This window comes from Bradyrhizobium sp. BR 10289 (assembly GCF_019455385.1).
GTDB lineage: Bacteria > Pseudomonadota > Alphaproteobacteria > Rhizobiales > Xanthobacteraceae > Bradyrhizobium.
Genome location: NZ_JACOFR010000033.1, coordinates 1 through 55,739, shown reverse-complemented (window position 1 = coordinate 55,739; position 55,739 = coordinate 1). Strand labels below are relative to the sequence as shown.

The 55,739-nt window shown below is 63.6% G+C and carries 53 protein-coding genes and 2 pseudogenes (1 of these 55 running past the window's edge); 26 read left to right on the top strand and 29 right to left on the bottom strand.

The window, feature by feature from the left end; translation table 11 throughout:
- The 3 genes from HYH08_RS34075 to HYH08_RS34065 all read right to left on the bottom strand — a co-directional run.
- Positions 1–574, bottom strand: partial view of a YqaJ viral recombinase family nuclease gene (locus tag HYH08_RS34075; protein WP_349631490.1) — the 5' portion only. It extends 281 nt beyond the left edge of the window; 574 of the gene's 855 nt are visible here — the first part of the coding sequence; its start codon is at positions 572–574; its stop codon lies beyond the left edge, outside the window.
- A 318-nt stretch (positions 575–892) separates the two neighbouring features.
- Positions 893–1,114 carry a hypothetical protein gene (locus tag HYH08_RS34070; protein ID WP_220014198.1) on the bottom strand — a complete coding sequence of 74 codons (222 nt, stop codon included), beginning with the start codon at positions 1,112–1,114 and terminating at the stop codon, positions 893–895.
- A 174-nt stretch (positions 1,115–1,288) separates the two neighbouring features.
- Entirely contained in the window at positions 1,289–1,531 is a 243-nt protein-coding gene (locus tag HYH08_RS34065; RefSeq protein WP_220014197.1) for a helix-turn-helix domain-containing protein, read from the bottom strand.
- A 309-nt stretch (positions 1,532–1,840) separates the two neighbouring features.
- Here HYH08_RS34065 and HYH08_RS34060 point away from each other — a divergent pair, with 309 nt between their 5' ends.
- A complete protein-coding gene (locus HYH08_RS34060; RefSeq protein WP_220014196.1) occupies positions 1,841–2,458 on the top strand; it encodes a hypothetical protein in 618 nt (205 codons plus the stop codon).
- 1 nt (position 2,459) lies between these two features.
- Here HYH08_RS34060 and HYH08_RS34055 read toward each other — a convergent pair whose 3' ends face one another.
- The 7 genes from HYH08_RS34055 to HYH08_RS34030 form a co-directional block, all read right to left on the bottom strand.
- Positions 2,460–2,843, bottom strand: a complete 384-nt coding sequence (locus tag HYH08_RS34055) for a DUF3768 domain-containing protein (RefSeq protein WP_220014195.1) — start codon at positions 2,841–2,843, stop codon at positions 2,460–2,462.
- Positions 2,844–2,845: 2 nt separating this feature from the next.
- Positions 2,846–3,073: a DUF3489 domain-containing protein gene (locus HYH08_RS34050; RefSeq protein WP_220014194.1), complete on the bottom strand. Its 228-nt coding sequence runs from the start codon at positions 3,071–3,073 to the stop codon at positions 2,846–2,848.
- 364 nt (positions 3,074–3,437) lie between these two features.
- Positions 3,438–4,064, bottom strand: coding sequence for a phage terminase large subunit (terL, locus tag HYH08_RS37605; RefSeq protein ID WP_228748265.1), 627 nt, complete (start codon positions 4,062–4,064; stop codon positions 3,438–3,440).
- Positions 4,065–4,124: 60 nt separating this feature from the next.
- The gene (locus HYH08_RS37600) at positions 4,125–4,850 is read right to left on the bottom strand and encodes a hypothetical protein (protein WP_228748264.1); all 726 of its coding nucleotides are present in this window, start codon (positions 4,848–4,850) and stop codon (positions 4,125–4,127) included.
- Complete coding sequence (locus HYH08_RS34040; protein WP_220014193.1) at positions 4,840–5,334, bottom strand: DUF5681 domain-containing protein; 495 nt, start codon at positions 5,332–5,334, stop codon at positions 4,840–4,842. Before HYH08_RS34040 ends, HYH08_RS37600 begins: the two co-directional genes overlap by 11 nt.
- Entirely contained in the window at positions 5,331–6,653 is a 1,323-nt protein-coding gene (locus HYH08_RS34035) for a site-specific DNA-methyltransferase (protein ID WP_220014192.1), read from the bottom strand. Before HYH08_RS34035 ends, HYH08_RS34040 begins: the two co-directional genes overlap by 4 nt.
- A gap of 896 nt (positions 6,654–7,549) precedes the next feature.
- Positions 7,550–8,773: a phenylacetate--CoA ligase family protein gene (locus HYH08_RS34030; RefSeq protein WP_220014191.1), complete on the bottom strand. Its 1,224-nt coding sequence runs from the start codon at positions 8,771–8,773 to the stop codon at positions 7,550–7,552.
- A gap of 86 nt (positions 8,774–8,859) precedes the next feature.
- Between HYH08_RS34030 and HYH08_RS34025 the strand changes: the two genes are divergently transcribed.
- A complete protein-coding gene (locus tag HYH08_RS34025) occupies positions 8,860–9,999 on the top strand; it encodes an AGE family epimerase/isomerase (protein WP_220014190.1) in 1,140 nt (379 codons plus the stop codon).
- Positions 10,000–10,002: 3 nt separating this feature from the next.
- On the opposite strand, the gene HYH08_RS34020 is transcribed toward HYH08_RS34025, so the two are convergent.
- The 4 genes from HYH08_RS34020 to HYH08_RS34005 form a co-directional block, all read right to left on the bottom strand.
- Positions 10,003–10,842, bottom strand: a complete 840-nt coding sequence (locus tag HYH08_RS34020) for an ABC transporter ATP-binding protein (protein WP_220014189.1) — start codon at positions 10,840–10,842, stop codon at positions 10,003–10,005.
- A 145-nt stretch (positions 10,843–10,987) separates the two neighbouring features.
- On the bottom strand, positions 10,988–12,271 hold the full coding sequence (locus HYH08_RS34015) for an ABC transporter substrate-binding protein (protein ID WP_220014188.1): 1,284 nt from the start codon (positions 12,269–12,271) through the stop codon (positions 10,988–10,990).
- 43 nt (positions 12,272–12,314) lie between these two features.
- Positions 12,315–13,388, bottom strand: coding sequence for a branched-chain amino acid ABC transporter permease (locus tag HYH08_RS34010; RefSeq protein WP_220014187.1), 1,074 nt, complete (start codon positions 13,386–13,388; stop codon positions 12,315–12,317).
- 3 nt (positions 13,389–13,391) lie between these two features.
- On the bottom strand, positions 13,392–14,285 hold the full coding sequence (locus HYH08_RS34005; protein ID WP_220014186.1) for a branched-chain amino acid ABC transporter permease: 894 nt from the start codon (positions 14,283–14,285) through the stop codon (positions 13,392–13,394).
- Positions 14,286–14,425: 140 nt separating this feature from the next.
- On the opposite strand from HYH08_RS34005, the gene HYH08_RS34000 reads away from it, so the two are divergent.
- The gene (locus HYH08_RS34000) at positions 14,426–14,737 is read left to right on the top strand and encodes an endonuclease domain-containing protein (protein WP_349631489.1); all 312 of its coding nucleotides are present in this window, start codon (positions 14,426–14,428) and stop codon (positions 14,735–14,737) included.
- Positions 14,738–14,805: 68 nt separating this feature from the next.
- Here HYH08_RS34000 and HYH08_RS33995 read toward each other — a convergent pair whose 3' ends face one another.
- Positions 14,806–16,737 (bottom strand): long-chain fatty acid--CoA ligase, encoded by a 1,932-nt coding sequence (locus HYH08_RS33995; RefSeq protein WP_220014184.1) that lies wholly within the window; start codon positions 16,735–16,737, stop codon positions 14,806–14,808.
- Positions 16,734–17,555, bottom strand: coding sequence for an ABC transporter ATP-binding protein (locus tag HYH08_RS33990; RefSeq protein WP_220014183.1), 822 nt, complete (start codon positions 17,553–17,555; stop codon positions 16,734–16,736). Before HYH08_RS33990 ends, HYH08_RS33995 begins: the two co-directional genes overlap by 4 nt.
- Positions 17,556–17,893: 338 nt before the next feature.
- On the opposite strand from HYH08_RS33990, the gene HYH08_RS33985 reads away from it, so the two are divergent.
- The gene (locus tag HYH08_RS33985; protein WP_220014182.1) at positions 17,894–18,568 is read left to right on the top strand and encodes a Crp/Fnr family transcriptional regulator; all 675 of its coding nucleotides are present in this window, start codon (positions 17,894–17,896) and stop codon (positions 18,566–18,568) included.
- 28 nt (positions 18,569–18,596) lie between these two features.
- Here the strand turns inward: HYH08_RS33985 and HYH08_RS33980 are convergent, their stop codons facing one another.
- Positions 18,597–18,803: a hypothetical protein gene (locus tag HYH08_RS33980; RefSeq protein WP_220014181.1), complete on the bottom strand. Its 207-nt coding sequence runs from the start codon at positions 18,801–18,803 to the stop codon at positions 18,597–18,599.
- A 108-nt stretch (positions 18,804–18,911) separates the two neighbouring features.
- On the opposite strand from HYH08_RS33980, the gene HYH08_RS33975 reads away from it, so the two are divergent.
- Entirely contained in the window at positions 18,912–20,963 is a 2,052-nt protein-coding gene (locus HYH08_RS33975; protein WP_220014180.1) for a LuxR C-terminal-related transcriptional regulator, read from the top strand.
- Between the two features lie 21 nt (positions 20,964–20,984).
- Here the strand turns inward: HYH08_RS33975 and HYH08_RS33970 are convergent, their stop codons facing one another.
- Positions 20,985–22,247 carry an MFS transporter gene (locus HYH08_RS33970; protein ID WP_220014179.1) on the bottom strand — a complete coding sequence of 421 codons (1,263 nt, stop codon included), beginning with the start codon at positions 22,245–22,247 and terminating at the stop codon, positions 20,985–20,987.
- Between the two features lie 510 nt (positions 22,248–22,757).
- Entirely contained in the window at positions 22,758–23,597 is an 840-nt protein-coding gene (locus HYH08_RS33965; protein ID WP_220014178.1) for a uroporphyrinogen-III synthase, read from the bottom strand.
- 160 nt (positions 23,598–23,757) lie between these two features.
- On the opposite strand from HYH08_RS33965, the gene purU reads away from it, so the two are divergent.
- Positions 23,758–24,621, top strand: coding sequence for a formyltetrahydrofolate deformylase (gene purU, locus HYH08_RS33960; protein ID WP_220014177.1), 864 nt, complete (start codon positions 23,758–23,760; stop codon positions 24,619–24,621).
- 68 nt (positions 24,622–24,689) lie between these two features.
- On the opposite strand, the gene HYH08_RS33955 is transcribed toward purU, so the two are convergent.
- Positions 24,690–24,983: a hypothetical protein gene (locus HYH08_RS33955; protein ID WP_220014176.1), complete on the bottom strand. Its 294-nt coding sequence runs from the start codon at positions 24,981–24,983 to the stop codon at positions 24,690–24,692.
- Positions 24,984–25,562: 579 nt separating this feature from the next.
- Here HYH08_RS33955 and HYH08_RS33950 point away from each other — a divergent pair.
- The 6 genes from HYH08_RS33950 to HYH08_RS33925 all read left to right on the top strand — a co-directional run bounded on the left by HYH08_RS33950 (position 25,563) and on the right by HYH08_RS33925 (position 31,458).
- Entirely contained in the window at positions 25,563–26,741 is a 1,179-nt protein-coding gene (locus tag HYH08_RS33950; protein ID WP_220014175.1) for an ABC transporter substrate-binding protein, read from the top strand.
- Between the two features lie 210 nt (positions 26,742–26,951).
- On the top strand, positions 26,952–27,821 hold the full coding sequence (locus HYH08_RS33945) for a branched-chain amino acid ABC transporter permease (RefSeq protein WP_220014174.1): 870 nt from the start codon (positions 26,952–26,954) through the stop codon (positions 27,819–27,821).
- A gap of 8 nt (positions 27,822–27,829) precedes the next feature.
- Positions 27,830–28,858 carry a branched-chain amino acid ABC transporter permease gene (locus HYH08_RS33940; RefSeq protein WP_220014173.1) on the top strand — a complete coding sequence of 343 codons (1,029 nt, stop codon included), beginning with the start codon at positions 27,830–27,832 and terminating at the stop codon, positions 28,856–28,858.
- Positions 28,855–29,610, top strand: a complete 756-nt coding sequence (locus HYH08_RS33935; protein ID WP_220014172.1) for an ABC transporter ATP-binding protein — start codon at positions 28,855–28,857, stop codon at positions 29,608–29,610. The genes HYH08_RS33940 and HYH08_RS33935 overlap by 4 nt, the downstream gene beginning before the upstream one ends.
- Positions 29,603–30,319: an ABC transporter ATP-binding protein gene (locus tag HYH08_RS33930; RefSeq protein WP_220014171.1), complete on the top strand. Its 717-nt coding sequence runs from the start codon at positions 29,603–29,605 to the stop codon at positions 30,317–30,319. The genes HYH08_RS33935 and HYH08_RS33930 overlap by 8 nt, the downstream gene beginning before the upstream one ends.
- 20 nt (positions 30,320–30,339) lie before the next feature.
- Positions 30,340–31,458, top strand: a complete 1,119-nt coding sequence (locus HYH08_RS33925) for a cobalamin-independent methionine synthase II family protein (protein WP_220014170.1) — start codon at positions 30,340–30,342, stop codon at positions 31,456–31,458.
- 220 nt (positions 31,459–31,678) lie between these two features.
- On the opposite strand, the gene HYH08_RS33920 is transcribed toward HYH08_RS33925, so the two are convergent.
- Entirely contained in the window at positions 31,679–33,391 is a 1,713-nt protein-coding gene (locus HYH08_RS33920) for a caspase family protein (RefSeq protein WP_220014169.1), read from the bottom strand.
- A 172-nt stretch (positions 33,392–33,563) separates the two neighbouring features.
- On the opposite strand from HYH08_RS33920, the gene HYH08_RS33915 reads away from it, so the two are divergent.
- The 4 genes from HYH08_RS33915 (at position 33,564) to HYH08_RS33900 (ending at position 39,339) form a co-directional block, all read left to right on the top strand.
- Positions 33,564–34,916 carry a hypothetical protein gene (locus HYH08_RS33915; RefSeq protein WP_220014206.1) on the top strand — a complete coding sequence of 451 codons (1,353 nt, stop codon included), beginning with the start codon at positions 33,564–33,566 and terminating at the stop codon, positions 34,914–34,916.
- Positions 34,917–34,979: 63 nt separating this feature from the next.
- Complete coding sequence (gene metK, locus HYH08_RS33910; RefSeq protein WP_220014168.1) at positions 34,980–36,176, top strand: methionine adenosyltransferase; 1,197 nt, start codon at positions 34,980–34,982, stop codon at positions 36,174–36,176.
- Between the two features lie 121 nt (positions 36,177–36,297).
- Complete coding sequence (gene ahcY / locus HYH08_RS33905; RefSeq protein ID WP_220014167.1) at positions 36,298–37,719, top strand: adenosylhomocysteinase; 1,422 nt, start codon at positions 36,298–36,300, stop codon at positions 37,717–37,719.
- Positions 37,720–37,878: 159 nt separating this feature from the next.
- A complete protein-coding gene (locus HYH08_RS33900) occupies positions 37,879–39,339 on the top strand; it encodes a flavin-containing monooxygenase (RefSeq protein ID WP_220014166.1) in 1,461 nt (486 codons plus the stop codon).
- A gap of 18 nt (positions 39,340–39,357) precedes the next feature.
- Here the strand turns inward: HYH08_RS33900 and HYH08_RS33895 are convergent, their stop codons facing one another.
- Positions 39,358–40,587 (bottom strand): YbfB/YjiJ family MFS transporter, encoded by a 1,230-nt coding sequence (locus HYH08_RS33895; protein ID WP_220014165.1) that lies wholly within the window; start codon positions 40,585–40,587, stop codon positions 39,358–39,360.
- A 38-nt stretch (positions 40,588–40,625) separates the two neighbouring features.
- Complete coding sequence (locus HYH08_RS33890; RefSeq protein WP_220014164.1) at positions 40,626–41,336, bottom strand: SDR family NAD(P)-dependent oxidoreductase; 711 nt, start codon at positions 41,334–41,336, stop codon at positions 40,626–40,628.
- 209 nt (positions 41,337–41,545) lie between these two features.
- Here HYH08_RS33890 and HYH08_RS33885 point away from each other — a divergent pair, with 209 nt between their 5' ends.
- The 4 genes from HYH08_RS33885 to HYH08_RS33870 all read left to right on the top strand — a co-directional run bounded on the left by HYH08_RS33885 (position 41,546) and on the right by HYH08_RS33870 (position 44,308).
- On the top strand, positions 41,546–42,469 hold the full coding sequence (locus HYH08_RS33885; protein ID WP_220014163.1) for a LysR family transcriptional regulator: 924 nt from the start codon (positions 41,546–41,548) through the stop codon (positions 42,467–42,469).
- A gap of 146 nt (positions 42,470–42,615) precedes the next feature.
- Positions 42,616–42,771, top strand: coding sequence for a hypothetical protein (locus HYH08_RS33880; RefSeq protein ID WP_014493894.1), 156 nt, complete (start codon positions 42,616–42,618; stop codon positions 42,769–42,771).
- Positions 42,772–42,906: 135 nt separating this feature from the next.
- The gene (locus HYH08_RS33875) at positions 42,907–43,836 is read left to right on the top strand and encodes an aspartyl/asparaginyl beta-hydroxylase domain-containing protein (protein ID WP_220014162.1); all 930 of its coding nucleotides are present in this window, start codon (positions 42,907–42,909) and stop codon (positions 43,834–43,836) included.
- Positions 43,837–43,849: 13 nt separating this feature from the next.
- Positions 43,850–44,308, top strand: coding sequence for a YybH family protein (locus HYH08_RS33870; RefSeq protein ID WP_220014161.1), 459 nt, complete (start codon positions 43,850–43,852; stop codon positions 44,306–44,308).
- Between the two features lie 57 nt (positions 44,309–44,365).
- On the opposite strand, the gene HYH08_RS33865 is transcribed toward HYH08_RS33870, so the two are convergent.
- The 3 genes from HYH08_RS33865 to galE form a co-directional block, all read right to left on the bottom strand.
- Positions 44,366–45,067, bottom strand: coding sequence for a fumarylacetoacetate hydrolase family protein (locus HYH08_RS33865; protein WP_220014160.1), 702 nt, complete (start codon positions 45,065–45,067; stop codon positions 44,366–44,368).
- A 37-nt stretch (positions 45,068–45,104) separates the two neighbouring features.
- Positions 45,105–46,907, bottom strand: a complete 1,803-nt coding sequence (locus HYH08_RS33860) for an ABC transporter ATP-binding protein (protein ID WP_220014159.1) — start codon at positions 46,905–46,907, stop codon at positions 45,105–45,107.
- A 118-nt stretch (positions 46,908–47,025) separates the two neighbouring features.
- Positions 47,026–48,039 (bottom strand): UDP-glucose 4-epimerase GalE, encoded by a 1,014-nt coding sequence (gene galE / locus HYH08_RS33855; RefSeq protein ID WP_220014158.1) that lies wholly within the window; start codon positions 48,037–48,039, stop codon positions 47,026–47,028.
- Between the two features lie 126 nt (positions 48,040–48,165).
- On the opposite strand from galE, the gene HYH08_RS33850 reads away from it, so the two are divergent.
- A complete protein-coding gene (locus HYH08_RS33850; RefSeq protein WP_220014157.1) occupies positions 48,166–49,203 on the top strand; it encodes a glycosyltransferase family 4 protein in 1,038 nt (345 codons plus the stop codon).
- 236 nt (positions 49,204–49,439) lie between these two features.
- On the opposite strand, the gene HYH08_RS33845 is transcribed toward HYH08_RS33850, so the two are convergent.
- Together HYH08_RS33845 and HYH08_RS33840 are read right to left on the bottom strand one after the other, a co-directional pair.
- On the bottom strand, positions 49,440–49,748 hold the full coding sequence (locus HYH08_RS33845; RefSeq protein WP_220014156.1) for a PilZ domain-containing protein: 309 nt from the start codon (positions 49,746–49,748) through the stop codon (positions 49,440–49,442).
- Positions 49,749–49,750: 2 nt separating this feature from the next.
- Positions 49,751–49,933, bottom strand: coding sequence for a hypothetical protein (locus HYH08_RS33840; protein ID WP_220014155.1), 183 nt, complete (start codon positions 49,931–49,933; stop codon positions 49,751–49,753).
- Between the two features lie 162 nt (positions 49,934–50,095).
- On the opposite strand from HYH08_RS33840, the gene HYH08_RS33835 reads away from it, so the two are divergent.
- Complete coding sequence (locus tag HYH08_RS33835; RefSeq protein WP_220014154.1) at positions 50,096–50,281, top strand: DUF3606 domain-containing protein; 186 nt, start codon at positions 50,096–50,098, stop codon at positions 50,279–50,281.
- Between the two features lie 9 nt (positions 50,282–50,290).
- On the opposite strand, the gene waaF is transcribed toward HYH08_RS33835, so the two are convergent.
- Positions 50,291–51,379, bottom strand: coding sequence for a lipopolysaccharide heptosyltransferase II (gene waaF, locus HYH08_RS33830; RefSeq protein WP_220014153.1), 1,089 nt, complete (start codon positions 51,377–51,379; stop codon positions 50,291–50,293).
- 172 nt (positions 51,380–51,551) lie between these two features.
- Between waaF and rfaD the strand changes: the two genes are divergently transcribed.
- The 4 genes and pseudogenes from rfaD to HYH08_RS33810 all read left to right on the top strand — a co-directional run.
- On the top strand, positions 51,552–52,532 hold the full coding sequence (gene rfaD, locus HYH08_RS33825; protein WP_220014152.1) for an ADP-glyceromanno-heptose 6-epimerase: 981 nt from the start codon (positions 51,552–51,554) through the stop codon (positions 52,530–52,532).
- A 12-nt stretch (positions 52,533–52,544) separates the two neighbouring features.
- Positions 52,545–54,029: a D-glycero-beta-D-manno-heptose-7-phosphate kinase gene (gene rfaE1 / locus HYH08_RS33820; protein ID WP_220014151.1), complete on the top strand. Its 1,485-nt coding sequence runs from the start codon at positions 52,545–52,547 to the stop codon at positions 54,027–54,029.
- A 41-nt stretch (positions 54,030–54,070) separates the two neighbouring features.
- Positions 54,071–55,312: pseudogene (locus HYH08_RS33815) on the top strand (O-antigen ligase family protein).
- An 84-nt stretch (positions 55,313–55,396) separates the two neighbouring features.
- A pseudogene (locus tag HYH08_RS33810) lies at positions 55,397–55,739 on the top strand (capsular biosynthesis protein); the annotation flags it as partial.

Sequence of the window (55,739 nt, the reverse complement as noted above, 5' to 3'; positions counted from 1 at the left end):
GCTCACCGCTTTGGACGCAGCGCCAGAACTTCTTTTCTGCGGTAAGGAGCAGGTGTTGATAGAGCGGGTCGGCGTGGATCTCGATCTCGACCCATCTGCCGCCGCCGGTGATGATCGAGAGAACCGCGTTGCGGGCGGCCGTAACCCACATGTTGTGCTGCAATTGGGCCATGTGTTTGTCGGCGGCAGCTTCCTCGGTGAAAGCCCAAGGCAGCATGAACTTGGCTTCGAACACGGCGCCGGTCTGCTCGACCATCCCGTCCAATGTCGCTGCCATCCATTTGTGCACGGGATGTCGGACACGCTTCTGGATGTCCTTGATGGTCTGCCCGGAGGACCTCTGGTACCAGGCACGGTTGAGAACCTCCGTGACTGTTCCGAGCTGGACGACCAGATTGTCTGAGAGGTCTTCCGGTTCGATTTCGCCACGCTTCTCGCGCCAGAGACGAATGAGCGCATCTTGATCGTCTCCCATGATGGTGCGGGCGTCCGATCCGCCGATAAAATGGCGTCGGTCATTCGGATTGAATTTAAGGATGGCAGAGCGCGGCAATGCCGCGTCTTCGATCTCGATGGTACGCAACGATATCTCCTCACACTTGCGACTAAGGCTTGGTGCGACGTCATTTGCCGCACTGCCTTAAGCCCCGCGTCGGCGAGGTTGGATGCCGGCTACGCGATTGCGCCTAGCCGACTCAGTAACGCTCCAATAGCAGGCGAATGCCAGTCCTTTCTGCAGCAATATGATTGCTCATTGTAGGAGGAAATCGCGTTCCGATTGCTGCCGCCGCCCCATGAAGGAGACGTGGCGAACAAGCGCGAATGATCGGCTGACAGCGGCGCAGTTTTGCCAGGTGGTTTTCCCGGTGCGGGGGCGACGAACGCCGTCGCCTCAATTCTCAGAGAGCCTCAGCAGCAGGCAGCTCGCATCGTGGAGACGTCCGGCATCGTAAACCAGTTGATCCAAATCCATTGAGACCTGAACCGCTTCGGTGGGCCGTCCCGCCTTTGCACAAGCGCACGCAGCTTTGGCGATTTGCTCGGCTTCGACCAGTTTGGTGTGCATCTCGAGGAGGCAGGCGGTGATAGCCTGTTCGATGGGCTGATAGGTCATGTGGTTGGCTCGTCCTGATGATTAAGCCATGATGCACGCTCGTTCCGGTCTCGAAGTCCAGTCCAATGGCCGTATTTGCCTCCTTCGTGCGGGCCGGCGTCGGGTTCATCAGAAGGAGAGCCCCCGCGTGCTCTCAGAAAGACCTGTCCGAAGACCGTCTGATTCGCGCGCCGTTCACTTTCGGCCCTGAATGAATCGGCGGAACAGCCTAGTCGGGTCCGCACCTAATGCCTCGGCGATGGAAATGAACTCGATGACATCAAGGCGCCGCTCACCGCCCTCATATTTGGCGATAAAGGATTGAGGCTTGCCGAGTTTCTTGGCCAATGCCTGTTGCCGGATGCCCGCCTTATGTCGGGTTGCAACCAGAAGGGCGATGAGCCGTGCATACTCGGCGGAGGTGAGAGATTTTTCCATGGCCGCCGGGCGTTGTTTTCGGCGGCACGCAATTTGATCCCGAGACGGGTTTATCCCAAAATAGGATTATTGGTATTTGGGTGCATTCCGTAAGCTGGGCTGGACGCTGCGCGTCAGCCTGTCGGCACCGACGGCGTCGCTCTCACAGCGGCCCCAAGATAAGTCAGGGACCGCGTTGGAAGAAATATCCCATAACAGGATAAAATTAACTCTGATCTGCTGATCTAGCAGCGACAGCCCGCTTTGGACTGGATCTTTGCGCCGGACGGAGTGACTGGTCCAGCGGTCAATTGGTGTTGGGAGCATCGTATGGGTAGCGTGAGAGTCAAACGCAAAACGGCACGAAACGACGGCAATATCGTTGGATTGCGAGAAGAACCGCAGCATGCCTCGGGAACAAGCGAGGCGGATATTGCGGTCCGAATCAGCGAGGCGTTGGCTACCCGACTGTCAAACTTCACGGTCGAAACCGGCAAAAGCCTGCTCTACAAGATCGAAGTCAATGCGCAGGGTAAGCTCAGCCACACAGCCGAGGCAAGCCCCGCTCGCGGCCAGTACGCATTTCAGACCGATATCCTGATCTCGCTGCAAGCCGCGCCGCTTGTGGTGATCGAGTTGAAGGTCGGCTCATTCAGCTCACATGACGTCATCCTGTATTCGGCAAAGGCTGCTAGGCACAAGTCGATCTATCCATATTTGCGTTATGGCTTTGCCGTCATGACTCCAAGTGGTTTGGGACGTCGATTCGTCACCCACAACGAAGCTTTCGACTTCGCGATAGCCGCGCCGGATCTTGAGACGATCGTGGCCGACCTTGCTCCAACCGTGAAGCGACAAGCCGCTTATGCGGAGCGACTGATTGCGCTGACGGGATCGGCACGATGCACCATGCGTCGGTACGAGGAGAGCGTCGAGTGGGAGACGTAGCCTAGCGAGCCTTTCTTGAAATTAGATAAGAGTCCGAGCGAGCTTCTTTGCCATTCAGGAGCGCAGATTCTTCGCCCAGCATAACGCTCATTACCCGTTCGCCCGGTGTTTGGTTTAATCGCTGCCCTCGACGAGCTTTGATGGGTTGAACCACAATTTCGAAGACGACGGTGTCACCTTCAAAGTCGAAAGTGCCAAAGGCATGTTCGCCGGATGGATCAATTCTCTTGGGGAAGTCATCATATCTTGCCAATTGTTCGACCAGTCTGCGCAGTTTCGGCAGACCGAAGGCGGCGACCTTCGGGCTCACCTGCGTCCCGCCGCCGAGCAAAAATTGTCGCAGCTCATCATTGAGCCGACGATTGATCCTTGTATCACGCGACACGATCACCGGCCCCTTTTGGGCTCGCGACCCGTCAAGAGCTCGATGTGATAGAGCCGTTCGCCGGCCTCGCTCTTGCACCAAGCCAGATCAAAGCCAAACCGCTTCTTGACGATCGCGGCGAAGAATCCCCGCACTGAATGTTTTTGCCAGCCGGTTGCCGCCGCGATGTTGGCAATGGATACGCCGGGCTCTTGTTGCAACATGGCAATGATGCGGAGCTGTTTGGTCATCTTCGGTCCAATGACGGTATCGCGCAGAACAGGCGACGGTGCGGGTCGGGATGGACGTAAATCTGATGCTTGTGATCGGAGCTGCTTCGAACGGGCGACCCGTTTGGGCGTATTCCCGTCTTTTCGAGGCGTCTTGCCGCGTGCCATTGAGTTCTCAGTTTTTTGCTCACTTGCGCGGAACGCGAGCGAAGATGTTCGGATTGCGTCCGTTCGGAATTCAAAACGGACCGGGTGCGAACACAGGAACGCTCCGGAAAGTCTGGAAGTCGAGCGAAAAAGCGAGCAATTTTGTGCTGGAGTTTAGGGTGAGCCGATCATTTTGTGCCGTCTGTCGCCCCGGCCGATAGTTTGCCCAATAACGAGACTAGTAGTCGCCGGCTACCCATGAAAGCGAGGCATCATAGCCGTGCGCCTTAAAGGCGAGTGCTTGGCTGAGACTATCGACTTGGTCGTCGTGTCGCGCTTGCGGGAAAGCGAGTAGTTCAGCTTCGAACGCAGAGAGCCATGGCGCGTTGCGCGGAAAGTGAACCAGTCCTGCCTCGAACTTGGCTTGCTGGATCCACAGCCGGTTGACCTTATCCCGCTCGATAGGAATTGGCTTGACGACGAACACGCCAGATTGCCGGAGTTCTTGCGCAAGCGCGATTCCGGTCGACGCATCTTCGATCAAGATGGCGGTAGGGTTATAGCGCTCAGCGAGGGCGATAGCGGTATCGCGCAGGCGCGGATAGTCGTAACGGCCTCGGGTGACGTCCAGCAAATAATAGTGCTTGCGGTCGACCAAGAGCCAAGTGCTGCAGACCGACCAATCATTGTTGGCACCGTCCTTGGCTGCGGTGTCCCAGGATTGAACAAGCTTGGTCTTGTAGCTGCGCTCGGGCGCGACGTCATAGTAGCGCAGCCACTCCTTGCGGATGATGGCGCCCCCTGGGGGGACGGGCGATTGCTGATACTGCGCTGCAAAGACCTCGCTGCCCAGTTCGACCCGCAAACGTTCCAGAGTGGCGAGGGACTCGTGCTCGGGATGTAAAGCTGCGCCGCCCCGTCGAGTCTAAAACTCCCCCTTGCCGACCTCAATCCTCTCATCCTCTTCGGCGATGGCGGCAAGGTTGAGTACGGTCCAATCTTGGCTCTTTTCGAGCAGGTGGCCGGTAAGGTCATTGAGATGAACGCGTTGCATCACGACGATGATGACACCGGTCTGTTTGTTGTCCAACCGGGAGAGTAGGGTATTCGAAAACCACTGATTGATGTCGTTGCGAAGCGCTTCCGATTGGGCATCCTCCGGCTTTTGTGGATCGTCGATGATGAACACACCTCCGCCGAGACCCGTCAGCGTGGCCTTGACTGAGGTTGCCTTACGAAAGCCGCGTCGTGTCGTGAAAACGTCGCCGCCGGCAGCGCGATCGATCTTCATGTTGGGAAAGGCGCGCTGAAACCAGCCTGACTCGACGATGGTCCGAAAATCGGCAGCGTGTTTGTAGGACAGGTCGTTGCTGTAGCTAATGCCGAAGATCCGCCGTCTCGGATCGTGACCGAGCAGAAAGGCAGGAAAAGCCACAGAAACCGTGATGGACTTCAAATGGCGCGGAGGCACGTTGATGATGAGCCGCGTCACTTCGCCGGTTCGGACACGCTCCAGCTGATAAGCGATGGCGTCAAGATGCCAGTTATCGAGCAGAGGAGCGCCCGCATTCAAGGTCCTCACCGCGTAGTGTAAGAATACCTTGAATTTGGTGCGCAATAGCGCGTTCAAGACTTTGCGCTCATCTATCATCGGACGCAACCTTACCGGATCGGTCTGCAAAAAGTTGGCTTTCGTAGACTGCGAGCACGGCCTTATCATCTTCGGTCAGGTCCTCGATGGATTGATTTGTTGATGCCGCGTTATAGAGAGCGAACAAGAGTTTGACGTTCTTGATGTTGCCTTTGAGTGCGTCTTCCAAGACTCGGCGAATGAGCGCCTCAATCATCCGGATGCGCTTGACCTTTCCACGTTCGGTTATTGTGACGATCCGATCGAGAAGCTCGCGCGTTAGCGTTGCTTCGTCCTTGCGCTTTTTAGGTCTTCCGCTTGGATTGCCGCTCTGCCCGGGTTTGAACTGATGGGCCTTGGGCGGCTTGCCATAGCCGACCTTCTCGTCGTCGTTGTTGCCGACCTTGGATTCATGGCCGTCGGTGCTGTCGCCGGAGGCATTGTCGTGCAGTCGGATTCGTTGGATCCGCGGCTTGGCTGGTTTATCCTCCCTGTCGTTGCTCATGGCGCCGCCCTCCGATCCTGGCTTCGGTGGTTGCTTGCGGCGAGCTCATCGAAAGTCTGGCCGGTCGATTCCAGGATCGCATCGCGCCGAGTGAGGTCCTGCCAGCGCTTGATGGCGCAATCGACGTAGATGGGATCGATCTCGAGCCCATAGGTGCGGCGACCGGTACGCTCCGCAGCAAGAAGGGTCGTTCCCGAGCCGAGGAAGGGGTCGAGCACGATATCGTTGCGGTAGGTGCAATCTTTGATCGCGTCGGCAATTAGAGTGATCGGCTTGACCGTGGGATGCGCCGCTAGATCTCGCATGCGATCCTTTCGAAACGTGTTGACACCGGGATATTGCCACACGTTGGTCCGGTTCCGGCCGTGCTTGCCTTGTTCGACGTTGTTTTGGTGAGGAGCATCTCCATTCTTGAACACGCAGATCAGCTCGTGTTGCGATCGGTAGAAGCTGCCTTGGCCGGCGTTGGTCTTGACCCAGACAATCAGGTTTGCGAGCTCGCCGAAGATGACTTTGCCGGCTGTGATCATTGCGGCGATGTGGCGCCAATCGATGCAGAAGAATTGGATCGAGCCGGACTTTGAGTGCTCGGAGGCGCGCCGCATGGCTTTTTGCAAGAAGCCGTCAAAATCAGCCTCGCTCATTTCTCCGGAGCCCTGCAGGAACTCGCGGTGCTTGATGCGGCCACGTCCCAGGGTCTTTTTGATCACCACGTTATAAGGAGGATCGGCAAACACCATCGCCGCCTGCTGACCGCAAGTCAGCGTCGCCATATCGCTGGCAGCAGTGCTGTCCCCGCACAGCAGCCTGTGCGTTCCCATTTGCCAAAGATCACCTCGTCGCGAAATGGGAGTCTGATCCGAGGCGATGGCCACGCCGTCATCGGGTTCGGTGGTCAGTCCAGCAAAGTCGGTGAGCAAGCTGTCAATTTCCGCCGGTTCGAAGCCGCTGACTGAAATATCGAGATTGAGTTGAGGGAGTAGTTCGGTCAGTTCGCCGAGTTCAACTGCAAGAGCTGCGCGGTCCCAGCCCGCGTTCGCCGCGATCTTGTTGTCAGCGAGTGCGAAAACTCGTTTCTGCGCTTCGTTTAAGTGGGAGACAATCACGGTCGGCACTGCTTCCAACCCAATCCGTTCGGCAGCGAGGAGCCGACCATGGCCGGCTAGCACAATGCCCTCATCATCGATGACAATGGGAACAATGAAGCCGAGCTCGCGGATGCTGGTTTGGATTTGACTGATTTGCTTGTTGGAATGTGCCCGCGCATTGCGCGGATTCCGCTTGAGAGCCGCAAGCGGTCTTTGTTGGACGTTGAGCATACCCATTCTCCCGTGGCGCTCGCGGCCAAAGCCGCAGACAAGCGCCAGCGTGTGCTGGTTAAAGCTTCGAGAAGGAGCCTAGCTAGGCTCCGGGTATCCTTAGCTCAGGACCACGCCACTGGTCCCTCTACGCTATCCAACCTGCCGCACGGGGCAGAGCAAAAAGGCAACACCGCCCGATCGCGGGCCGGTTTGCTAAGCACAACTACATAATAACGAGACACCCAACGCAAGAAGAAAAGTCATGGGCTCCCGACGCTGTGGACAAAGGACAGCCGAATCCCTCGCCGCAAGTCGCTCAGTGCGACCAGATATTGAGCATCCTTGCAGGCCGCTCTTTTGAGTCTTGGCCCCTCGGCGGAGGGATGCATGCTCAGCGTACGCGGTTCGCAGCGCCGCCAGATTGTCGCTCAGATGCAACAAGACGAAGACTTTTCTCATCATCGTCGAAAGACGCTGGATCCCGGCCTGAGCGGCTGTCCGCGACGCTTCAGAGTTCGCAGCAATTGTCTCTGATTCTTCCCTGATATGTTTGGATCAATTCCCTGGTCGTCTTTCTTCAAAGTTTCAAGAGCGCAGGTTTTCGCGGGCAGTTGCAGGCCTCCACCTCAAATATGTTCCAGCAGATTACAATGAATTCGCTGTACTTATCCCTGATAGCAGGGAATGAATCTTGCGGGTTGGGATCATGCGCGTCCGGGGCGCAGTGATTTGCAACGCCTTGAATTTTTGAACTGAAGACGGGAGGAAAAACTATCGCTGCATACCTGAAGCGACCGGCAGTTGGTTCAAGGGCCGGGCACCGCGAAGTTCGCCCAGCGCAGCGAGCAGGCGAGTGCATCCGCGTGTACCGGCCGTTATCCTTGTTATTCGACGATGCGGCCTCCGGGGGCGCCTTACCGCTCGTCGGCAATCACCTTGCCATCGTTCGGCAGCGTACCTGGATCGACCAGGTCGACGGCCCCGCCGAGTTTCGTCACCACGCGCAGACTGGCTGCAATCTCCTCGCGCAGCGCTTCGCTTGCGGCCGCAGTTTCCGCGCGCAGCGTCATCGCGTCGGTCTCGCCCTGGCGGGTGACGACGAGGCGCAAGCGGCCGAGCCCGGGATGTCGCTTGGCGATCTCGGCGATCTGCTCGGGGCGGACGAACATGCCCTTGACCTTGGTGGTCTGGTCGGCGCGGCCCATCCAGCCCTTGATGCGCATGTTGGTGCGGCCGCATGGGCTCGGGCCCGGCAGCGCAGCGGTGAGGTCGCCGAGCGCGAGGCGAATCCAGGGATGATGCGGGTCGAGCGAGGTGACGACGATCTCGCCGACGTCGCCGGGCTTCACGGGATCGCCGGTGCCCGGCTTGACGATCTCCATGATCAGATCCTCGTTCACGACCATGCCCTCGCGCGCTTCGGTCTCGAACGCGATGAGGCCGAGATCGGCGGTGCCGAAGGCCTGGTAGGCGTCGATGCCGCGGGCCTTGATCTCGGCCTGGAGCGAGGGCGGGAAGGCGGCGCCCGAGACCAGCGCGCGCTTGATCGAGGAGACGTCGCGGCCCGCGGTCGCGGCGGCGTCGAGCAGGATCTTCAGAAAGTCCGGCGTGCCGCTATAGCCGACCGGACGATAGGCCTCGATCAGCTCGAACTGCTGCTCGGCATTGCCGGGCCCCGCCGGGATCACCGCGCAGCCGAGCGTGCGCGCCGAGGCATCGAAGATGAAGCCGCCGGGGGTGAGATGGTAGCTGAAGGTGTTGAGCACGATGTCGTCGGGGCGGAACCCGGCGGCGAACAGCGCCCGCGCGCCGCGCCAGGGATCGGCCTGCCGCCCCTCCGGCTCGAAGATCGGCCCCGGGGAGGTGAACAGGCGGGCGAACGAGCCGGGCGCCGCCGCCACGAAGCCGCCGAAGGGCGCTGCGGCCTTGTGCAGGGCCGGCAGCTCCGACTTGCGCAGCACCGGCAGGCGCGCCAGCGCCGCCCTGGAGGTCACCGAGGCGGGATCGAGGCCCTTCAGCCGCTCGGCATAGGCCGGGGCTGCCATCGCACTGCGCAGCACCTCCGGCAGGCGAGCGAACAGATCGGCCTCACGCGCGTCTGCCCCGCGCGTCTCGAGGGCGTCGTAATGGGCGGTCATGGCTGGTCTTTCCGGGTTGGCATCCGTTGCACGCCGCCGCCCGCATGGGTATCAGACGTCCATGGGCACGGCTTGAAGAGGACGCGATGGCGGACGATGGAATGACTGCGGCGGACGTCGTCGCGCGCCTGAAGCGCCGCATGATCGAGGAGGCGCTGCCGCTGTGGTCGACGGTCGGCTGGGACCACGATTCGGGCGGCTTCATCGACCGGCTGCATCGTGACGGGACGGCTGATGCAGCCGCGCCGCGGCGGGTGTTCGTGCAGGCCCGCCAGATCTGGTGCTACGCCAAGGCGGCGCAGATGGGCTGGTATCCTGAGGGGCGCGCCATCGCGCTTAGGGGGCTGGAGCATTTCCTGGCCAAGGCGAAGTCGCCGGACGGCAGGCCGGGCTATGTGCACCGGCTGACGCCGGAGGGCGCGGTGCTGGATGCACGGCGCGATGCCTACGACCACGCCTTCATCCTGTTTGCGCTCGCGACCGTGTATTCGCTCGACCAGGACGCGCAAATTCGTGCCGAGATCGACGCGCTGCTCGCCTTCCTCGACGGCCATCTGCGCTCGCCGCATGGTGGCGTGCACGAGAGCCTGCCGGTGTCGCTGCCGCGCCGGCAGAACCCGCACATGCATCTGTTCGAGGCGATGATCGCATGCTTCGATGCGACCCACGATGTGTCGTTCCAGAACCGCGCCGGCGAGTTCTTCGCGCTGTTCCTCGCCAATCTCTACGACAAGCAGAAGCACATCCTGACGGAGTACTTCGAGGAGGACTGGTCGAAGATCGAGCCGGTCAGCGTCGAGGCCGGTCACCAGGCCGAATGGGTTTGGTTGCTGAAGGGATTTGAACGGATCACGGGCTGCCCGACCGGCCAGCGCCGCGCCGAGCTGCTGGCGACCGCGCTGCGCTATCGCGACGCGGCGACCGGCTGCCTCACCGACGAGGGCGATGCGGCCGGCAACATCCGACGCGCGACGCGCCGGCTGTGGCCGCAGACCGAGATGGCGAAGGCGTGGATTGCCCAGGCCGAATCCGGCGAGGCGGGGGCGGCGGACCAGGCGCGCGCCGCGCTGGTGCGGCTCGAACGGCATTACCTCAGCCATCCCGTCAAGGGCGGCTGGTACGACCAGTTCGATCGCGACGGCAAATCGCTGGTCGACACCATTCCTGCGTCGTCGTTCTATCATGTTCTCTGTGCAGTCACGGAAGCGGAGCAGGTGCTGAGCTGAGTTTCACAGCCACCGTTTGCGCCGCTTGAAGCTCTTGAGGTTCTTGAAACTCTTGCGCTGGTCGCCGGCGCCGCCGAGGTAGAATTCCTTGACGTCCTCGTTGTCGCGCAGTTCGTCCGCGGTGCCGTCGAGCACGACCTTGCCCTGCTCCATGATGTAGCCGTGGCTCGCGACCGACAGCGCGGCGCGCGCGTTCTGCTCGACCAGCAGGATGGTGACGCCGAGATCGCGGTTGATCTTCTGGATGATGGAGAACACCTCTTTCACCAGGAGGGGCGACAGGCCCATCGACGGCTCGTCCATCAAGATCATCTTGGGGCGCGCCATCAGCGCGCGGCCGATCGCGAGCATCTGCTGCTCGCCGCCGGAGAGATAGCCGGCCAGTCCAGTGCGCTCCTTCAGGCGCGGGAAGTAATTAAAGACCATGTCGAGGTCGGCATCGACCTCGCGGTCCCTGCGCGTGAAAGCGCCGAGCTTGAGGTTCTCGAGCGAGGTCATGTCGGCGACGATGCGCCGGCCCTCCATCACCTGGAAGATGCCGCGGCGGACGATCTTGTCAGGATCGATGCCGTTGACTTTCTCGCCTTCGAACAGAATTTCGCCGCGCGTGACCTCACCGTCCTCGGTCTTGAGCAGCCCCGAGATCGCCTTCAGCGTCGTCGACTTGCCGGCGCCGTTCGCGCCCAGCAGCGCGACGATCGCGCCCTTGGGCACGTCGAGGCTGAGGCCCCGCAGCACCAGGATGACGTCGTCATAGACGACCTCGATGCTGCGCACTGCGAGGAGGGGCGGCGCGGGGACGGCGGTGGGTGTGGGCCGGTCGATTTGGGCCGCTTCACTCATGGCTAGTCACTTTCTCGATGTCGTCACCCGCGAAGGCGGGTGACCCAGTATTCCAGAGGCGCCGGAGATTCATCGAGAAGCCGCGGCGTACTGGATCCCCCGCCTTCGCGGGGAATGACAGTTGTGTTCGAGGCAATGAAGAGGCTCACCAGCCCAACAGTTCCGGCTTGCGCGGCAGCTCGACGGTCTTGACCTTTTCGAGCTTGATGGTGCCCTTGGCCATGAGGTCGTTGAGGTCGCCGTCGGTCGCGCCCGAGATCCTGGTGCGATAGAGATCGACCTTCAGCGTGCCGCGATGGTCCTTGTCGGTCCAGGTCGAGGGATAGCAGACGCCTTCCATGCCGGCGGGCACCCAATCCTTCTTCTGGTAAAAGCCCTTCACGACGTTGTCGCCGGTGGCGCCGCCGTTCTTGACGGCCCAGTCGAGCGCCTCCTTCATGTAGAGCGCCGAGCAGACGGCTGCGATGTAGTGCACGGGGCGGTAGACCTTGCCGGTGGGGTCGGAGATCTTGGAGATTTCCATCACCGTCTTCATGCCGGGCGCATCGCCGCCCCAGCTCACCGCGGTGCGCAACGGGAAGATCACGCCGTCGGCCGCATCGCCAGCGGTCTTGGCGGCGTTCTCGTCCATGCCCCAGACATTGCCGAGGAACTGCACCTCGGCGCCGGCGGTCTTGCAGGCCTTCATCACCGAGATGTTGGAGGCCGCGGTGTTGCCGAGATAGGCGTAATTGGCGCCGGAGGACTTGAGGCTCAGGCACTGCGCGCTGTAGTCGCCCGGCGCCAGCGCGAACACCAGCGGCGGCAGCACTTCGAAGCCGAGCTCCTGCGCCATGGCTTCGCCGGCGGCCTTCGGCGCGTTCGGATAGGGATGGTTGGCGCCCATGTGCACGAATTTCGGCTTGCCGGACTTGCCCTTGGCCTTCCAGTCCTCGGCCGCCCACATCAGCATCGCGCGCAGCGCGTCCGAATAGCTCGGGCCATAGAAGAAATTGTAAGGCGCCGGCTTGGCCTTGCCGCTGACGCCTTCGGGATCGGTGAGGGCGGCGGCGTAGGAGCCGGAGAGGTCGGGAATCTTGTCCTGGGCGAGGAAGCCGGTCAGCGCTTCGGTGTCCGCCGTGCCCCAGCCCATGATCGCCGCGACCTTGCTGTCCGGTGCCGACCACTTCTTGTACAGCGCGATCGCCTTCGGCACCTGGTAACTATAGTCGTTGGTGTCGACGCTGACCTGCTTGCCGCCGATGCCGCCATTCTTGTTGACCCAGGCGAAGGTGTCGGCGACGGCCTGGCCATAGGGCGTGCCGACGTCGGAGGTGCCGCCGGAATAGTCGGCGAGATGGCCGATCGCAATCTGCGCCTGCGCGCTCGCGGAGAATGCCGCGATCACAAGCGCGAGCGATGCGGTGCTCAAAAGGGACTTCATCTTCATGGGTCGGTTCCTCCGTTTATTGTTTAAGTGAAGTTGCCCGCGCTCAGTGCGAGAACGGGTAGAGTTTCCAGTAGGCCTTGATCTGCCGCCAGCGATGCGCGAGCCCGTCGGGCTCGAACATCAGGAACACGATGATGATCACCCCGATCGCGATCTCGCGCAGGAAGGTGATGTTGTTGTTGAGCGCGAGCGCCTTGTCGATCGCACCGCCCTTCAAATAATGGCTGAAGAGCTCCATCGCTTCGGGCAGCAGCACCACGAAGGCGGTGCCCATCAACGTGCCCATGATCGATCCGGTGCCGCCGATGATGATCATGGCGAGGAACAGGATCGAGCGCTCGATGCCGAAACCTTCCTGCGACACCACGAGCTGGTAATGCGCGTAGAGCGCGCCGGCGATGCCGGCGAAGAAGGCTGCAAGGCCGAACGACAGCGTGCGGTATTTGGTGAGATTGATGCCCATGATTTCGGCGGAGAGATAATGGTCGCGGATCGCCACCAGCGCGCGGCCGTCGCGCGTGCGCATCAGATTGGTGACGAGGATGTAGCTGGCCAGCACATAGGCCAGCACGACGTAGAAATACTGCCTGTCGCCGCGCAGCGTGAAGCCGAAGATCGAGAACGGATTGGCGCTCGCCGGCACCGAGCCGCCGGTGAACCATTCGGCGCGGGAGAAGAAGTCGAGCAGGATATATTGCGCGGCCAATGTCGCAATGACGAGATAGAGGCCCTTCAGGCGTGCCGCCGGAATGCCGAAGATCAGTCCGACCATCGCGGTCACGAGGCCGGCGAGCGGGATCGCGAAGAATACCGGGATCGGCGCGTTGTTGGAGATATAGGCCGAGGTGAAGGCGCCGAGCAGGAAGAAGGCGGCGTGCCCGATCGAGATCTGGCCGGTGAAGCCGACCAGGATGTTCAGCCCGAGCGCGGCGATCGAGAAGATGCCGATCTGGATCAGGATGCTGAGCCAGTAGCCGCTGAAGAATTGTGGCGCCAGACACAGGACCAATACGCCGGCGATCGCAAAATTGCGGCTGGTCGTGGTCGGGAAGATCGTGGTGTCCGCCGCGTAAGAGGTGCGGAAATCACCAGCAGGGATGAGGGCAGGGCCGGCCATGGATCAGATCCGCTCGATGTCGTGGGTGCCGAACAGGCCGTAAGGCTTGATCATCAGCACGATGATGAGGACGTAGAACGGCGCGATCTCGTAGAGATTGCCCCAGTGCAGGTATTGGCTGTCGACATATTGCGCGATGTTTTCCAGCAGCCCGATGATGATGCCGCCGAGCACAGCGCCGCCGACCGAATCGAGCCCGCCGAGGATCGCCGCCGGAAACACTTTGATGCCATAGGCGGCAAGGCCGGATGACACCCCGTTCACCACGGCGACCACGACGCCCGCGACCGCCGACACGGTCGCCGAGATCGCCCAGGCCATCGCGAACACGCTTTTCACGGAAATGCCGAGCGACTGCGCGACCTGCTGGTTGAACGCGGTGGCGCGCATCGCAAGGCCGTATTTCGAGGCGCGGAAGAACCAGGCCATGCCGATCATCATCGCGACCGAGACCACGAGGCTCATGACATAGACGGTCTGGATCTGGAGCCCGAACAGGCTGACCGACTGGCTCTCGAATACGCGCGGGAACGGCTGCGGGTTGACGCCGAACATCCATTTCAGCGTCGCCTGCAGTACGGTGGAGAGGCCGATGGTGACCATGATCACCGAAATGATGGGCTCGCCGATCATCGGCCGCAGGATCAGCACCTGGATCGCGATGCCGAAGACGAACATGAACACCAGCGTGATCGGCATGCCGATCCAGAACGGTACCTGATACTTGGCGAGCAGCGCCCAGCACACCCAGGCGCCGACCAGCAGCAGTTCGCCTTGCGCGAAGTTGACGACCTGCGTCGCCTTGTAGATCAGCACAAACGACATCGCGACCACGCCATAGAGCGTGCCGACCACGAGGCCGTTGACCAGGAGCTGGATGAGGAAGGCGGTGTTCATGTCGGTTCCGTGTTATCTTCGCCTCTCCCCGCCTGCGGGGAGAGGCCGACGCGCGGAACGCGCGGCGGGTGAGGGGGAGTCTCCGCATGCGAGGTGCTGATGAGTCCAAGACTGGGCGCGCCAGGCACTTGCGAACCACATTGACCGACGCGGAGGGGACGCTCTGGTACCGCCTGCGCGCCCGTAGGCTGAACGGCTACAAATTCGTTCGTCAGGAGCCGATCGGCCCTTACACCGTCGACTTCATTTGCCGCGAAGCTCGGCTGATCATTGAAGTCGATGGCGGGCAACACGCCGACAGCTCGCATGATGCTGTGCGGGACAAATGGCTGATCGATCGCAATTACCGAATACTGCGCTTCTGGAACAACGACGTGTCGCGCAACTTGGCTGGCGTTCTCGAAACGATTGTCACCGCCCTCGCGGAGGCTCCCCCTCACCCGGATCGCTGACGCGCTCCGGCCTCTCCCCGCAGGCGGGGAGAGGCGAAGGGCAGCGGCGTTCGGCGCGGCAGACTGTCTCACTCCGCAGCCTCCGCCATGTGTCCGTGCCCGCCGAGGTCCACCACACGCAGCGTCGTTCGGACGCGCTGCGTCGTGCCGTCCTGGAAGCGGATCACGGTGTCGACGGGGATGGCGGCATCGCCACGATAGATGGCGTTGATGATGCCCTCGTACTTTTCGTTAATGACGCCGCGGCGCACTTTTCTCGTGCGGGTGAGCTCGCCGTCGTCGGCGTCGAGCTCCTTGTAGAGCAAGAGGAAGCGCGAAATGCGCTGGGCCGGGGGCAGGGTGGCGTTGACGGTCTCGACTTCCTTCTGGAGCAGCTTGTAGACCTCGGGCCTTGAGGCGAGATCGCTGTAGGTGGTGAAGGAGAGGCGGTTCTTCTCCGCCCATTTCGAGATGATGGAGTAGCGGATGCAGATCATCGCCGCGAGCGCGTCGCGGCCGGCGCCCAGCACCACGGCTTCGGCGATGTAGGGCGAGAACTTCAGCTTGTTCTCGATGAATTGCGGCGAGAAGCGTTCGCCGCGCGAGGTCTCGGCGAGGTCCTTGATGCGGTCGATGACGACGAGCTGGCGGTTGGCGTTGAAATAGCCGGCATCGCCCGACAGCATCCAGCCGTCCTTGATGTCGGCAACGCTGGCTTCGGGGTTCTTGTAATAGCCGAGGAACATGTTGGGATGCCGCACCACGATCTCGCCGACGCCGTGGACGTCGGCGTTGTCGATGCGGATCTCGATATTGTCGGCCATCGGCACGCCGGTCGTGTCGGGATCGACCTTGCCTTCGGGATGCAGGGTGTAGGCGCCGAGCAGCTCGGTCTGGCCGTAGAGCGTGCGCAGCGGCACGCCCATGGCCTGGAAGAACTTGAAGGTATCGGGCCCGAGTGCGGCGCCGCCGGTGGCGGCCGAGCGCAGGCGGGTGAAGCCGAGCCGGTCGCGCAGTGCGCGGAACAGGATCGCGTCGGCAAAACCGGAACGCTTGCCCTGTTCGAGCGCGGCGAGGCCGCTCTTCATGCCGACAGCGAACAGGCGCTGTTTGAACGGTGTCGCGTCCATCACCTTGGCGCGGACATCGGCGGCGATCGATTCCCAGACCCGCGGAGCAAAGAGGACAAACGTCGGAGCGATCTCGCGCAGATCGTTCATCATGGTGTCGGGCTCTTCGACGAAGTTGATCTTCATCCGGCAGAGCAGGCCTTTGCCGAGCACATAGACCTGCTCCATGATCCAGGGCAGCGGCAACACCGAGACATATTCGTCGTCGGGGCCCTTGGGGTCGAAGGCGAGATAGGTCGCGCAGTGCCCGAGCACGCGGCCGGCGGCGAGCATGGCGAGCTTCGGATGCGAGGTGGTGCCTGATGTGGTGCAGAGGATCGCGACGTCCTCGCCCCTGGTCGCATCGACCAGCTTGTCATAGAGCGCCGGCTCGCGCGCGGCGCGGGCGCGGCCGAGCTCGGCGAATTTCTCCGCCGACATCAGCCGCGGATCGTCATATTTCCGCATGCCGCGCGGATCGGAATAGATGATGTGCTTGAGCTTCGGCACGCGCTCGGCGAGCGCCAGCAGCTTGTCGACCTGCTCTTCGTCCTCGGCGAAAACGAGTTGCGCCTCGCCATAGGTGAGGAGATAGGCGGCTTCCTCGTCGAGCACGTCGCGATAGAGCCCGAGGCTCAAGCCGCCGACCGCGTGCGTCGCGATTTCTGCGGCGACCCAGTCCGGCCGGTTGTCGCCGATGATGCCGATCACGTCGCCGCGTCCGAGGCCCAGCTCGATGAGGCCGAGCGCGAAGTCGCGCACCCGCGCCTGGTAGTCGTTCCACGTGAACACGCGCCAGAGCCCGAGATCCTTCTCGCGCAGCGCGATCTCGTCACCGTGCTCGTTCGCATTGAGCCGGAGCATTTTTGGATAGGTGTCGGCCTGTGCGGCGCGGCCTGCGTAGTCCATCATGCCGCGCTCTCCTGTGCCGGAGGCGCATCGTCGGGATCGACCAGCACCTCGTCCTCTTCACCGAGGTAAGCGCGCTTGACGTGAGGATCGGCGAGAACGGCGGCGGGATCGCCCTCGGCGATCTTGCGGCCGAAATCCAGCACCATGACGCGGTGGGAGATGTCCATCACCACGCCCATGTCGTGCTCGATCATCACCACCGTCATGCCGAACTCCTCGTTGAGATCGACGATGTAGCGGGCCATGTCCTCCTTCTCCTCGAAATTCATGCCGGCCATCGGCTCGTCGAGGAGGATGAGGCGCGGCTCCAGCGCCATGGCGCGGGCAAGCTCGACGCGCTTGCGCAGGCCGTAGGAGAGGGTGCCGGCGGTCGCCTTGCGGACCGACTGGAGATCGAGGAAGTCGATGATCTCCTCGACTTTGCGCCGGTGCGCGAGCTCTTCCTTGCGCGCGCCGGTGAGCCAGTACAGCGATCCCGTGAGGAAATTGTTCTTCAAGAGGTGATGGCGCCCGACCATGATGTTGTCGAGCACGCTCATGTGGTGGAACAAAGCGAGGTTCTGGAAGGTGCGGCCGATGCCGAGGGAGGCGCGCGCATTCGGCGTCAGGCCGGTGATGTCGCGCTTCCCGTAGAACAGCTGGCCTTCGGTCGGCTTGTAGCGGCCGGAAATACAATTCACGATCGAGGTCTTGCCGGCGCCGTTGGGGCCGATGATCGAGAACAGCTCGCCTTCCCGGATGGCGAAGCTGACATCGGTCAGCGCGCGAACGCCGCCGAATCGCAAGGACACGCCGCACACTTCGAGACTGGTAGCCACCAAACAAATCCCTCCCGGTGATGGCGCATTCAGTGGCGCTCTTCATCCGCTCCTGCCGGGTGATCCTAGTACGGCCGTGCCGATGAGGCCATGCAGCAGATGGTCTCGACCGGAGCCGCACAGCTCTCGTTCCCGTTTGGGATCAGAAGCCGCATCGCCCGAGGTGGCCCTCAATAGGGGAAAGCGCTATTGAGAAATGTCTCCGGCCTGACAATTCTGCGACAAAGTTTTCGAGGGCCGCAGGGGCGTCCATCCTTCGTCGGACGCGGTCGAATTGGCTATGCTGCAATGCAGCAGAAAGAGCGGAGTGACGACACGGTGCGGCTGGCCTCTCGATCATGATTTCAGAGGATCAACTGAAGCGCATCGCCGCCTGGTCGCGCGAGCTCACGCCAGCGGAGATCGAGGTCGCCCGCAGCGGAATTACGGAACGGTCCTACGGCACTGGCGAGATCGTGTTCATGCGCGGCGACACCTTCGACTATTGGGCCGGCATGGTGTTCGGGCTTGCCCGGATGGGCGGTGTCTCGCGCGACGGCAAGGAGACCAGCCTTGCCGGGCTCACGGCCGGGGCCTGGTTCGGCGAGGGCAGCGTGCTGAAGAACGAGCCGCGCCGCTATGACGTGGTGGCGCTGCGCACAAGCCGCCTCGCGCTGATGGATCGCAGCGCCTTCATGTGGCTGTTCGAGAACAGCGTCGGCTTCAACCGCTTCCTGGTGCGCCAGCTCAACGAGCGGCTCGGCCAGTTCATCGGCATGCTCGAGGTCAACCGCACGCTCGATGCCACCGCGCGCCTTGCCCGCAGCATCGCCTCCCTGTTCAACCCGATCCTCTATCCGGAATCGACCGCGCATCTGGAGATCACCCAGGAGGAGATCGGCGCGCTCTCCGGCATGTCCCGCCAGAACGCAAACCGCGCGCTGAACCGGCTGGAGAAGGAGGGGCTGCTGCGGCTCGAATACGGCGGCGTCACCATCCTCGATGTCGATCGGCTGCGCGGATATGGGGATTAGGGCGGGGAACGCGTAGATTGATCGTTCGTTAGTCGACACGAGGCTGACTCCACGCGATCAGGTTGCTCTCCGTTCCATGAACAAGGACCGGGAAAAACGAATATTGGAAGAGCGCCTGGCGCGCTGCCGGCAGCTCTCCAAGGACTTTCCGACCGGCCCGACCGCAGAGCACCTGCGCCAGATCGAAGCCGCTCTCGTTGACGACCTCAGAGCCCTCGAACAGCACTAAGGCCACGCCCTTCTCTAGCGGAACCAAGGGGAGTGCTGTGCGTTGCCGGGCTGCTCTTGAAAGGCGCCGTGAATCCAGGTCGTCCTTGGGAGGCGACGGAACGCTAGGAAGCAGATGCCTCGTATCCGGCTCGTGATAGCAGATCGCCGTCCGATCGTGCTGCAGGGTTTTGCGCCGCTCTTTGCGGCGGAGAATGACTTCGAGATCGTTGCGTCTTGCAGTAATGGAGCCGACTGCCTCGAGGCAGTTCGGAGCTTGAGGCCAGATGTAGCGCTTGTAGAGGACGGATTCTCGGACGTGACGGCGTCTGAGATGCTTGCCGTCGTCAATACCGAAGCCATTCCCACGCGGCTGGTCTTCTACACCGCATCCATTGCGCGCGGCGATCTCGCTGCCGCCATCGCAGCGGGGGCCTGCGCCGGGATTCCGATGCGGGAAGAGCCCGAAACCTTGATGCAGTCCCTGAGGCTGGTGGCACCAGCCGCAGACCGGGCGGCTGCCAGCAAGGCAAGCCGTGGCGCCTTCGGCGACAATCGGCTGGCAGCGCTGACGGATATCGACAGCAAGATCATGCGGCTGGTCGCCAGCGGCATGTCGAACAGGGAGATTGCGCGCCAGCTCAAGGTCGCCACAGACACCGTCAACGCCAGAGTCGATCACATATCTGCACGGCTCGAGATCAAGAACCGCAGAGACCTCGCGACGTTCACCCTGTCGCGCCTGTATGGCGGGGTCGGCGCGCTTGCAGCTCTGATTTGGGCCGCGCTCGAGGACGTTCAACCCGCAAGCGCGGGCGCAGCCGATCATGCGTGTCCCGATCCGGTCACGGTGATGACCGCAGACGGTACCGGCGCGATCGTGACCATCAAAATCACTCCGCAGAAGACGACCACTGCTTCAGGCAAACCGGCCCAAGTCGTGGGCAAAGCCGGCCGCGTTGAGAATTCTGGAGGTGACAGTCCGACGCGGGCCAGCAAGCTGTTTGAACCTCGTGCTGATATTGGCGCCGGCGCGATCACATTGCCGACGCCCACCCCTGCAAGAGCCGGTCTGAGCAGCTTCGGCACGTTCATATGGATGACAGTCGGAGTGACGATTTACGAACTCCTTGCCAGCCCCGCGCAGGCGTTTGCGTTTCCCGACAGACCAAGCGATGTCTTTGCATCGGATGCCGCAAACGCCGCCAGCGAATATGCCGCCCTCAATATGGCTGGTGGCGTCGATGCGAACCTCAACGGGTTCGACAGCCTGGCCTGGCTAGATCCCGGAATATACAGTGAATCATTCGCCTTCGCGGCTGCGCGAGGCGACATGGCCGACAGAGGCGATGAACTTCAAACCGCTAGCGCAGCCGCGAACGAGGATAGCGCTAAGGACATTGGCAACCCGCACGTTGGAGCCGGTGCCGTCGACCCACCGATCGGCCACGGCGGCTTCGAGCAGGCGGGTGGACCGGACACGCCGAGGAATGCGGAATACGTCACAACACAGACGACCGAACCAGACGAAGCCAATCATGGGCAATCGCAGCGTGATTTACATGTTTCGGAAGAAGGCGTCGCAAACGGCAAGTCGCATGCCGAGCACGGGCCGCCGGGACAGGACCCTACTCAGAAGCCATCGCAACGCGACTTGCATGTCTCGGAAGAAGGTCCCGCAAAAGGCAAGCCGCATGCCGAGCACGAGCCGCCTGGACACGAATCCAAACCGAAAAAAGAGCATGGCGACGTAGACGCTTCAAAGGACGATCCCGCAGCCGGCAAGAAACACGTCGCGGATGATGCAGCGGATAGCCATGGCAATTCGGACAAGTCGCAACCTGACTTGCACAAGACCCATTCAAACACGTCCGAAAATCTGCACGCGAGCGAGCATGCCGGTGGCAACAAACAAGCGACCGATGCCTCCGCCCCGACACCAACGGCAGCTGCGCCCGAGTTCGGAGATTCCTTTCATTTCAAGCACGATATGGCAGGGGCCAAGCATTCGGACCATCTTGATAATCACGGACCGCATATCAATGAAAATGGGCTCAACAATGCCTCGCATAATGGACAGCCGCTGATCCACGATGCAGACCTGATCGCCCCCTTACATGCCGAGCTAGGTGTTGTTGATCACGCAAGAGCTGTTGAACACCATCCGACGCATGATTGGTTGGTCTAGCTGACCGGACGCCTCGGCGCCCTAGCGCGCATTCGCGGGGGCGTGCAGCGGCCAGAGATCCGCGCGCCAGCGAATCGCGATCGCCAGCATCGCAATGAAGCCCGCGGCGGCATAGAGCGAGCCCGTCGCGGAATAGCCGATGACGTCGATCAGGCTGCCGGCTGCGAGCAGTCCGATCGGCAGGCCGTAGATCACCATCATGCGGACGCCCATCACGCGGCCGCGCAGATGCGCGCTCGCGGTCCGCATCAGGATCACGGCCGCCGAGATCATCGCCATGCTCTGGGCGATGCCGCAGAGAACGAGACAGGCCATCGCCACCGGCATGGTCCTGATTTCGACGAACACCAGCAGCAAAGTGTACCAGGCCAGCGTCGCGCCGATCATGAGCCGGGCGATGCGCAGGCCACCGACCAAACTGAGCGCGATCGAGCCGATCAGCGAGCCGACGGCAAAGCTCGCCGAGAGATAACCAAGACCCGTCTGGTCGGTGTGAAAGATGTCGCGCGCGATGTAGGGCAGCAATCCACCGGTGAAGGGAAATGCGGTGAGATTGGCGAGAAATGCGACGCACAGCGCCGCACCCATGCCCGGGCCGTTCCAGGCGTAGACGATCCCCTCCTTCAGTTCGTCCAACAATTTTGAAACGGCATGGCTGTTCGTCGGCAGATCGGTCGTGACCACGGATCTCTGGGGCCGGGTCAGGCAGGACATGAGAATCGCCGCCACGAGGTAGAGGCTCGCGACCGCGACATAGACGAGGCCGATGCCCAGCACGGCAAACAGTCCGGCGCCTGTCAGCGCCCCGGCGATGCGGGCGCTGTCCTGCGTCGTGCGCGACAGGCTGATTGCGCCGACCAGGTGGTCTGCCGGCATGATGTCGGCGAGCAATGCGCTGCGCAGGCCGAGATCGGAGGAGCGGATCAGGCCCATGATCGTCACGATGATCATCACGTTGAGCGGGCCCAGATGGCCGGTGAGCGCCAGCACCATGATGGTCGAGGCGAGCATCGTATAGGTCAGGCGCAGCACGACGAGGAGATCGCGATGGCCGATGCGGTCGCCGACCATTCCGAGCACGGGAGCAATCAGCGTTCCCAGATATTGCAGCGAGGCGAGAATGGTCAGCAGCAGCACCGAGCCGGTCTCGACCAGGATGTACCAGCCGAGCACCAACGTCTCGATCTCGAACGCCCAGGAGGTGAGCAGGTCGGACGGCCACTGGAAGCGATAGTTTCGGATGCGGAATGGCGCGAGCGCGGAGCGCCGAGCGGCTGCGCTCACAACGCGAGGACGCGTATCACGGCGATTCCCTTGCCCTTGTTGCTTCTTGTTTCTGCCCGCCACCGTACTAACGCCGGCGATGTCGGTGTCAACCGAAGTCGCCGAAGGCCGCCCCCGCGCTCTGCTCTTGGCTCGGTCCGACCTATGCGCGCACGTTTACAAAACAGAATCGAACGGAAATGTCCCGTTACAATGGCGCGCCTAGAATGAACCCGCTGCAAAGCCGTCGCGCCATGCGCGCAAAGGAGTTCGGGGGTATGGTGGAACAGATCTCGCGTCGCGGTATTTTCGCGCTCATGGCAGCTGGTGCCGCTCTCATTGTGAGTGAGGCTCCGGTCGAAGCCCAGCCGTTTCCGCCGCCTCCGCCCGGACCGCCGCCACCTCCACCGCCGCCCGGTTATTGGCCGCCGCCACCGCCGCCACCCCGTCGTCGCCGCTGGCGTCGCCCACCGCCACCACCTCCACCTTTCCCGCCGCCCCCTCCGCCTCTTCGATAGGCGGCGGGTTGTTTCAGCGCGCCGTGGATGGCTTCCGCTCCGCGAGTGCCGTGGCCATCGCCGAGATCAGCGGCCGCATGAAATAGGCTTCATCCGCGGGCGAGACGTCGGTGCGCAGGCCCTGCGCGGCGAGCTCGCCCGAGACAGCCGGGCCCACCGAGGCGATCAGCGTGCGCTCCAGCCCTGCGCGCAGCTTTGCCTCGCTGCCATGCGTCTTGGCGGTTTCGATCAAGCGGCGGACCTGGCCGAGATTGGTCAGCGCGATGGAATCGATTCGCCCCTTGGCCATGTCGTCGATGGCCGCGACGATGTTGGCATCGGCGGCCTTGGAATCGTAGACATAGGGCAGCACGGTATCGACCTCGGCGCCTTGCGCTGACAGCGCGCCGGTCAACGCGCTGTGGTCCTTGTCCGGATAGAGCTGGAGGCCGAGGCGGCGTCCGGTGAGGTCGAGCTTTCCGAGCATCTCGATCACGCCCTCGGTGGTCGGCTTCTCCGTGGTCTGCTGCGCCTCGAGGCCAATTTCGCGCAGCGCCTTGCCGGGCTTGGGGCCGCGGGTGAATTTGCGCGATTTGGCGAGCGAGGCGACAAGAGCCTGATCGAGCCCGCGAGCGCGTGCGAGCTTCATGATCCGCCGCAGGCCTTCGCCGGTCATCAGCACGAGATCGTCAAAGGGCCTGTCGATGCCGCGGCGGATCCAGGCCTCGACCGGGGCGGGGTCCGGCGCATCCTCGATGGTGAACATCGGGCATTGCACGACCTCGGCGCCTTGCTCGGCCAGCAGCTTGGAAAACTGCGCCTCCTCGCGCGTTTCCAGGATCAGGATGCGGGTGCCGTTCAGGCGGTCGGCCATGGGTCTGCTCCGGTCGGTCAATTCGCAATGGACCATTCATCCTGACTCCGCGCTCGGGATTGGCGCAAGGGCGGGGTCGGTGATAGAGCAGGACGCAAATCGCGGGTTGTTCCGCGCGCCGCTGCCCAAACCTTGATCAAAAGCCAACTCTTCAGAAGCCATGCCCGATCATCAATATGTCCTGACCCTGTCCTGTCCGGATCGTCCCGGCATCGTTTCGGCGGTGTCGACCTTCCTGGCCAACTCCGGACAGAACATTCTCGACGCCCAGCAGTTCGACGACGTCGAGACCAAGAAGTTCTTCATGCGCGTGGTGTTCACCGCGGCCGATCTCGCCGTGGAGCTGTCGGCGCTCCAGACCGGCTTTGCCGCGATCGCCGAGCGCTTCGGTATGGAGTGGCAGATGCGCGACCGCGCCGCGCATCGCAAGGTGATGCTGCTGGTTTCGAAGTCCGACCATTGCCTGGTCGACATCCTCTATCGCTGGCGCACCGGCGAGTTGCCGATGACGCTGGCCGCAATCGTCTCCAACCATCCGCGCGAGGTCTATGCCGGGCTCGATTTCGGCGAGATCCCGTTCCACTATCTGCCTGTCACCAAGGACACCAAGCGTGAGCAGGAGGCGCAGATCCTCGATCTCGTCGCCAGGACCGGGACGGATCTCGTCGTGCTCGCCCGCTACATGCAGATCCTGTCGGATGATCTCTCGGCAAAGCTCGCGGGACGCTGCATCAACATCCACCACTCGTTCCTGCCGGGGTTCAAGGGCGCGAAGCCCTATCACCAGGCCCATGAGCGCGGCGTGAAGCTGATCGGCGCGACCGCGCATTACGTCACGCGCGATCTCGACGAGGGCCCGATCATCGACCAGGATGTCGAGCGCATCAGCCATCGCGACACGCCGGAGGATCTCGTCCGCAAGGGCCGCGACATCGAGCGCCGCGTGCTGGCGCGCGCGATCCGGTATCACCTCGACGACCGCGTCATTCCCAATGGGCGGAAGACCGTGGTGTTCGTGGATTAGCGAATAGGGAGTGGCGAATAGCGAATAGGACTTTTGCTATTCGCAACTCCCCATTCGCCATTCGCCCATTACCGCACCGCGCCGGCCGACGTCGAGCCCGTGGTGCCCTTCTGCGCCTGCTCTTCCTTCTCGCGGTCGGCCGCCGGCATCAGCCGCTTGCGCTCGCGCTCTTTCATGTAGGCGTCGTATTGCGGCGTGCCCGGCCGGGGCGGGGCGTCCGCCGGCAGGCCGCCCGCCCATTGCGGGACATAGTCGCCCATGCCCGCCGACAGCTTCTCATTGACCGTGCCGCAGCCCCCAAGATTGGAAGCGAGCAAGGCGGTTACGGCAGCGATGGAAAGCGATCGGATACGCATGGGCATCTTCTGTATCGCACCGGACCGGCGCGGATGAGGGGACGCCGGATGGGGTGCCCAGCGCGGACTCTAGTCCTCAACGAATAAAATCCGCCTATTCGAAGACCAATTTTTCTGTATACCAAAAGGTATTATAATAAGCAAATAGGCCCCTTGAAGAGGCGGAGCTGGCTGATACGGTATACATTGCGTATTCACGGGGGGCGCCACAGGGATGTTCGCGGCGAAACGTGCGGGGACGTTCGGATTCTGCAAATGAGAGGCAGAATTCTCCATCCAGCGCCCCCATGCGGCCTCTTAAAGTCGGCGTGTCGCATCATCGCCGATGACCGGCTGATGCGAGGGAGGCGCCTTTTTCGTTGACAGGACCATTATATTTGTACAATCGTACAAATCTCTCCCTGCCGTCGTCAGCGCGAGCAAAGCGGCTTGCGCCGAATGGTCGCCCAACGTCCGATTGACAACGGGGTTGCAGAGGACGCCATGTGGCCGCACGGCATGGCTCATCCGTGAGTGAAGCGCGGCAAGGACCGGGCACTCGGTCCGGCGCACAAAGAAGTCAGGAATGAAGGGGAGGGACATCTGATGTTCGAACGCAAGATTTTTTCACGTACCGCAGCAGCGGCCGCCATCGCGGTCCTCGCGGCCGTAGTGCCGGCCAAGGCCGAAGACACCGTCAAGGTCGGCTTGATCCTGCCGATGACCGGCGGCCAGGCCTCGACCGGCAAGCAGATCGAGAACGCGATCAAGCTCTACATGCAGCAGAAGGGCGACACCGTCGCCGGCAAGAAGGTCGAGATCATCCTCAAGGATGACGCGGCGATCCCCGACAAGACCAAGACCGCCGCGCAGGAACTGATCGTCAACGACAAGGTCAACTTCATCGCCGGCTTCGGCGTGACGCCGGCCGCGCTCGCCGCGGCGCCGCTGGCGACACAGGCCAAGATCCCGGAAGTCGTGATGGCGGCGGGCACCTCGATCATCACCGAGCGCTCGCCCTATATCGTGCGCACCAGCTTCACGCTGGCGCAGTCCTCGACCATCATCGCCGACTGGGCGGTGAAGAACGGCATCAAGAAGGTGGCGACGCTCACCTCCGACTACGCGCCCGGCAATGACGCGCTGAACTTCTTCAAGCAGAATTTCACCGCGGGTGGCGGCGAAGTGGTCGAAGAGGTCAAGACGCCGCTCGCCAACCCTGATTTCGCGCCATTCCTGCAGCGCATGAAGGACGCAAAACCCGACGCGATCTTCGTGTTCGTGCCGGCCGGCCAGGGCGGCAACTTCATGAAGCAATATGCCGAGCGTGGCCTCGACAAGGCCGGCATCAAGGTGATCGGACCCGGCGACGTCACCGACGACGACCTGCTCAACAACATGGGCGACGCCGTGCTCGGCACCGTCACCGCGCATCTCTATTCGGCGGCGCATCCTTCGGCGATGAACAAGGACTTCGTCGCAGCCTACAAGAAGGCCTTCGGCAACCGGCCGGGCTTCATGGCCGTGAGCGGCTATGACGGCATTCACCTCATCTACGAGGCGCTGAAGAAGACGGGTGGCGACACCGACGGCACCAAGCTGATCGAAGCCATGAAGGGCCAGAAGTGGGAGAGCCCGCGCGGGCCGATCTCGATCGACCCCGAGACCCGCGACATCGTGCAGAACATCTACATCCGCAAGGTCGAGAAGGTCGACGGCGAGCTCTACAACGTCGAGTTCGCGACCTTCGAAGCCGTCAAGGATCTCGGCAAGACGAAGAAGTGACGCGCGAAAGCGTGTCATCCCGGGGCTCTCGCTATTCGCTCCGCTCACCTCTCCCGCCTGCGGGAGAGGTCGGCGCAAGGCGCCGGGTGAGGGTTCTCTCCTCTGGGGGAGTCTTCGTTGTGGAGGCACCCTCTCCCCAGCCTTCCCCCGCAAGGGGGGGAGGGAGCGCAGCACCGCACTGGCTACACTTGAGATGACGTCTGGCGCCCGATGACCGCAATCCTCACCAACCTGTTCGATGGCGTTGCCTACGGCATGCTGCTGTTCGTGCTCGCGTGCGGGCTCGCGGTCACGCTCGGCCTGATGAACTTCGTCAATCTCGCCCACGGCGCCTTCGCCATGGCCGGCGGCTATGTCTGCATGGTGCTGGTCAACCGCATGGGCTGGCCGTTCTTCGCCGCACTGCCGCTCGCCTTCGTCTCGTCGGCGGCGATCGGCATCCTGCTCGAGCGCACGCTCTACCGCCACCTCTACACGCGCAGTCATCTCGATCAGGTGCTGTTCACCATCGGCCTGACTTTCATGTCGGTCGCCGCCGTGGATTACATCCAGGGCTCCTCGCGCGTCTTCATCAATTTGCCGGCGGCGCTGCAAGGCCAGTTCGACCTGTTCGGTATCGGCATCGGCCGCTACCGGCTGATGATCATCGTGATCTGCGGTCTGCTCACCATTGGCCTCCAGATGGTGCTGGCCAAGACCCGCTTCGGCAGCCGCCTGCGCGCCGCGGTCGATGATCCCCGCGCCGCCAGCGGCCTCGGCATCAACGTGCCGCAGGTGTTCGCCTTCACCTTCGCCTTCGGATGCGGTCTCGCCGGCCTCGGCGGCGCGCTGAGCGCCGAGATCCTCGGCCTCGATCCGTATTTCCCGCTGAAGTTCATGATCTACTTCCTGATCGTCGTCACCGTCGGCGGCTCGTCCTCGATCACCGGGCCGTTCCTGGCCTCGCTCCTGCTCGGCATCGGTGACGTCGCCGGCAAATATTACGTGCCGAAGATGGGACCTTTCGTGATCTACACCATGATGATCGTGATCCTGATCTGGCGTCCGAACGGCCTGTTCGGGCGCACGGCCGCGCGTTGAGTTTGCCGATGAGCGCTGCTTCCGACGTCGGTCATTCCGCTCAGCGCCAGGCGCGCTGGCATTATGGCGAAGTTGCCTTCTGGCTCATCGTGCTGGCCTGCGGCTTCGCATTTCCTTCGCGCTACCTGATCATGACCGACATTCTGCGGCTGGCGCTGTTCGCGATGTCGCTCGATCTGATCCTCGGCTATGCCGGCATCGTCTCGCTCGGCCACGCCGCCTTCTTCGGCGTCGGCGCCTATGCCGCGGGATTGCTGGCGCTGCACGGGATCGTCAACGAGCCCGTGCTGGCGCTGATCGTCGCCGGGCTCGCCGCGATGGTGCTGGGCTTTGCCACCAGCTTCCTGGTGATCCGCGGCGTCGACCTCACCCGGCTGATGGTGACGCTCGGCATCGCGTTGCTCTTGGAAGCGCTCGCCGAACGCTTCTCCAACATCACCGGCGGCACCGACGGCCTGCAAGGCATCGAGATGCAGCCGATCTTCGGCGAGATCCCGTTCGACATGTTCGGCAAGGCCGGGTTCTTCTATTCGCTCGCCGTGCTGTTCCTGCTGTTCCTGCTCGCCCGCCGCATCGTGCACTCGCCGTTCGGCCTGTCGCTGCGCGCGATCAAGAACAATCCGCTGCGCGCGGCCGCGATCGGCATCCCCGTCAACCGCCGCCTGATCGCGATCTACACGCTCGCGGCGTTCTATGCCGGCATCGCCGGCGCGCTGTTCACCCAGACCACGGCGATCGCCTCGCTCGACGTGTTCGCCTTCGAGCGCTCGGCCGACCTGATGCTCGTGCTGGTCATCGGGGGTACCGGTTATCTCTATGGTGGCCTGATCGGCGCGGTGATCTTCCGCATGCTCCAGGAGTTATTCTCCACCATCACCCCGCAATACTGGCAGTTCTGGATCGGCCTCGTGCTGGTCGTGATCGTGCTGGTCGGCCGCCAGCGCCTGCATCGCTGGGTGCTCTACGTGCCGAACCTGGTCGTCAAGCAGGTCGCGGGTCGCAAGGCTGTCGTCGCCGTGCCGGAGAGCGACGCATGACCATCGTGCTCGAAACCCGGAACCTCGAAAAGCAGTTCGGCGGCTTGCGCGTCACGCGCGATCTCTCCCTCAGAATCGAGCAGGGCGCCCGTCATGCGTTGATCGGCCCGAACGGCGCCGGCAAGACCACGGTCATCAACCAGCTCACCGGCGTGCTCAAGCCGAACTCCGGGCGCATCCTGCTCGAAGGCCAGGACATCACCGATCTGCCCGTGCACAAGCGCGTGCTGCGCGGCCTGTCGCGCACGTTCCAGATCAACCAGCTCTATCCGGACCTGACCCCACTCGAGACAATCGGCCTTGCGGTGTCCGAGCGCCTCGGCCACGGCGGCGACTGGTGGCGGCGCATGGGCACGCGTAGCGACGTCAACGGCGAGATCGCTGATCTGCTGACGCACTTCCATCTGCTCGACGTCATGAACGAACAGACCGTGACGCTGCCTTACGGCAAGCAGCGCCTGCTCGAGATCGCGGTGGCGATCGCGGCCAAGCCGCGCGTGCTGCTGCTGGATGAACCCGCGGCTGGCGTGCCTGAGAGCGAGCGCCATGACATTCTCGCTGTGGTGGGCGCGCTGCCGCGCGACGTCACGGTGCTGCTGATCGAGCACGACATGGATCTCGTCTTCTCCTTTGCCGACCGCATCTCGGTGCTGGTCTCTGGCGCGCTCTTGACCGAAGGGCCGCCCGAGCAAGTCGCGCGCGATCCGCAGGTCAAGGCGGTCTATCTCGGCGAGGAGGCGGTCAATGTCTGACCTGCTCGCGATCGACCAGCTCCGCGCCGGCTATGGCGAGGCCGTGGTGCTGCCGAAGATGAGCCTGTCCCTCGCCGAGGGCCAGGTGCTGGCGCTGCTCGGCCGCAACGGGACCGGCAAGACCACGCTGATCAACTCCATCGTCGGCGTCACCCGGCGATTCTCCGGTACCGTCGCGCTCGCCGGCACTGACATTACCGCCTTGCGGCCGGATCAGCGGGCCCGCGCCGGCATCGGCTGGGTGCCGCAGGAGCGCAACATCTTCCGCTCGCTCACGGTGGAGGAGAACATGACCGCGGTGGCCCAGCCCGGTCCCTGGACGGTCGAGAAGGTCTACGAGATGTTCCCGCGGCTGAAGGAGCGACGGAGCAATTTCGGCAACCAGCTCTCCGGCGGCGAGCAGCAGATGCTCGCGATCGGCCGCGCGCTGACTCTCAATCCGAAGGTCCTGTTGTTGGATGAGCCGACCGAGGGCCTCGCCCCCATCATCGTCGAGGAGCTCTTGAAGGCGATCGGGACCATCACCCGGGCCGGCGGCATCTGCTCCATCATCGTCGAGCAGAACGCGCAAAAGATTCTGGGGCTCGCCGACCGCGTTGTGATATTGGAGCGCGGAACGATCGTCCACGACGCTCCGAGCGCCGCACTGAAAGCCGACCCGTCTGTCCTGGAGCGCCACCTCGGCGTCGCCGGGGCGGCGGCCCACTAAAATTTCCAGGGAGTCAGAAAATGCAGCGAACCAAAGCCCCCTTCCGCGCCGACGAGGTCGGCAGCCTCCTGCGTCCGGCCAAGATCAAGGAGGCCCGCAGCCGTCTCGAGAAGGGCGAGATCTCGGCCGACGATCTGCGCAAGATCGAGGACATGGAGATCGAGAAGGTCGTGCACAAGCAGGCCTCGATCGGCCTGAAGCTCGCGACCGACGGCGAATTCCGCCGCTCCTGGTGGCATTTCGACTTCCTGGCAAAGCTGACCGGCTGCGAGCTGTTCCACCCCGACGCCGGCATCCAGTTCGCGGGCGTGCAGACCCGTCACGACGCGGTGCGGGTGATCGACAAGCTCGACTTCCCCGATGATCACCCGATGCTGGAGCATTTCCGCTTCCTGAAGAAGGTCGCCGACCAGGCCCACGTCACCGCCAAGATGACGATCCCCTCGCCAGCGGTGCTGCACTTCCGCGGCGGCCGCAAGTCGATCTCCAAGGACGTCTATCCCGATCTCGACGCGTTCTACGAGGACCTCGGCAAGACGTACCGCAAGGCCGTCAAGGCGTTCTACGACGCCGGCTGCCGCTACCTCCAGTTCGACGACACGGTGTGGGCTTATCTCTGCTCGCCGGACGAGCTGCAGAAGGCCCGCGAGCGCGGCGACAATCCCGAAGGTCTGCAGCAGATCTACGCCCGCATCATCAACTACGCGCTGGCCGAGAAGCCTGCCGACATGGTGGTGACGACGCATGTCTGCCGCGGCAATTTCCGTTCGACCTGGATCTCGTCGGGCGGCTACGAGCCGGTGGCGGAGACCATGCTGGCCGGCACCAATTACGACGGCTACTTCCTCGAATACGACTCTGACCGCGCCGGCGGCTTCGAGCCGCTGCGCTTCCTGCCCAAGGGCAACAAGGTCGTCGTGGTCGGCGTCATCACCTCGAAGTTCGGCGAGCTCGAGAAGAAGGACGACATCAAGCGCCGTCTGGAGGAAGCCTCCAAGTTCGCTCCGCTCGAGCAGCTCGCGCTGTCGCCGCAATGCGGCTTTGCCTCGACCGAAGAGGGCAACATCCTTTCCGAGGAAGAGCAGTGGGCCAAGCTGAGCCTTGCGGTTGAGATCGCGAAGGAAGTGTGGGGCCAATAGGCCCCACTGGCTCCGCTGTCATTCCCCGCGACCCGGCTACGCCAAGGCTTCGCCGAGGTTTGATCTGGGCGCGCCGAAGCTTTAGCGCAGGCGGCAAGCGGGGAATCCAGTACGCCGCGGCCATCGATTAAATCACAAACGTCTCTGGAATACTGGATCGCCCGGTCAGAGCCGGGCGATGACACCGGTGTTGGGGGCACATCATCCCGCATCACCGCCCTCACTTCTCCGCCAGATAGACCTCACCCAGCAGCGATGAGTTCGACCACGGCACCTGCTTGTTCTTCGTGGTCGAGACCACTTCCGCCCGTACCCGTGTCAGCATCTGCTGCACCTCCAGCCCGGGCGTGCCGATATGGCGGGAAAGGGCGGCGGAGAACGGTGAGTTCGCGCCTTCGCCGTCGAGCGCGACCTGGCCCGGCGCGGTGGCGAAAGCAATCAGCGTGCCCGCGCCCAGCGTCGCACCGGCGCCCAGGCTCGTCGGCGCCGCGAGGCCCGAGGCGCCTTCGATGCCGCGATTCACGCCCACGGACGCGACCTGCTGCGCCATCGGATTGTTGCGGCAAGCATCGAAGATCAAAATGTTGGTGCGGACCTGGTCGTCGAGGCCGGCCATGATCGTGTCCATGTCGATCATCGCCTCGGTCATGCCCGTGCCCGGCTTGAGCTCGACGTCGACCGGAATGAGATAGTTGCGGCCGTCGACCTGCACGCCATGCCCGGCGTAATAGACCACGGCGACTTGCGCCCGCGCCGCCTCGCGCAGGAAGCCGCGCGTCATCTTCTGCATCGCGGCGCGGTCGAGATCGACACCCTCCGACACCGTGAAGCCGATGTCGCGCAGGCTCTTGGCGACCGCGCGCGCATCGTTGGGCGGATTGGGCAGCGCCTTCACATGCGCATAGGCGCCGTTGCCGATGATCAGCGCCATCCGCGTGCCGCGGGCAGCCGGAGCAGGCGAGGGCGCGGCACCGGTCTGCTGCGGAGCGGGAGTTGTCGCCGGCTGCGCTGCGGGCGAGGGCGCATCGCGCGGGATCGGCGCGGCTGCATCCGTGACCAGCGACAGCCGCACCTTTGCGGTCGCCTGGTTGGCCTTGCTGCCGGCATCGGACGCCACGATCGCCAGCGTCGCGTTGTAGTCGTCGCGGGCGCGGGCATAGTCGCCCTTCGCTTCATAGGCGAGTGCGCGATGGGTATAGCCCGAGATCAGCACGCTGTTGGGCGGCGTCATGATGTTGACGGCCGGCTTGTCCTTGGCGAGCCGGATCGCCTCGCTGCCATCGGCAATGGCGCGATCGAGATCGCCCTTGGCCCGCCAGATCGAGGTGCGGTTGATCAGCGGCTGCGGCAGCGTCGGGTCGAGCCGGATGGCCTGATTGATGTCGGCGAGCGCACCGTCGAGATCGCCGAGTGCCTCTTTCGAGATGCCGCGGTTCTGGAACGAGAACGCCGATCTCGGATCTGACTTGATCGCAGCGTCATAGTCGGCGATCGCCTTGGCATAGTCGTGCTTGCCGCGCCAGGCATTGCCGCGATTGTGGAAGATGATGCCACTGGGAGGGCCGAGCTTCAGCGCATCGTCGAAATCCGCAATCGCAATGTCGTAGTCCCCCTTGTCGTAATAGGCCGATCCCCTGAGGTTATAGACGGCCTGGCTCGGCTGCAGCCGGATCGCCTCGGTGGCGTCAGCGATGACGCTGGCGTAGTCGCCCTTCTTGTTCCAGGCGACGGCGCGCCAGAAATAGACGGTGGCAAGCTGCCCGCCCTTGAACACCTTCAGCGCGATGATCTTGCTGCAGGCGTCGACCATCTGGTCCGCCGGCGTGGTCTCGGTGGTGCAGAGCGGCCCGAGCTGGTTGCGCGCCTGCGCGAGGGCGGGTGCCGACCAGAGCGCGGGGGTGAGCAGGCAGAGCGCGACGAGCAGGCGGCGCATGGCGGTCGTCCGGTTGGAGGAGAAGCGCTTGTTTGTTGCCCGGCAGGGCCATGGGGTTCACCCGTCCCCCGGTGCGAACACTGCGGTGGACGGGATTTGGCCCCTATTTCCCCAGTGGGCAGAATTTGGTAAGAGGCAATCCCCAACTATTCTGCCCACCGCCTTCCCACTCATGAAAAACGACGAAATCCTGAGCCAAATCACCGAGTTCTGCCGCAAGGCGGGCATGGCGGAATCGACCTTCGGCCGGCGTGCGGTGAATGATGGGAAGCTGGTGCAGCGTCTGCGCGAGGGCAAGCGCATCACCATCGATACGCTGGAGCGGATCCAGGCCTATATCGCGGCATCGACGACCGGCCTGCCGCCGCCGCGGGGGCTTCAGGTGCCGCCCGAAAAGCGCGATCCCCGCGGCAATTTCCGTTTCTTCGAGAACCGGCAGAAATACCTGCTGTTCGTCCACACCTGCAGCGAGAAGCGGGTGATTGCGGACCGGGTGGCGCTGGAGCTTTCCGCCATCCATCCGCGTCCGCCGGCGCTGCGCATCTTCGACGCCGGCGTCGGCGATGGCACGGTGCTGGCACGCGTGCTGCGCGCTACGCACCAGCGCTATCCGCACATGCCGTTCTACGTGGCCGGCAAGGAGCTCAGCCTCGAGGATTTGCGCCTGACGCTGGAGAAGGTGCCGGACCGCATTTTCGAACATCCGGCTTCGGTGTTCGTCTTCACCAACATGTTCTATTCGGAGGCGCCCTGGCTGACCCCGGCCTCGCCTGCCGCGGCTGCGGCCACCGTCTGGCACGAGGTTCCACTGCGGGGCGGCTCATCGGGCGAGTTTGAAGCCCAGATTGCCGAGCTGCGGCCGTTCCTGGAGCAGAACTGGCGTGCGGCGATCAGCCCGCGCACGGCCATGCCGCTCTATGAACGCCCCGTCGTCCTGGTGCTCTATCGCGAGGACCACAGGTTTTTGCTGGATTCGACCATTCCGCGGCCGGGCCAGACCGAGGCCAATTTCGACCTTGTCATCGCCTCCCAGCCGTACCGGGCGCTATCCTCGGTCAATTTCCGGGCAAAACGGATTATCGCGCCGCTGGCGCGGGCGCTCCGGCCGGGGGGACGGCTGATCGGAATCCACTCCCACGGCCAGGATCCGGGCATGGAAATGATCCAGGCGATCTGGCCCGGAGAAAATCCTTTCTCGGTCAGCCGTCATGAGCTATTGCGCGCCGTGAAGTACGAGCTTGGGTCGTTGGGCCGTGACTTAAATTTTAATGCATACGCTGATAACCGCTCGATCTTCAGGTATGATATGGAAGCGCTGCCCAACGAGGTCACCGGCTCCATCGGGACCTCGACGGCCTTTGCAGCGTGGAATGCGGCGGTGTATGTCGCTCAGATCGAGGACGACCGGTTGGCAGATATGACTCAAAACGGCCGTACTCTGGACGCCGCCAGGGACGTGCTCCGAAAATACAACGGGCTCTGGTTTCTAGACGAATCCTACGTCATCTCGCGACGGCGTGATTGACATCATCCATCGCTCAACATCGCAAACAAACCGCCGTCGAGTGGCGGAACAAGGGGTTACTTGATGCGCGCGTCCTATCTCTTCACCAGCGAGTCCGTGTCCGAGGGCCATCCGGACAAGGTGTGCGACCGGATCTCCGACGAAATCGTCGATCTGTTCTACCGCGAGGGGCCGAAAGCCGGCATTGACCCGTGGCAGATCCGTGCCGCCTGCGAAACGCTCGCGACCACCAACAAGGTGGTGATCGCCGGCGAGACCCGCGGGCCGAAGTCGGTCACCAACGAGCAGATCGAGAGCGTCGTGCGCGCCGCGATCAAGGACATCGGCTACGAGCAGGAAGGCTTCCACTGGCAGAAGGCCGACATCGAGATCCTGCTGCATCCGCAGTCGGCCGACATCGCGCAGGGCGTCGACGCGCTCCAGCCGGGTGAAGTGAAGGAAGAAGGCGCGGGCGACCAGGGCATCATGTTCGGTTACGCCACCAACGAGACGCCCGATCTGATGCCGGCGCCGATCTTCTACGCCCACAAGATCCTCCGCCTGATCTCCGAAGCCCGCCACTCCGGCAAGGAAAAGGTGCTGGGTCCGGACTCCAAGAGCCAGGTCACCGTGCAGTACGAGAACGGCAAGCCGGTCGGCGTGCGCGAGATCGTGGTGTCGCACCAGCATCTGATCGAGGACATCTCGTCCAAGCAGATCCGCGACATCGTCGAGCCCTATGTGCGCGAGGCATTGCCGAAGGACTGGATCACGCCGAAGACCATCTGGCACATCAACCCGACCGGCAAGTTCTTCATCGGCGGTCCCGACGGCGATTCCGGCCTGACCGGCCGCAAGATCATCGTCGATACCTATGGTGGTGCGGCCCCGCATGGCGGCGGCGCGTTCTCCGGCAAGGACCCGACCAAGGTTGACCGCTCGGCCGCTTATGCTGCGCGCTACGTCGCCAAGAACATCGTCGCGGCCGGTCTTGCCGATCGCTGCACGCTGCAGCTCGCGTATGCCATTGGTGTGGCGCGTCCGCTGTCGATCTACATCGACACCCACGGCACCGGTAAGGTGCCGGAGGATCAGCTCGAGAACGCCGCAGCCAAGGCGATGGATCTCACGCCGCGCGGCATCCGCACCCATCTCGATCTCAATCGCCCGATCTACGCGCGCACCTCGGCCTACGGCCATTTCGGCCGCACGCCCGACAACGAGGGCGGCTTCTCCTGGGAGAAGACCGATCTCGTCGAGCAACTGAAGCGCGCGCTCTGATTTTTGTGCGTCATTCCGGGTTCGCATGCGAACCCGGAATCCTTGAAATCCACTCGTCGCGATTCCGGGGCGCCTCTTCGAGGCGTGCCGGAATGCCCGTTCAACAACAGGACACTCGCAAATGAACGCGAAGCCCGGCTTCACCGATTACATCGTCAAGGATATTTCGCTCGCCGATTTCGGCCGCAAGGAGCTCTCGCTCGCCGAGACCGAGATGCCCGGCCTGATGGCCACCCGCGAGGAGTACGGCCCGAAGCAGCCGCTGAAGGGCGCCCGCATCGCCGGCTCCCTCCACATGACGATCCAGACCGGCGTGTTGATCGAGACGCTCGCCGCACTCGGCGCCGACATCCGCTGGGTCTCCTGCAACATCTATTCGACGCAGGACCACGCCGCTGCCGCGATCGCGGCCGCCGGCATTCCCGTCTTCGCTGTCAAGGGCGAGACGCTGAAGGATTACTGGGATTACACCGCAAAGCTGTTCGACTGGCACGGCGGCGGTCACCCGAACATGATCCTCGATGACGGCGGTGACGCCACCATGTACGTCCATCTCGGCCTGCGCGCCGAGAACGGCGACACCGCGTTCCTCGACAAGCCCGGTTCCGAAGAAGAGGAAGTGTTCTTTGCGCTCCTGAAGAAGCAGCTCAAGGAAAAGCCGAAGGGCTACTTCGCAGGCATTGCCGCCAGCATCAAGGGCGTCTCGGAAGAGACTACCACGGGCGTGCATCGTCTCTACGAGATGCAGAAGGCCGGCAAGCTGCTGTGGCCCGCGATCAACGTCAACGACAGCGTCACGAAGTCGAAGTTCGACAACCTCTATGGCTGTCGTGAATCGTTGGTCGACGGCATTCGCCGCGGCACCGACGTGATGATGTCGGGCAAGACCGCGATGGTCGCGGGCTTCGGCGACGTGGGCAAGGGCTCGGCGGCCTCGCTGCGCCAGGCCGGCTGCCGCGTGATGGTGTCGGAAGTCGATCCGATCTGCGCGCTGCAGGCCGCGATGGAAGGCTACGAGGTCACGACGATGGAAGACGCCGCCCCGCGCGCCGACATCTTCGTCACCGCGACCGGCAACAAGGACATCATCACAATCGAGCACATGCGCGCGATGAAGGATCGCGCCATCGTCTGCAACATCGGCCATTTCGACAATGAGATCCAGATCGCGGGTCTGCGTAACCTGAAGTGGACCAATATCAAGCCGCAGGTCGACGAGATCGAATTCCCCGACAAGCACCGCATCATCCTGCTGTCGGAAGGCCGTCTCGTGAACCTCGGCAACGCGATGGGCCACCCGTCCTTCGTGATGTCGGCCTCCTTCACCAACCAGACGCTGGCGCAGATCGAGCTGTTCGCCAACAACAAGGACGGCAAGTACAAGAAGGAAGTCTACGTGCTGCCCAAGACCCTCGACGAGAAGGTCGCCCGCCTGCACCTCGCCAAGATCGGCGTCAAGCTCACCGAGCTCCGCAAGGACCAGGCCGATTATATCGGCGTGAAGCAGGAAGGCCCGTACAAGTCGGATCATTACCGGTACTGATCCGACGACCCTTCGATCTTCGATACGAAGCCCCGGCGCAATCCGGGGCTTCGTTGTTTCGGCGCGTGGAATTCAACTCGCTTTGCGGTTGCAGCACGGCTGATTGCCAATTGACGGCTTGCTGCGCCGGGCGGACAATCCTCCCCGGCGGAGGAAACCATGCAACAAGAACATTTCGACGTGCTGATCGTCGGTGCCGGTCTGTCCGGTATCGGGGCGGGCTATCATCTGCAGAGCAAGTGCCCCGGCAAGAGTTACATCATCCTGGAGGGGCGTGACTGCATCGGCGGGACGTGGGACCTGTTTCGCTATCCCGGCATCCGCTCCGACAGCGACATGTTCACGCTCGGTTACTCCTTCAAGCCGTGGACCGATCCAAAGGCGATCGCAGACGGGCCGCAGATCCTGAACTATGTGCGCGAGACGGCGGCCGAGAACGGCATCGACAAGCACATCCGCTTCCGCCACCGCGTCAAGCGTGCGGCGTGGTCGACGCCGGAGGCGCGCTGGACTGTCGAGGTCGAGCGTATCACGGGTGAGGGCGCGAGCGAGCCGGTGCGCTTTACCTGCAATTTCCTCTTCATGTGCCCGGGCTATTACAAATACGAGGCGGGCTACACGCCGGAGTTCAAGGGTAAGGCGGAGTTTGGCGGCCGCATCGTGCATCCGCAGAAATGGACCGAGGACATCGACTACGCCGGCAAGCGCGTCATTGTGATCGGCTCGGGCGCGACCGCGGTGACGCTGGTGCCGGAGCTCGCCAAAAAGGCCGCGCAGGTGACGATGCTGCAACGCTCGCCGACCTATGTGGTGTCGCGCCCGGCACAGGACCCCGTCGCCAACAAATTGCGCCGCAATTTACCGACGCGGCTTGCCTATCACCTGATCCGCTGGCGCAACGTGATGTGGGGGATGTTCTTCTTCCAGCTGAGCCGGCGGCGGCCGCACAAGATGAAGAATCTGATCCTCGCCGGCGTGCGTATGGCGCTCGGGCCGGACTACGATGTCGCGACCCATTTTACCCCGCGCTACAATCCCTGGGATCAGCGGCTCTGCCTCGTGCCGGATGGCGATCTCTTCAAGGCAATCCGGGACAAGCGTGCCACTGTCGTCACCAACGAGATCGACACTTTTACCCGGGACGGCATCCGCCTCAAGGACGGCAGCGAGCTTACGGCAGACATCATCGTTACCGCGACGGGGCTCGTGCTCCAGGTCGTCGGCGGCCTCGAGATCAGCGTTGACGGCCGTGCGGTCGATTTCGCCAAGACGCTGACCTACAAGGGCATGATGTATGCGGACGTGCCGAACATGGCCTCTGCCTTCGGCTACACCAATGCGTCCTGGACGCTGAAATGCGATCTCACCTGCGAATATGTCTGCCGTCTCATCAATTACATGGACCGGCACAATTTCCGCCAATGCATGCCGCACAATGATGACTCCGAGATCACTGCGCAGCCCTCGCTCGATTTCACCTCGGGCTACGTCCAGCGCTCGGTCGCAAAAATGCCGAAACAAGGCTCGAAGCGGCCGTGGCGGCTATATCAGAACTACGCGCTCGACATCGTCTCCCTGCGCTTCGGCCGGATCGACGACGGCGTGATGCAGTATTCCTGATCACGCCGCCGCCTGCGGTCAGGCCTTGCGCGTGGTGAGCGCGAGGCCAAGGTCGATCGCCAGCGCCAGCACCACGGCGCCGCCCCCAAGTGCGAACAGGACCGGATAGTCGCCGCCGGTCTGCGCGTAGATCCAGGAGAAACCGTAGGCGGCTGCGGCTTGGAACACCGCAAAGCTGGTGGTGGCGTGGCTCCATGTCGCGCGCTGCTGCTCGGTCGAATGCGGCACGAGCTCGTGGATGCGTCCGAGCACCAGCGGCACGATTCCGGGCGTGAAGCCGCCGGCCACGACGCTCGACACGATGAGCGAGAGCGGTGCCGTGCTGACGGTCGGCAGCAGGACGGCAGCCGCCTCGATCAGGAACGCCGCGCGCAAGGCCGGACCAAAGCCCGAGCGGTCACCGAGATGGCCGGTGACGAGCGGCCCGACGATGGCGCCGAGGCCGTACAGCACCCAATAGCGGGAGCCCGCGGCAATACCCTGGCCGAGGCCGCGCGCAACGAAGTCGACAATGAAGACCATGTGCGGCGCCAGGGCCACCGCATTGAGGCCGTATTGGACCAGCAGCGCGCGGGCAGCCGGCGAGGCGCTACGGTGTTTCGCGTGATGCGACGACGTGGCATCAGCCCTGGCCTCCGCGGGCCAGTTCCACCAGCTTGCAAGCGTCAGAACGGCCGAGAGCACGCCAAGGCCATACCAGCTCTGCTGCAGGCCTTGCTGCAACAGCAGCGGCACCAGCGTACCCGATGCGGCGACGCCGAGGCCGACGCCCGCAAAGATCACGCCGCCGACGATGCCGCGACGCGCGGCCGAAACGTGCGGCAGAATGACGGAGGCCGCGAGCACCATGATGATGCCGCCGGTTAGTCCCGAGAGAAAGCGCCAGGCGAAGAACCAGGCGAACGACAGCGGCGTCGAGCTCGAAAAGAAGGAGAGGGTGGCGAGCAGCATCATCGCCCGCAGCGCACGGACTGCACCGATGCGCGACGCAGTTGCCCGTGCCGCGAGCGCGCCGGCGAGATAGCCGGCAAGGTTGGCCGCGCCGAGATAGACGACGTCGGATGCGCTGAACCACTTTGCGGCAATCAGGGCTGGGATCAGCGGCGTGTAAGAAAAGCGGGCGAGGCCAAGTCCGACCAGCGACGCTGACAGGCCCGCCACCGCATATCGCCAGGTCGCCTCCGATCTCGATCCCGGCTGCTTTTGCAGCCGGGTCTCGACATGTTGCTTCATGTTTGCGTTGGTCATGCCATCCTCCTGCGCGCGAGGGCGCGGATCACCTCAGCTCAATGGCCGGCGCTCTGGCCGCCGTCGACATGAAGGATCTCGCCGGTGACGAAGGAGGCGCTCTCCAGATAGAGCACAGCATCGACGATGTCGGACATTTCGCCCATATGGCCGACCGGATGCAGTCCGCCGAGCTGGGCGTGCGTCGCGACCGGGTGCATCGGCGACTTGATGATGCCGGGCGAGACCGCGTTCACGCGGATGCCGCGCTTGGCGTATTCGATCGCGAGCGACTTGGTCGCGGCATTCAGCCCGCCCTTGCTCAACGAGGCCAGCACCGAAGGCACGTTCGAATTGGCCTGATCCACCAGCGTGGTCGTGATCTGGACGACGTGCCCCGAGCGCTGCTTCTCCATCTCGGCGATGGCGAGCTGCGTGATGTTGAAGAAGCCCGCGACGTTGGTACCCATCACCGCGGCGTAGTCTTCCGCGGTGTATTGTGTGAACGGCTTGGCGACGAAGATGCCGGCATTGTTGACCAGCGTGTCGATACGGCCGAAGCGGGCGATGGCTTGCGCGACGACCCGTTCGGCCGTGGCCCGCTCGGCGATGTCGCCGGGAACGGCGAGGACGTCGTCATCGCCCGAGGGCTTGATGGAACGTGCGGTGGCGACGACGCGATAATTGCGGTCGCGAAAGCCCTGGACCAGGGCGGCACCGATGCCCTGCGATGCTCCGGTGATGATGGCGACTTTCTGCTCGATACCCATGACGGGCTCCTGTTGTTGGCTTTCAAACCAGCGCTGGCGGCGGCTGGCTTGCGTGGTGAGGTACGCCGCCGCGGCCCGGCTGCGAAGACACGTTGTCCGGCAGACACTGTTACGCGGCGTGATCGAATGCCGGATCGGCGTCCGGAGGCGGTTGTCGCGGCGAGGGTGAACGCCTAGCCTGTCACGGGAATTTGACGGGGCGGGGAGGCATGGATCGTCTGGATGCGATGAATGTGTTCGTCCTGGCGGTGGACGAGGGGAGCTTGGCTGCCGCCGGCCGCAAACTCGGTCGCTCGCCCGCAGCGGTCAGTCGTGCCATCGCCTTCCTGGAGGAAAGGGTCGGCACCGAGCTGCTGCACCGGACCACCCGCTCGATCAAGCTCAGCGAGGAGGGCGAGCGCTATGTCGCGATCTGCCGCCGCGTACTCGCCGAGCTGGAAGAGGCCGAGGACATCGCGGCCGGACCGCGCACCGCACCCCGCGGTCTGCTCACGATCACTGCGCCTGTGGTCTCGGGCGAGATGGTGCTGCGGCCGATTCTCGATGCCTTTCTCGACGCCTATCCGACCGTCTCGGCAAAGCTCCTGCTGTTCGATCGCGCGGTCAATCTGATCGAGGAGGGCGTCGATGTCGCGCTCCGCATCGGACCGCTGGCGGATTCAGCGATGGTGGCGATGCGGGTCGGAGAGATCAGCCGGGTCGTAGTGGCCGCGCCACATTATCTGAAGCAGCATCCGCGCATCACCGAGCCCGGCGATCTTGCAAAACACCAGATCGTGGCGATGGCGCATCTGCCCAATTCCTGGACATTCGCGCCGCAGGCCGGCTCGTCAGCGGCACGGACGGTACAGTTCACGCCGCGCCTCGTCGTCAACAGCACCTATGCGGCGGTGGCCTCCGCAGTCGCCGGGCGCGGTGTGGCGCGGATGTATTCGTACCAGGTGGCCGAACAGGTCGCGCGCGGCGAGCTCGAGATCGTGCTGGCGGACGATGCGGATCCGGAGATGCCGGCCCATCTGATCTGCCCGCAAGGGCGGCTCTCGGTGCCCAAGGTCCGGGCATTCACCGACTTTGCCGTGCCCCGGCTGAAGAAGCAGTTCGCGCTGCTCAAGAAGAGCGTCGGCGCGCGCTGAGCTGCTTCGCGCCTTCGCAATGCGTTGTTTTGCGTATACGGGCAGCCGGCTGAATCGGCCATCCTGTCGGAACGGTTAACGCGGGATTAACCGCTGAGTCCTAGCCTGTCTCGGCCGGGGTTACTCGCAAGGCCGAGGTGAGCCCAATGGAAGCCCAGAAGATCGCGGTCGACGCCGTCGTCGCGCTGACCGATTGCGACCGCGACGCCGTCATAGCCTTCATCCGCCGGCTTTACCTGGCCGGCGTCACAGATCCCAAGCGCCTGACCTTCAAGGGTCTGCAGGCGTTGTCGCGGGCCTGATTCGGCCGGTTTGGCCCCAAATTCCGTCCCTTTTGCTCTCTGTGGCGTGATTGCAACCCACCGGTGAATATCTTGCCGGTCGGGCCTGCTCGGAGTAGATCACGTCCCCGGCTGGGTCACTTGGGAACTTGGGGAATGCTGAAACAGCTTTTTGCGCCGCAACTCGTCATTTTATACGTGCTTGCGGCATCGACGATCTATGTCCACTTCCGCGGCAAGCAGCGGCTGCGCTTCGCGCGCCAGCTTGGCGATCACTCGACCTATCTCGCGCCCTACAACGTGCTGATGTACGCCGGCTCGGCCGTGCCAAACAAGCCGGTGATCTCGGTCGAGCAGTTTCCGGAGCTGAAGCCGCTCAGCGAGAACTGGGAGACCATCCGCGACGAGGCGGTCCGCCTGTTCGATGAAGGCTTCATTCGCGCAGCCGCCAAGAACAACGACTGGGGCTTCTACTCGTTCTTCAAGAGCGGCTGGAAGCGGTTTTACCTGAAATGGTACGACGACTTCCTGCCGTCGGCGAACACGCTGTGCCCGAAGACGGTGGAGCTGCTCAAGTCTATCCCGAGCGTGCACGGTGCGATGTTCGCGATGCTGCCGCCGGGCGGCAAGCTGGGCGCGCATCGCGACCCCTTCGCCGGTTCGCTGCGCTATCACCTCGGTCTCGTCACGCCGAACTCGAACAAGTGCCGCATCCTGGTCGACGGCGTCGAATGCGTCTGGCGTGACGGCGAGGCCTTCATGTTCGACGAGACGTTCATCCACAGCGCGGAGAATGCGACCGACGTCAACCGCATCATCCTGTTCTGCGACGTCGAGCGTCCGATGAAGTACGGCTTCATGACCGCGATCAACCGCTGGGTCAGCCATCACATCGTCAAGGCGTCGGCGACGCAGAACGTCGACGGCGAGCATGTCGGCGCGCTCAACAAGGTGTTCGGCAAGCTCTACGAGATCCATCTCGGCAGCCGCAAGGTCAAGGAGTGGAACCGCAACGTCTATTACACGCTGAAATACTCGCTGACCGCGCTGGTACTCGGCCTCATCGTGTTCTCGGCGCTGAAGTGATCGGCGCCGAGCAATGAGTCCCTTGCCGACCGCGAACACCGAGATCAGGCGGTTCTTTCTGGAGTGGCTGGAAACTTTCTCGGGCTATGTCCGCGACGTCGACTACGCGTCGGCGCGGCCACTGTTTCACCCCGATGTGCTCGCCTTCGGCACGCATAACGATGTCATCCCCGGCCTCGATCAATGGGTCACGACGCAATGGGACAACGTCTGGCCGAAGACGACCGACTTCCGTTTCGTCCTCGATCAGACCTCCGTCCTGGCATCACCCGATGGAGCGATGGCGATCGTGATCGCGCCGTGGACGAGCACTGGCTATTATCCCGACGGCAGCGCATTTCCGCGTCCCGGCCGGGCGACGATGGTGTTTTCAAGGGATGGCGACGGCTGGCTGTGCGTGCATTCGCACATGTCGCTCAATCGCGGTGTGCCGCAGGCGAGCTACGCCAACCGGCCGGTGAAAGCCTGGTAGAAATGCAAAAAGGCCCCGGACACGTCCGGGGCCTTTGATTCCGATATATCGTTGAGCCTACTCCGGCTGGCCGATGCTCACTTCCAGTGTGCCAACGCCGTCGACGCCGCAGGCGAGCTTGTCGCCCACCTGGAGCTGCGACACGCCGGCCGGAGTGCCCGTCATGATGATGTCGCCGGCGGCGAGCTTTACCTGCTGGGAGAGCTGCCAGATCGTCTCCGGCACGTTCCAGATCATCTGCTCGAGGTCGCCGGTCTGGGCTTCCTTGCCGTTCACCGTGAGCCAGATCCTGCCCTTGGTAGGATGGCCGATCTTCGAGGCGGGCTGGATCGCAGAGGCGGGCGCCGAGCCGTCGAAGGACTTGCCGATCTCCCAGGGGCGCTCCTTCTTGCGCGAGGCGATCTGGAGGTCGCGGCGGGTGAGGTCGATGCCGACGGCGTAGCCATAGACGTGATCGAGCGCCTTGTCGGCGGGGATGTTGAGGCCGCCGCTCTTGAGCGCGACGATCAGCTCGACCTCGTGATGCAAATCCTTGGTCAGGGGCGGATAGGGAATGGTGGCGCCATTGGGCACCAGCATGTCGGCGTGCTTGGCGAAGAAGAACGGCGGTGCGCGCTCGTCATTGCCCATCTCGCGGATGTGCTCGAGATAGTTGCGGCCGACGCACCAGATGCGGCGGACCGGAAAGAGGCCGCTTTCCCCGACGACGGGAAGCGAAGCCTGCGGCGGAAGCGGGATGACGTAGGAGGCGGCGTTCATGGAGCGGTCTCGCTGCTCTTGAGGTTGACGGGGAACTCTATGCGGTTGCGCTGATCGGCGCCAGGGCGCCGGCGTCGTGATGCTGCAAGCGGAAGAACGAGGCGTAACGGCCGGAGCGGCGCAAGAGCTCGTCATGCCGGCCCTGTTCGACGATCTCGCCGCCCTCGACCACCAGGATGCTGTCCGCGTGCATGATGGTGTGCAGGCGATGCGCGATCACGATGGTGGTGCGGTTCTGGCAGAGATGCTCGATCGCCTCCTGCACCTGCCGCTCGGATTCGGAATCGAGCGCGGCGGTGGCTTCGTCCAGCAGGATGATCGGCGCGTTCTTGATCAGCGCGCGCGCCACAGCGATGCGCTGGCGCTGGCCGCCCGACAGCTGCGTGCCGTGCTCGCCGACCGGCGTGTCGTAGCCGAGCGGGAAGCCCGTGATGAAATCATGCGCGCAGGCCGCCTTCGCCGCCTCGATGATCTCGTCCTCGCTCGCGCCCGGCTTGCCGAAGGCGATATTGCTGCGGATGGTGTCGCGGAACAGGTAGACGTCCTGGCCGACATAGGCGGTCTGCGCCCGCAGCGACTTGCGCGAGACCGCGCCGATCGATTGGCCGTCGATCACGATGTCGCCTTGCGTCACCTCGTAGAAGCGTAGCAGCAGCGCCAGCACGGTCGACTTGCCGCCGCCGGAGGGGCCGACCAGCGCGGTGACCTTGCCGGGCTCGGCGGTGAAGCTCATCCGGTTGAGCACGGTCTCGCCGTCGCGATAGGCGAAGCTGACATCGCGCAGCTCGATGCGCGCATCGGAAAGCTTCAGCGCTGGCTTGTCGTCGTCCGAATACTCGCTCGCCGGGCTGTCGATGATCTCGAGCAGCATGCGGGCGCCGACCAGCTGGCTGTTGAGGTCGATGTTGAGCCGCGCCAGCCGCTTGGCCGGCTCGGTCGCCATCAGGAACGCGGTCATGAAGGAGAAGAACGCACCGGGCGTGGCGTTGAGCGCGACCACGGCGTAGCCGCCATACATCAGGCAGCCGGCGACCGCGAAACCGCCGAGCATCTCCATCAGCGGATTGGAGCGGTTGGCGACGCGGGCCATCTTGTTGGCGTTGCGCTCGACGATGGCGATGTTCTCGTCGATGCGCTTCTGCATGGTGTCTTCGAGCGTGAAGGCCTTGACGGTGCGGATGCCCTGCAGCGATTCCTGCATCGTCTCCATGATGTCGGCGGTGCCGGTGAACTGGTTGTAGGCGAGGCCCTTGATGCGCTTGACCAGCTTGCGCAGCACCAGCATCGCCGGCGGCACCGCGACGAGACCGATGAAGGACATCAACGGATCCTGCCACACCATCACGCCGATCATGGCGAGCAGCATCAAGAGGTCGCGCCCGATGGCGTTGACCAGCATGTTGAGCACGTCGGTGATCGATTTGGCGCCGGCCGTGAGCCGCGCCAGAAACTCGGACGAGTGCCGCTCGGAGAAGAAGCCGACGCTCTCGCGCATCAGCTTGGCGAACAACTGGCGCTGGTTGGTGGCAAGGATCGCGTTCGAGATCTTGGTCAGGATCACCATGTGGCCGTAGGTCGCCACGCCCTTGATGAAGAGCAGGAATACGGTGATGCCAGAGAACATCGCGATGCCCGGGATATTCTTGTCGACATAGGCCTGATTGATGACCTGGCCGAGCACATAGGTCGCGCAGGCGGTGGCGCCGGCAGCGAGCGCCATCAGGGAGAAGGCAATGAGATAGCGCCGCCAGTAGACGATGCCTTGTTCCGTGACCAGGCGGCGGATCAGGACCGCTGCCGCATAGGGATCGTCGGTGATTTTCTTAGGAAACTGAGCCATCCGCTGTCCATTGACGGCGCAGGGACAAACCTGCCCGCGCGTCAGGGATCGATGGGCCTCTGTGCCCGCTCAGGCCGGGTTTTTCAAGCCCAATTAAGGGCTTGCGTCTGAACGGAATCTAGGCCGAGACGGCGTGGCGCAGTTCGCCATGGCGCTCGCGGTACAGCTTGTCCTCCCAGGCCAGCGCATGGGCGGCGATGGTCTCGAGGTCCTCGTATTGCGGCTTCCAGTCGAGCAGGCTGCGGATGCGGCTGGTGTCGGCGACCATGGTCATGATGTCGCCGGGCCGGCGCGGGGCGTATTGCACGGCGAAGCTGCGCCCCGAGACCCGGCGCACCGCGTCGATGGTCTCCAGCACCGAATAGCCGCGGCCATAGCCGCAGTTCAGCGTGGTCGAGGCGCCGCCGTTGCGCAGGTAAGCGAGCGCGGAGCGGTGGGCCTGCGAGAGGTCCGTGACGTGGATGAAGTCGCGGACGCAGCTGCCGTCCTGGGTCGGATAGTCGGTGCCGAACACGTCGATCTTGGCGCGCTGGCCGGTTGCGGCCTCCACCGCGATCTTGAGCAGATGCGTGGCGCCGACGGTGGCGAGCCCGATGCGCGCCTGCGGATCGGCGCCGGCGACGTTGAAATAGCGCAGGGTGACGTACTGCATGCCGTAGGCGGCGGCGACGTCGTGCAGCATGATCTCGGTCATCAGCTTCGAGGAGCCGTAAGGCGACAGCGGCCGCGTCGGCGCGTGCTCGGGCACCGGCACCTGGTCCGGATTGCCGTAGACGGCGGCGGTCGAGGAGAAAATGAAGCGGCCGATGCCGCGCTTCACCGCGACGTTGAGCAGGTTGCGCGCGGTGGTGAAATTGTTGCGGTAATAGCCGAGCGGATCGCGCATCGAATCCGGCACGACCACCGAGCCGGCGAAATGGATGATGCTCTCGATGTTGTGCTGGGCGATCACGCCCTCGAGCAGGTTCTCGTCGCCGGCGTCCCCAATGAACAGCGGCACGCCTTCCGGCAGGTAGGCGGAGAAGCCGGTGGAGAGATCGTCGATCACGACGACGTCCTCGCCGGCTTCCGCCAGCGCCAGGACCGTGTGACTTCCGATATAGCCGGCACCGCCGGTGACTAGCACAGTCATGATCTCACCCGTCTTCGATCAACGCGGGATGCTAGCGTCTGCGTGGTGAAGAGGGGGTATCGGCAGCCCTGAACTGGTCACTATGCTTAATGTTGCGTATAGGGGGCCTGCTCAACGGAGTGTGACGTGGCGAAGCCCCCCGGCCATCTACAGGTGATCGTGCCAAATCTGCACAGGCGCTATTCCGGGGTCACCGCGACCAACCGGATGGTGGCGCCGCGGCTGGCAAGACTGTATCGCGCCGCCTGGTTCGGCTCGGACGCGCCGGAGGGGATCGACCGGCTGGGCGTGACCGATCTCTTGAAATTGTGGCGCCGCAAGACGCCCCTGATCTGGCATGCGCGCCGCAACAACGAGATGATCGCGGGCGTCGTGCTGCGCGCGCTCGGCTGGCCGCTCAAGCTGGTGTTCACCTCGGCGGCGCAGCGGCATCATTCGTGGATCACGCGCTGGCTGATCCGGCGCATGGATGCGATCATCGCAACCTCCGACATCTCGGCCTCGTTCCTGAAGGTGAAGGCGACCGTGATCCCGCATGGCGTCGACACCGATGTCTACGCTCCGCCGATCGACCGCGCCGCGGCGTTCGCGGAGAGTGGACTTCCCGGCCGCTATGCGATCGGCTGCTTCGGTCGCGTGCGCGCGCAGAAGGGCACGGATCTGTTCGTGGATGCGATGTGCCGCCTCTTGCCGCACTATCCGGATTTCACGGCCGTGATCGTCGGGCAGGTCACGGCCGAGCAGACGCCGTTTGCCAACGACCTGAAGAAGCGCATCGAGGCGGCCAATTTGCAGTCGCGCATCGTCATCACCGGCGAGCTGGACATCGAAGCGGTGCAGCGCTGGTATCAGCGGCTGACGATCTACGCCTTCACCTCGCGCAACGAGGGATTTGGCCTGACGCTGATCGAGGCGATGGCCAGCGGCAGCGCGCTGGTCGCGGCGCGCGCTGGGGCTGCCGAGCTCGTGGTCGAGGATGGCGTGACCGGCGTGCTGGTCCCGGCCGACGATGCCGATGCACTGGCCGCGGCGCTGGAGCCGCTGATGCGCGATGTCGCGGCTGCGACCGCGATGGGCGAGCGCGGGCGGGCGCGGGTGCTGGCACAGTTCAGCCTCGATGCGGAGGCGGCGCGGATCGGCGAGGTCTACCGGCCGCTGCTGTGACGGTCCGTTTTGCGGGCCGGCAAAAGAATTTCGAAAACAACCCCATGCACAGTAGCCGGGAGTCCTGGAATCAATGGCTTGATCGCCGAAGCGGTGGCGGCTGCGGATTTTTCGAAATTCCACTTGACGCGTCGGGCAAAACAGGTAGATTGGCATCATCCCAAAACGTGCCGAGAGACCTGCGTTCGCTATCGGCGCGACCGCACGTTCGGGGGGCGGGATCGCTATCGAGCCGATCAAGCCGGCGTCTCGCGGACCTGCTTCTTCCCGGCCTTCTGACGCAAGAAGCTGACTTCGAGCTCGTCGCCGTTGACGCGGTCGAGTTGGCACCTGCGATAGGCAAGGCCGGTCGAGGAGAGCACGAGAAAGAACTCGGTCAGCGCCAGTCCCTCGATGGATGTCTCGACTTTGAGCGTCGCTGAAGTCTCGGAGACGTCCTTGACGAAGCACGGGCGCCGCCAGGTGCCGTCGATCGCCATCATTTGCGCCGTCAGCGGCCGCTCGAAGGCGACGCGCCGGTTCTCGCGTTCCTGCTCCTTCGGCATTCCTAGCGCTTCGCTTGCGGCTGCGAATGTCCTGCGGTCGTACGTGCCACGGCGTGCGGCGGCGGGTTCAGCCGGCGATCATAAGCAGCGGCAAGATCGAGCAGACGCTTCCTGGTGAACGGGTCGGCCTTCGCCGCCAAATTGCGAATGTCTTGCGCGCGCCCCTTGATGAAATCCTCGTCCATCGGCCGTACCCCTCGTGAGCCGAAAAGGATGCCGAGTTTTCCCAAGGGTGTAATCAACATATGTTAGTTCAGCGCGATGCTGGAGGGAGTTCACGCATTCGATTTTCCAGATCGGGAACCAATCGAATCTTCTCGCGTCATTGCAACGCAAGGAGGTGCACGATGGCTAAGGCAAAGAAGCAAACCACGCGCGGTCGCAAACAGGATCGCGCTCGGGTCGCCGCAGGACAGGACTACGAAGTCGGGTACGAGGCGAAGAAGACGCGCCGCTCCGCGCCGGCAGTGAAGAAGGCGGTCAAGAAGGTCGGCAACAGCCGGAAGAAGGTCGAGAAGCGGCTGGGTCGATAGCTGCGCCGCTCAGGTCGTTGCCCGCGACCCGGCCTCGGCCAACACTCTCTCCGCAATCGCCACCACCTCGCTCGCCGCGATGTTCCGCATGCAGCGGTGGTCGTTCATCTTGCAGATCGTGCTCTGGCAGGGCTGGCAGGACAGCACTTCCTTGTCCTGCACGATCGTTGCGGCGAGGCCGTTGAGGGGGGCCCAGAGGTAGGGGTCGGTCGGGCCGAAGATGCCCATGGTCGGCGTGCCGAGCGCGGCCGCGATATGCATCAGGCCGGAATCGTTGGAGATGGCGACGCCGGCGGCGGCCATGGCGAGGACACCGTTGCGCAAATCCGTACCGGTGAGGTCACGGACGCCCGGGCCGCCAGCGGTCCCGGGGCCGCCAGCGGCGACGATCTCCTGGGCAAGGCCCTTTTCGGCGGGGCCGCCGACCACCCAGACCTCCAGGCCGCGCTCGACCAGCAGGCGGGCTGCCTCGGGATAACTGGTCCACCGTTTTGAGACGCCGACCGAGCCGGGGGCGAGTGCCACGGCGGCGCCCGCGCTCAGGCCATTGGCCTGCCGCCAGCGGACGATCTCCTCGGCGGGCACGTGAAGCTGCGGCACCGGCCATTCCGCCGGCAGCGGGGAGCCGTCGGGCTGGGCCAGCGCGGCGTTCTTGTCGATGAAGCGGGGCAGCTTCTTCTCGCCCCAGCGCCAGCGGTTGAGCAGGCCGAAGCGGAATTCGCCGACAAAGCCGATGCGCTCGGGGATGCCGGCCAGCGCGGGCGCAATGGCGGCCTTCCAGGTTCGGGGCAGCACCAGGGCGGTGCCATAGTTCCGCTCGCGCAGGAGCTTTGCGAGGCCGAACTGGCGGCCAACGGCGAGGCGGCTGCGGGGCAGGTCCCAGACGATGCCCTCGCGCACGCCGGGCATGTAATCGACCAGGGGGGCGCACAGGGACGTCGTCAGGAGGTCGACCGGCCGGTTCGGCCAGCGCTCCTTCAGGACCCGGACCACGGTGTGATTCCGCACGAAATCGCCGATCCACATGTAGGGAACGATCAGGATCGGGCGGGTATCGCGCCGATCTGCCTCTCTACTAAGTGGCGAATCTTGGTTCATTTGTTAAATGGGGCCGAAGCTGTGCGGATTGTGGCGGTTCGGTTAGCCGCTCCGGGCCGGCAGGTAAAGCCGGCAGAGCAGAAGTCCCAAGCATCGGCCCAAAATGCTTACACTTTGGCAGATGATGCGCTACGGCAGGTATCGGGCCGCGAAAATCGGGCAGGTAATTGGAATGTTGCTGGTGACCGGCGGGGCCGGTTTTATCGGATCGAATGTCGTGGCCGCGCTGAACGAGGCCGGCCGGAGCGACGTCGTCGTCTGCGATCTCCTTGGCTCGGACGGCAAGTGGCGGAACCTCGCCAAGCGACAGCTGGTGGATATCGTCCCGCCGGCCGAACTGTCCGGCTGGCTGGAAGGCCGCAAGCTCGATGCCGTGATCCATCTCGGGGCGATCTCCGAGACCACCGCGAGCGACGGCGATCTCGTGATCGAGACCAATTTCCGCTTCTCGATGCGCCTGCTCGACTGGTGCACGGCCGCTGCCGTGCCGCTGATCTACGCCTCGTCCGCGGCGACCTATGGCGACGGCGAGGAAGGCTTTGACGACGACGCCTCGGTCCCTGCGCTGAGGAAATTGCGGCCGATGAATCTCTACGGCTGGAGCAAATCCCTCTTCGACATCGCGGTAGCCGAGCGCCGCGCGCGCGGCGAGGCGCTGCCGCCGCAATGCGTCGGCCTGAAATTCTTCAACGTGTTCGGCCCCAACGAGTACCACAAGGGCTCGATGATGAGCGTGCTGGCGCGCCGCTTCGACGACGTCAAGGCGGGGCGCGTCGTGCAGCTGTTCAAGTCGCATCGCGAGGGCATCGCCGACGGCGACCAGCGCCGCGATTTCATCTATGTCGACGACGTCGTGCGCGTGATCATGTGGCTCGTGGCAACGCCTGAGGTCTCCGGCCTCTTCAATGTCGGCACCGGCAAGGCGCGCAGCTTCAGGGATTTGATGCTGGCGGCCTATGCCGCGCTCGGCACCAGGCCCAACATCGAATATGTCGACATGCCCGAGCAGATCCGGGGCAGCTATCAATACTTCACCCAGAGCAAGGTCGATCGTCTGCTCCGTGCCGGCTATAACGGCGGCTTCACGACGCTCGAGGATGCGGTGAAAGCCTATGTCGGGAATTATCTCGACCGGCCCGACCGTTTTCGCTGAGGGCTTTGGATCATGGTGACGCCCATTCTCGATTTTGATTCCCTGGCGCAGGACATCGCGCGCCGCACGGTGCTGTGCATCGGCGACGTCATGCTCGACGAGTTCGTCTATGGCGAGGTTTCGCGGATCTCGCCGGAGGCGCCGACGCCCGTCATCGCCGCCCAGCGCAGCGAGATCCATATCGGCGGCGCCGGCAATGTCGCGCGCAATGTCGCTTCGCTCGGCGCGCGCTGCGTCTTCGTCGGTCTCGTCGGCGAGGATGATGCGGGCAAGCGGCTCGCCTCGGCGCTGGCCGAGCATGCCGGCATCGAGAGCGTGCTGGTGTGCGATCCGTCGCGGCCGACCACGCGAAAGGTCCGCTTCGTCTCCGAGCATTTCTCCACGCATATGCTGCGCGCGGATTGGGAGCAGGCGGCGTCTGCGTCCGACGAGGTCGAGGCGAAGCTGATCGAGGCGATCCTGCCGCAGATCGCGCGCGCCGACATCGTGCTGCTCTCCGACTACGCCAAGGGCGTGCTGACCGCGCGGGTGATCCGCCACACCATCGATGCTGCGCGAACGGCCGGCAAGCCGGTGATCGTCGATCCCAAGAGCCTCAATTGGGCGATCTATCGCGGCGCCACGCTGCTGACGCCCAATCGCAAGGAGTTTTCGGACGCCACCCGCAGCCGCGCCGACACGCCGCAGAGCATCGTCGATGCCTCCGAGGACGTGATGCGGCTCGCCGATTGCGAGGCGATACTGGTCACGCAAGGCGAGCACGGTATGACGCTGGTGCCGCGCAAGGGCGAGGCCGTCCATGTGCCCGCCTTCCCGGTGAAGGTGCGCGACGTCTCCGGCGCCGGCGACACGGTTGCGGCCGCGCTGGCGGTCTCACTCGCGACGGGGGCGGACTGGGATACGGCGCTGCGCATGGCCAATGCGGCCGCTTCGGTTGCCGTCAGCAAGCAGGGCACCGCCAGTGTCAGCGCGGCCGAGCTGCGCCGGAAGATCCTGCCGCATGCCTATCTCGCGGCCGAGGAGAAGATCGTGCTCGAGCCCGGCGCGCTCGATGCGCAGCTCGCCGAATGGAAGCGGCAGGGATTGCGCGTCGGCTTCACCAATGGCTGTTTCGACATCCTGCATCCCGGTCACGTCAAGGTGCTGACCGCGGCGCGCGCCGCCTGTGACCGCCTCATCGTCGGCCTCAACAGCGATGCCTCGGTGCGGCGGCTGAAGGGCGCCGACCGTCCGGTGCAGGACGAACGTGCGCGCGCGGAGGTGCTGGCGGCGCTGGAGGCCGTCGATCTCGTCGTCATCTTCGAGGAGGATACGCCGATCGAGCTGATCACCCGGATCAAGCCGAGCGCCCTGGTGAAGGGCGGCGACTACACCCGCGAGCAGGTGGTCGGCCATGAGGTCGTCGAGGCCGCGGGCGGCGTGGTCGTGCTGGTCGACATCCTGCAAGGCTTCAGCACGACGGCACTCGTCCATCGCGCCCGAGGAGGGGGCAGGTGATTCATCAAGCGACCGCGCTGGCCCGGGAGACGACCCTGCAGATGCTGGGACGGCGCGTCCGCAGCCCTGCGGCCTGGAGCGAGACGGCCGACCTGTTCGCGATCCTCACCGTGGCCTCGCTGCCCTGGTCGACCTCGCTCGTGGCGATCTTCAACGCCGCGTTCCTGGTCTGCATGGTGCCATTTCTCGACGTCCGCGCCTTCCTGCAATCCTTGAAGCGTCCGATCTCCGCGGCGCCGCTGGCGCTGTTCGTGCTCGCGCTGGTGGGAACGCTGTGGTCCGATGCGGCCTGGGGCGCCCGCCTCTATGCCGTGGGGCCGACCATCAAGCTGCTCGTGCTGCCCGTCCTGCTCTACCATTTCGAGCGCTCGCCGCGCGGCAACTGGATGCTGATCGCCTTCCTGGTGTCCTGCGCGCTGCTATCGGTGATGTCGTGGCTGGTCGCCTTCTATCCCGGCCTGTCGCTGAGACCCTACGACCCGCTCGAGCGCGGCATCTTCGTCAAGAACTACATCAACCAGAGCCAGGAATTCACGTTGTGCGCGGTCGCGCTCGCCTATCCCGTGATGATGCTGTTGCGGGAGAAGCGCTATGGGCTCGCCGGCCTGCTGACGGCGCTGGCGTTCAGCTTCCTGGTCAACATGGCGTTCGTGGTGGTCTCGCGCACCGCGCTCGTGACCGTGCCGATCATGCTCGCCGTGTTCGCACTGCTTCATCTGAAGTGGCGCAGCATCGCCATCATCTGCGCCGTCCTGATCGCCGGCGCCGCCGTCGCCTGGCAGGCCTCGCCGCAGCTGCGCAAGACCGCCGACACGTTCTCGCGCGACTACCGGCTCTACATGAAGGAGAACGTCCCGACGTCGATGGGCGAGCGCCTCGAATATTGGCGGCATTCGGCGCAGTTCATCGCGCAGGCTCCGCTTGCGGGACATGGGACCGGCTCATCGCAAGGGTTGTTCGAGCGCGCCTCCAAGGAGCCGTCATGGGTTCGAGGCGTGAGGGTGTTTCCGAGTCTGTACAACCAGAAGGTGCAATGAGGCGTCATCGGCATGGTCGTTCTTTACGCAATCTGGATCTCTCACCTCCTGCTGTTTCGCAGCGACGGGTTCGTCCGCTGGATCGGCCTGCTGGTGGTGATCCAGAACGTCTTTACCTCGTTTTTCAACTCGCATCTGTTCTATTTCCACGAGGGCTGGATGTACGTGATCGGCGTCGGCGTCGCCGGCGGCATGGGTGGGCTGGGGCCAACGGGCCGAGATGAAGATGAGGGAAGCGGTTCCTGAACGGCCGCGCGGCTGGCAAGTCGGGTCGAGATAGGGTATCAGCGCAGTCAGGTTGCAACCAACGGAATATTCATCGGTCGGCGGATGACGCGTTTTTCGCATCTTACTTTTCGCAATTTCATGATCGCGCTCCACGACCTGCTGGCGACCACGGCGGCGCTGTTCGTGGCATTTTATCTGCGGTTCGAGGGCGGTGACGGCTTCTATGACCGTCTGCCGCTGCTGCTCCAGATCCTGCCCTATTTCCTCGCCTTCAGCGTGGTCGTGTTCTTCGTCTTCAATCTGACCACGACGAAATGGCGCTTCATCTCGCTGCCCGATGCGCTGAACATCATTCGCGTTGCCGCGGTGCTGACGGTCGCGCTGCTGGTGCTCGACTACATCTTCGTCGCCCCCAATGTCCGCGGCGCCTTCTTCCTCGGCAAGG

Coding starts and splice junctions, on each gene's coding strand:
- HYH08_RS33930 (WP_220014171.1), top strand. CDS start 29,603: ATGTCTGACCTGCTCGCGATCGACCAGCTCCGCGCCGGCTATGGCGAG.
- HYH08_RS34035 (WP_220014192.1), bottom strand. CDS start 6,653: ATGCTCAACGTCCAACAAAGACCGCTTGCGGCTCTCAAGCGGAATCCG.
- HYH08_RS37600 (WP_228748264.1), bottom strand. CDS start 4,850: ATGATAGATGAGCGCAAAGTCTTGAACGCGCTATTGCGCACCAAATTC.
- HYH08_RS34015 (WP_220014188.1), bottom strand. CDS start 12,271: ATGAAGATGAAGTCCCTTTTGAGCACCGCATCGCTCGCGCTTGTGATC.
- HYH08_RS33835 (WP_220014154.1), top strand. CDS start 50,096: ATGGCTAAGGCAAAGAAGCAAACCACGCGCGGTCGCAAACAGGATCGC.
- HYH08_RS33890 (WP_220014164.1), bottom strand. CDS start 41,336: ATGGGTATCGAGCAGAAAGTCGCCATCATCACCGGAGCATCGCAGGGC.
- HYH08_RS33925 (WP_220014170.1), top strand. CDS start 30,340: ATGCAGCGAACCAAAGCCCCCTTCCGCGCCGACGAGGTCGGCAGCCTC.
- rfaE1 (WP_220014151.1), top strand. CDS start 52,545: ATGGTGACGCCCATTCTCGATTTTGATTCCCTGGCGCAGGACATCGCG.
- metK (WP_220014168.1), top strand. CDS start 34,980: ATGCGCGCGTCCTATCTCTTCACCAGCGAGTCCGTGTCCGAGGGCCAT.
- ahcY (WP_220014167.1), top strand. CDS start 36,298: ATGAACGCGAAGCCCGGCTTCACCGATTACATCGTCAAGGATATTTCG.
- HYH08_RS33845 (WP_220014156.1), bottom strand. CDS start 49,748: ATGCCGAAGGAGCAGGAACGCGAGAACCGGCGCGTCGCCTTCGAGCGG.
- HYH08_RS33950 (WP_220014175.1), top strand. CDS start 25,563: ATGTTCGAACGCAAGATTTTTTCACGTACCGCAGCAGCGGCCGCCATC.
- HYH08_RS33895 (WP_220014165.1), bottom strand. CDS start 40,587: ATGACCAACGCAAACATGAAGCAACATGTCGAGACCCGGCTGCAAAAG.
- HYH08_RS33915 (WP_220014206.1), top strand. CDS start 33,564: ATGAAAAACGACGAAATCCTGAGCCAAATCACCGAGTTCTGCCGCAAG.
- HYH08_RS34025 (WP_220014190.1), top strand. CDS start 8,860: ATGGCGGACGATGGAATGACTGCGGCGGACGTCGTCGCGCGCCTGAAG.
- HYH08_RS34050 (WP_220014194.1), bottom strand. CDS start 3,073: ATGACCAAACAGCTCCGCATCATTGCCATGTTGCAACAAGAGCCCGGC.
- HYH08_RS34040 (WP_220014193.1), bottom strand. CDS start 5,334: ATGAGCAACGACAGGGAGGATAAACCAGCCAAGCCGCGGATCCAACGA.
- HYH08_RS33965 (WP_220014178.1), bottom strand. CDS start 23,597: ATGGCCGACCGCCTGAACGGCACCCGCATCCTGATCCTGGAAACGCGC.
- HYH08_RS33955 (WP_220014176.1), bottom strand. CDS start 24,983: ATGCCCATGCGTATCCGATCGCTTTCCATCGCTGCCGTAACCGCCTTG.
- HYH08_RS33985 (WP_220014182.1), top strand. CDS start 17,894: ATGATTTCAGAGGATCAACTGAAGCGCATCGCCGCCTGGTCGCGCGAG.
- HYH08_RS33995 (WP_220014184.1), bottom strand. CDS start 16,737: ATGATGGACTACGCAGGCCGCGCCGCACAGGCCGACACCTATCCAAAA.
- HYH08_RS33945 (WP_220014174.1), top strand. CDS start 26,952: ATGACCGCAATCCTCACCAACCTGTTCGATGGCGTTGCCTACGGCATG.
- HYH08_RS34010 (WP_220014187.1), bottom strand. CDS start 13,388: ATGGCCGGCCCTGCCCTCATCCCTGCTGGTGATTTCCGCACCTCTTAC.
- HYH08_RS33885 (WP_220014163.1), top strand. CDS start 41,546: ATGGATCGTCTGGATGCGATGAATGTGTTCGTCCTGGCGGTGGACGAG.
- HYH08_RS34005 (WP_220014186.1), bottom strand. CDS start 14,285: ATGAACACCGCCTTCCTCATCCAGCTCCTGGTCAACGGCCTCGTGGTC.
- HYH08_RS33865 (WP_220014160.1), bottom strand. CDS start 45,067: ATGAACGCCGCCTCCTACGTCATCCCGCTTCCGCCGCAGGCTTCGCTT.
- HYH08_RS33875 (WP_220014162.1), top strand. CDS start 42,907: ATGCTGAAACAGCTTTTTGCGCCGCAACTCGTCATTTTATACGTGCTT.
- HYH08_RS34065 (WP_220014197.1), bottom strand. CDS start 1,531: ATGGAAAAATCTCTCACCTCCGCCGAGTATGCACGGCTCATCGCCCTT.
- HYH08_RS33920 (WP_220014169.1), bottom strand. CDS start 33,391: ATGCGCCGCCTGCTCGTCGCGCTCTGCCTGCTCACCCCCGCGCTCTGG.
- HYH08_RS33900 (WP_220014166.1), top strand. CDS start 37,879: ATGCAACAAGAACATTTCGACGTGCTGATCGTCGGTGCCGGTCTGTCC.
- HYH08_RS34060 (WP_220014196.1), top strand. CDS start 1,841: ATGGGTAGCGTGAGAGTCAAACGCAAAACGGCACGAAACGACGGCAAT.
- HYH08_RS33880 (WP_014493894.1), top strand. CDS start 42,616: ATGGAAGCCCAGAAGATCGCGGTCGACGCCGTCGTCGCGCTGACCGAT.
- rfaD (WP_220014152.1), top strand. CDS start 51,552: ATGTTGCTGGTGACCGGCGGGGCCGGTTTTATCGGATCGAATGTCGTG.
- waaF (WP_220014153.1), bottom strand. CDS start 51,379: ATGAACCAAGATTCGCCACTTAGTAGAGAGGCAGATCGGCGCGATACC.
- HYH08_RS33840 (WP_220014155.1), bottom strand. CDS start 49,933: ATGGACGAGGATTTCATCAAGGGGCGCGCGCAAGACATTCGCAATTTG.
- HYH08_RS33940 (WP_220014173.1), top strand. CDS start 27,830: ATGAGCGCTGCTTCCGACGTCGGTCATTCCGCTCAGCGCCAGGCGCGC.
- HYH08_RS34030 (WP_220014191.1), bottom strand. CDS start 8,773: ATGACCGCCCATTACGACGCCCTCGAGACGCGCGGGGCAGACGCGCGT.
- galE (WP_220014158.1), bottom strand. CDS start 48,039: ATGACTGTGCTAGTCACCGGCGGTGCCGGCTATATCGGAAGTCACACG.
- HYH08_RS33870 (WP_220014161.1), top strand. CDS start 43,850: ATGAGTCCCTTGCCGACCGCGAACACCGAGATCAGGCGGTTCTTTCTG.
- HYH08_RS34020 (WP_220014189.1), bottom strand. CDS start 10,842: ATGAGTGAAGCGGCCCAAATCGACCGGCCCACACCCACCGCCGTCCCC.
- HYH08_RS33935 (WP_220014172.1), top strand. CDS start 28,855: ATGACCATCGTGCTCGAAACCCGGAACCTCGAAAAGCAGTTCGGCGGC.
- HYH08_RS33975 (WP_220014180.1), top strand. CDS start 18,912: ATGCCTCGTATCCGGCTCGTGATAGCAGATCGCCGTCCGATCGTGCTG.
- HYH08_RS34070 (WP_220014198.1), bottom strand. CDS start 1,114: ATGACCTATCAGCCCATCGAACAGGCTATCACCGCCTGCCTCCTCGAG.
- purU (WP_220014177.1), top strand. CDS start 23,758: ATGCCCGATCATCAATATGTCCTGACCCTGTCCTGTCCGGATCGTCCC.
- HYH08_RS33860 (WP_220014159.1), bottom strand. CDS start 46,907: ATGGCTCAGTTTCCTAAGAAAATCACCGACGATCCCTATGCGGCAGCG.